Below are 56,782 nucleotides of genomic sequence, written 5' to 3' on the forward strand. Positions count from 1 at the left end.
GTCCTGCCCAGTCGTCCGCATGGCATTCGGATGCTTGTTGACAACGCCGCCTCCAAATCAGGTGTGTCCCTCAACATTGCTCTGCGCGGTGATGCCTTCTGGGTCTTGAAGTCGCTGGTGGTGGGCGGGTCCTATCACGCCTTCATCCCGCTCTCCGCGGTTACGGAAGAGGTCAAGTCGGGAGTGCTCGAAGCCCGGACATTCATTTCCCCGTCCATCCGCCGGCAACTCGTTCTGGCAATGCCGCCGGACAGGTCAAACACCAGAGCCACGGACGCGGTGATCAAGGTTCTTGCCAGCGAAATCGCCACGATGATTGAAGAGGGCGTGTGGAAGGCTGATCCGGAATCGGATCTTGTCGAAGACATTTGACGTGCGTCCGCCCACCATAGAATTTCTGCATGGCATCACTGCCAACATTTTAATTGTTTGATTGCATTGAGCCGCTGATCTTATCGAAAACGGCAATGGATCACCTCATGACAACTTCCTCATTTTCGACACTCAAGATAACAACGCCGCGTGACCACGTGCTGCAGGTCACACTTAACCGGCCGGCATCTGCGAACGCCTTCAATACGCAGATGGCTCGTGATCTGGTTCAGTTCTACGAGGACCTGGCGCTCGATCCCGGGGATACAAGGTGCGTAGTCATGACGGGCGCTGGCGAAAAGGCGTTCTGCGCGGGGGCCGACCTGAAGGAACGCGACGGGATGTCTGATCATGACTGGGGCCTTCAGCATCTGGTCTATGAACGCATGATCCGTGCCATTCTGGGCTGCCCGGTGCCAATCATCGCCGCCGTGAAAGGTGCGGCCTATGCGGGGGGCTGCGAAATCGCGGCGGCAGCGGATTTCATCTATGCGTCCGACAACGCCCGCTTTGCCCAGACCGAAACCCGGATCGGAATCATCCCCGGTGCCGGTGGCACCCAGACATTGGCACGGGCCATTGGTGAGCGACGTGCCAAGGAAGTGATCCTGTCAGCCCGTCCGTTCAGTGCGGCAGAGGCACTGGACTGGGGGCTCGCCAATGCCGTCTTCCCGATTGGCGACCTTGTGGAGGCAGCACTGAACACTGCCGAAGGTATTGCCCGAAACGCGCCGATTGCCGTCCGACAGGCCAAGCAGGCGATCTATCGCGGTGCGCAGATGTCACTGGCCGATGGGCTGGCCTTTGAGATCGAAGCCTATAACCGCACGATCAACACCGAGGACCGGCGCGAAGGCGTGCGGGCGTTCAACGAAAAGCGCCAACCGCAGTTCAAAGGGCAATGAAGCGCATGCCTCTCCCGGACAAAGTGGACTTGCGCGAAGTTGGCCTTCGCGACGGGTTGCAGATGGTTGGCCAGATCCTTCCAACCCAAACCAAGCTCGACTGGTGCCGAGACCAGGTGGCTTGCGGGTTTTCGGAGATCGAGGTGACGTCTTTCGTTCCGCCATCCTCCATTCCCCAATTTGCGGACGCGGCCGAAGTTCTAAAGGGAGCAAAGGCCATCGGAGGTTTTACCGCGGCGGTGCTTGTGCCGAACCTCAAGGGTGGTATCCGCGCCCTTGAGCGCGGGGCGGATAAGATCACCTTCGTTCTGTCAGCCAGCGAAGCGCACAACATGTCCAATGTCCGGCGCCCGACCGACGCGTCGGCGACAGAGTTCGAGGACCTCGTGACGGAACGCGATGCGCGTGGGTTGAAGGGCAAGGTTGCACTGTCGGCGGTTATCGCGACCGCATTTGGGTGCAGCATCCAGGGCGAGGTGCCAGAAGACCGCGTTCTGGCTTTGTCAGAAAGACTGGCCGCCGCTGGGGCGGACGAATTGAGCATCGCCGACACGGTCGGTTACGGAAATCCGCTCCAAGTACGTAGACTCTTTGCCGCCATTTCAACCGTGGTCGGCCCGCTTCCACTGGCCGCCCACTTCCACGATACCAGAGGCATGGGGCTTGCCAATGTCATGGCTGCCGCCGAGGTCGGCGTTCGGCGCTTCGATGCAGCGCTTGGGGGGCTCGGTGGATGCCCATTCGCGCCCGGAGCAACGGGGAACATCGCGACAGAAGACTGCGCCTATCTGCTGGAAAGCATCGGCTTGAGCACTGGAATTGATTTCGAGCGGCTGTTGCAGCTGCGCGCGAGGCTTGAGGAATGGCTGCCGGGCGAACGCATCGAAGGCCGGTTAAAACAGGCGGGCTTGGCTAAAACCTTTCTGTCAGCCGCCTAACACTGCGTTGCAAATTCGTTATAGCACCCATATTCGCGTTATAATTTTGTCACCCCACAGCATTTGCAAAGCTACCCTTGCAAAGGCGTCCTTCCACGTTGGGGGCGCGCAAACCATGGGAGGGCAAAATGATCATCACTAAACTGTCAAAATATGCTGCCGTATCGGCGCTTGCCCTGGGGCTGTCCGGCGCTGGCGCAATGGCTGAAACGCTGAAAATGGTCAGTTCCTGGGCGTCGAACCAGGCGACCTACCGCGTCAATGTCGAAACCTTCGTGGCCAAGGTGGCCGAACATACCGGCGGCAATACCGACATCAATGTTGTCGGGCCCGAGGCGATCAGCCCGCTTGAACTGGTCGAACCGCTTCAGACTGGTATCGTCGACATGATCTTCACCCACCCGGCCTATCATGCCGGGACCACGAAAATCGGCATGGCCGCTGATGGCATCGCCGTCGATCCGGCGACCTGGCGTGAAAGCGGCATCTTCGACGCCTTTGACGCCTACTACCAGACCCTGGGCATCAAGGTGATCGGGATCATGCCGCTGGGCCAGCGGGGCTTTCGTTTCGTGACCAACCAGGCGGTCGACGGGCGCGAGCATTCCTTTGAAGGTATGAAGGTGCGGGCCAATGCCTCGTACATCGCGATCATCGAGAAATTGGGCGGCAGCCCTGTTCCGCTGGGTGGTGGCGAGATCTACTCCTCGCTTCAGAATGGCGTAATCGATGCCGCTCCCTGGAGCGCTACGGGGCTGGTCGATTTCAAGCTTTACGAAGTTGCCAGCCATGTACTGCAGCCCGATTTCGGATCGCTGTCGAATTGGATGTTCATGAACCTCGACAAATGGAATTCGCTCGACGCCGACACGCAGGCGGCAATCTCCCGTGCCGCGGCCGAGACGGAACTCTACGCGCTCGAAGAGATGACGCGCATCGCCGACATGGAGCTGGGTCAGCTTCAGGAAAAGGGCATGGCGATCACCAACATGAACGCAAACGAGGCTGAAAATATCTCGGCCTGGATGTCCGAGGCCATGTGGGGCCTCGCGATGGACACCGATGCGGACGTGGCGGCGAGTATCCGGAAACTTGCCGTAGATGCTGGGCTTTCGCAATAAATGCCCAGGCTGAAACGTATCGAAAAGGCAGTTGCGGGGGGGATGGCCATCCTCTCCGCGCTTCTTCTGGCGGGGATCGTTACTCTGTTCGTGATGGAGATCTTCATGCGCTACGCCATGAACGCTCCGACGAAATGGAGCAACGACGTCATCAGCTTCATCATGCCCGCGATGATCTTTCTCGCGCTGCCCGAGGTGACCCGCCGCAACCAGCATATCGCGATTACATTTCTGGTCGAGGCCATGGGCGATGACGTAGCAGTAAAATGGGGCCGGGTTCTGGCTTTGGTTTCGGCAATTGTCGCGGCGCTGGCGGCGTGGATCGTTGCCTCGTCGGCCTTGAAGCAGTTTTCGACGGGCATCCTGACCAACACGGTTATTCAAGTGCCCAAATGGGCCCTGCTGTCGCCGATTGCATTCAGTTTCGGCGTTGTCGCGCTGATCTTCCTAACAACTGCCCTGATCGGGAGGGATGAGGTATGAGCTGGGCCGAAACCCTTATGATCCTGCTGGGGCTTCTGCTCGGCTCCTTTGCGACGGGACTACCGGTATTCATTGCGTTCTTCGCGATCTGCATCGGCGCGGTCTTCATGCTGTTTGGCTCTAACGGCTTCGGGCTAGTCGCTAACTCGATCCTGACGGCAACGTCCATCGTGCCCCTCAGCACCGTGGCCATGTTCGTTCTGATGGGCGATCTGCTGTTTCGCTCCGGGTCGACGGAAGTGCTTTTCGACGCGGCGAACCGCATCTTTGGCAAGCTGCGGGGACGGCTTTATTTCCTCGTGATCGCGCTTTCCACGATCTTTGGCGCTTTGTCGGGCTCCATCGTCGCAGTGACAGCCATGCTTGGGCGTTCGGTTCTGCCTTCTATGAACCAGCGCGGCTACGACGAGGGCCTTTCGATCACCACGATCTTGTCCGGCGCGAGCCTCGCCCCCATCATTCCGCCCTCCATCGTCGTCATCATCCTGGGATCCCTGGTGAATGTCTCGATTGCCGGGCTACTTGTCGCTGGGCTGCTTCCGGGGTTGCTGATTGCCACCCTGACCGGGCTTTATGTCTGGGTGCGGATCAAGCGCAACCCAAGCCTCGCCCCGGAAGACGACGCCCACGGAGGCGAAGATGGCGACAGCCTGGGGTGGCTGCTTTTGAAATGCGTGCCGTTCCTCATGGTCATATTCTCCGTCATCGGGTTTATCCTGCTTGGTGTTGCCACGCCATCGGAAGCCGCGGCCAGCGGGGTCGTTGGTGCCCTGATCACAACCGCGCTTTATCGAAAGCTCAGCCTCAAGTTCCTGACCGACAGCCTTGTCGAGGCGGCGCTTCTGACCGGCTCGATCATGGCGATCTTTGCCGCCTCCAGCCTGTTTGCACAGATACTGTCCTTTACCGGCGCATCGCAAGGCTTCCTGAAATTCTTCTTGGCGCAGGACCTCACTGGCCTGACGGCCTTCCTGGCGATCATGCTCATCACGCTCGTGGCCTGCATGTTCATCGACGTGATCGCCTATATGCTGGTCAGCGTGCCGATCTACGCGCCGATCGCCGACGCGTTCGGGTTCGACCCGATCTGGTTCTGGGCAATCTACCTGATAAACGTCACCCTTGGTTCGGTGACGCCCCCGTTTGGCTACGCACTCTTCGCGCTTAAGGCAGCGTCTCCCACCCTCCCAATGGGCAAGACCTACCGGGCGGCGTGGAGCGTCGTAGCCATCTTCGCGATAGCGATCACGTTGCTCTATCTTGTTCCGGGCATCGTCACACTTATCCCATCCTTGCTGTGAGAAACCTCATGACCGAATACACCAGCTACGATCTTGTTGAATGGGGGCAGCCCTTCGAAAGACGCCGAAATGCATTGCCGGAGCCCAGCGGGGTCGAGGTTCTGGTGCGCGTTACGGCGGCAGGTCTCTGTCACTCGGACCTGCATGTCCAGAAAGGCTATATGGACCTTGGCGAAGAGGGCCGTCTGACCTTTGCCGAACGCGGCGCGCAATTGCCGATGACCTTCGGGCACGAGATTGCCGGTGTCGTAGAGGCCGTGGGCCCCGAGGTAACGACTGTAACGCCCGGACAGCAGGTTCTCGTCTTTCCCTGGATCGGATGCGGCGAATGCGAGGCATGTCGCGAAGACCGCGAGAGCGACTGCTCTTCCATGCGGATCATCGGGTTGAAGCAGAAGGGCGGGTTTGCCACCCATTGCCTTGTCGAGAATGAGAAATTCCTTGTCGATATCGAGGGACTAGATGCGGCAGATGTCGTGCCACACGCCTGTTCGGGAATCACCGTCTACAACGCTCTGGAAAAGATGGGCGCGCTGCGTGACGGTGAGTGGATGGCAATCATGGGCTGCGGCGGGCTTGGCATGAACGCCATCGCAATCGCACGGGCCATGGGGTTCGAAAACATCATCGCCGTCGATATCGACGACGCCAAGCTAGACGCAGCGCGCGAGATGGGTGCTGCAAAGGTAATGAACAGCAAGCGTGATGACGCGGTCGCCGAGTTGCAGCGACTGGCCGAAGGATGCCTGATGGGCGTGATCGACACCTTCGGCGGAGCATCGACTGGCAGGATTGCCGTGCGCGCGCTGGCGAAGGCCGGGCGATATGTCGTCGCCGGTCAGGCTGGCGGGGATTTCAAGATGCCTCAGGTCTGGCTGCCGCAGAAGGCGATGACCGTGCGCGGCAGCCATGTTGGAAATTCACCGCAACTGCGCGCCCTGATCGACATGGTGCGCGCAGGCAAGATCAAGCAGATGCCGATAGAGCGGCGTCCGCTTTCGCAAATTAACCAGGCGGTCGAGGATCTGGAACATGGCCGGGTCACAGGCCGCATAGTGTTTCAGCCCGACCAAGACGACGAGTAACCCCATGAAAACCTATCAGCATTGCATCAACGGCGCCTGGGTCGAACCAGCGAGCGGCCAATATTTTGACACTGACAACCCCTACACGGGCGAGGTCTGGGCGCAGATCGCCAAGGGAAACACAGAAGATGTGGCGCGCGCCGTTGCCGCCGCCAAGGCGGCTTTCGAAACGGGGCCATGGGCCGAAATGCGTCCAACGGCGCGGGGAAAGCTTCTGGTCAAGCTGGCGGAGATTATCGAGCGCGAGGCCGAGCGCCTTGGCGAACTGGAGGTGCGTGACAACGGCAAACTGATTGCCGAGATGGGCACCCAGACCCGCTATCTGGCCGAGTGGTACCGCTATTATGGCGGTCTGGCCGACAAGGTCGAAGGCGCGGTTCTGCCCTCGGACCGGCCGGGCATCTTCAACTACACAAAGCACGAGCCCCTGGGCGTGGTCGCGATGATAACGCCCTGGAACTCGCCGCTCCTGCTGCTGGCCTGGAAGCTCGCTCCGGCGCTGGCTGCTGGAAATACCGCCGTAGTCAAACCGTCCGAGTTCACCTCGGCTTCGACCCTCGAGTTCATGGAGCTGGTCAAGGAGGCTGGTTTCCCCGATGGCGTGGTGAACTGCGTGACGGGGTTCGGCCTCGATACCGGCGCGCCGTTGGTGGAGCACCCGGACGTTGCCAAGGTTGCCTTCACCGGATCTGACCTCGCGGGACAGAAGATCTATGAGGCGGCGGCGAAAAAGATCATGCCGGTCACGCTGGAACTGGGTGGCAAATCGCCCAACATCGTCTTCGAGGATGCCGACTTCGAGGCCGCCGTGATGGGCGCAATCTCGGGCATCTTTGCCGCAACCGGTCAGACCTGCATTGCCGGGTCGAGGCTTCTGGTACAACGCTCAATCCACGACAGGTTCGTCAAGCGTCTGGTCGAGGTGGCTGGTGAAGCCAAAATCGGCGACCCGATGTCAATGGACACTCATGTCGGCCCGGTGACCACGCCGCCGCAATACGAAAAGATACTCCACTACATCAACGTCGCTCGAGAAGACGGGGCAACCTGCGTTCTGGGCGGCAAACCCTATACCGGCGATGGCGCAAAAGGGGACCGTTTTGTCGAGCCGACGATCTTCACCGGCGTCTCCAACGAAATGCGGATTGCACAGGAAGAGGTCTTCGGCCCAATCCTGTCAGTGATCCCATTCGACACCGAGGAAGACGCGATCCGTATCGGCAACGATATCCTCTTCGGATTGGCTGCTGGGGTTTGGACCTCGGACATTGGCAGGGCCTTCCGGATGTCGGACAAGCTTAAGGCCGGTACTGTCTGGGTCAATACATATCGCGCTGTCAGCTTCATGACACCCTTCGGTGGCTTCAAACGCTCCGGTCAGGGGCGGGAAAGCGGGCAAGAGGCGATCAAGGAATTCATGCAGGTGAAATCTGTCTGGATTGCGCAACAGACCACGGCTGCGAACCCTTTCATCATGAGATGACGGCGAGCTTTGGCCGCTCTTCAAACCAACATTCAATACGGAATCCAGTAAATGCACGAAAGCATTCTGAGCAAACGCTACACCATCAAGGCAATCCCGACTGCAGACCGCCGGCCGAGCGAGTTGAGTACGATCATGAAACCGCACCCCTTGTCCTACATGGAGCTCCCCTTCGACCCTGAATACTCGCTTTACTGCAACCGTATGACCCCGGAGCGGTTGAACCACGTGACAGATGATGAGCAATACTGGGCCGTTCGTCAGAAGGTCATCCTGCGCAATACCGGTGAATTCCCTGCGGAAATCTCTGGGCCGGATGCCGAGACGTTCGTGAACAGGGTGTTCGCCCGTGACGTGAGCCGGGTCAAAGTCGGTCGTTGTTCCTATAATTTCGTCCTCTATCACCATGGCGGCATGATCACCGATGGTGTCATGTTGCGCCTGGCGGAGGACAGGTTCTGGATGGCACAGGCCGATGGTGAGCTATACAATTGGTACATGGCTCACGCGCATGAATTCGACGTGACGATTTCAGATCCGAATGTCTGGGTCAGCCAGGTGCAAGGCCCACGGTCCATGGACGTGTTGCGCGACGTCATCGACGGTGAATTCCCCGATCCGTGGCGCTATTTTGACATCGCGACCGTCCGCATCGCCGGAGAAGAGGTCATTATCACCCGCACCGGGTTCACGAACGAGCTTGGCTGGGAATTTTATCTGCGGCCAGAAAACGATGCCGAAAAGGTAGGTAACCACATTTGGGAGGTGGGCCAGAGGCACGGAATGATCCTGACAGGTACGCCGGTGTTTCGCGCGCGCCGGATTGAGGCCGGTCTGATGAGCCAGGCCGAGTTCGACAGCACGACCACGCCATTTGACGCCGGTCTCGGTCATTTTGTGCAGATGGACAAGCCGGATTTCATCGGCAAGGCAGCCTTGGAAAAGGCCGATAAACGATCGCGAACCTTCGGATTGCGGGTGCGCGGCGGGATCGCGGAACGCGGGCGGACGATCTCGGTAGGTTCCAAAACCGTCGGCAGGGTATGTTCGTCCACATGGTCGCCTTACCAGGAATGCGGTGTCGCGCTGGTGCGGATGGATGACCCGGAAATGGGACCGGGTACAGAAGTGGAAGTGACCGGCACGGACGGCGCCACGTACAGCGCGCAGTTGTGCAGCCTGCCGATGTATGATGCCGAGGGTGCAATCGTGCGTGGCAGAAACACAACGATACCCGAAGGCCCTGAACCATGGCGGGGCTGATCCTGCCACAACGAAAAGCCGCGCTGTCCCGAAGACCGTTCGACTTTGGTAGGCCGGGCGGGACAGACCTTCAGACATCTCGATTAGATCGTCGTGGATATGACGGCAAGGAATCTACCGCTCTAGCAGGTCACTCCGATGCCGCTACACGGTTCCGGCTGGCGAGTTTCACATTGTCGGAAACGCGGTTGTCGCCAACCGCGCAACGCAGATAATGCGCAATAGGAAGTGTAATGGTGCGAGAACCTGTCCAGTTGTGGCACGCACGCGACCAAAGACGTAATGCAGACTTCGTTGCCGCTGATCATGAATTTCACATAATCCATAGACGTGAAAGGTTTTTCGATCAGGCCAAGCGTGGGCTAGGGTCGTGGTCATTGACTTGCCGAAAAAAGTTTTGTGGCCGAGTAGCCTTTCATTGGACCTTCGTCGCTATCCCGCCAGCTGCTGTGTAGTTGGCACAAAAGTTCCCACTAGATGTGGGCCGGCTGCCACTTGTCCAGGGCCTCTAGGAATTTTTCCTGTTCGCCTTCATGCATACGGACATTGTTCTGCGGATATGGAAAGTTTTGCGCCTTCACCTCGGTGTGAAATTTGCCAAGGGCCTCAACCCGTTCGAGATGGATCTGCCGGTGCAGACGACCAACATTGCCAAAGGCGTGGGCGTGTTTTGGTGGTTTGTCTTCTTCACTGGCTTCCCCGCAAATGTCGGCAATAAAGCAAAACACCGCATCGGCGGCCTTGCCGGACCCAAGCGAAAAGGTGACTACGTTCGTTTTGTCATTCACAGCCGCCAGGACCTCTTCGGCCAGGCACTCGACCTCGACGGCAAATACACCGACATCCTCCATCCGCTTGAGCGTCGCGTAGACCTTCATCGCTTCCTCGGCGGTGCGCCCCCAGGCACGCAGGCCACCACTGTAGTGGCTGAAGGTTGGGATCAGGCCGATGTGGCTTTGCACCGGGATCCCGTCGCGCGCCATGCGCTCCATCACGTCGAAAGACCGCAGGGTGTAATACATGTCCGCCCCATTGCGCATCGTCTCGTAGGCGTGGGCGATTATCTCGTCATCTGAGCCGAATTGCGCCCAGGATGAGCCCGCGCCCGTAAAGTGGTACGGCGCGATGTCCCGCACATCCTTCATCTGGTCAGCGCCAACAACGAAAAGATCAATGCCCGCCTCGACACAGGCGCGGATTTCGTCCTTGTTGGCCGGGTTGGCCATCGAAAGCGTGCGCCCGGATCCCTTGAGCGCCCGCAGATCCGACACGGTGTAGTTGCGTTTGGCCGGGCGGCGGTAGAAATCGTAGATGCGTTTCAATGTTCACTCCTGTTATTGCTGGGCGCGCATATTGCGTGTTCGTTCTCGGGTTTTTGCAGTCATTTCTTCCGTGCCGTCATGGAATGTGCCGAACCATTTATCGAGTGGAAATTCTGGGCTTCCATAATTGCACTCGAAATAACGGTGGTGAAGCTGATGGAAAAAACCGCCTATAAGCAAGCGCGCCTTGTCCTTTGCAAAGACCGCTTCATAACCGGAATGACCCGAAGGAGCGCCAAGAAGTTGCCAATGCAGCAAAAACAGGATGTGCATCGGATGGGCAGGAAACACGAGGAAAATCAAAAGCGTGCTGAAATACAGGAAATGCTCTAACGGATGCATGGAAAGTCCGGACCACGGACCGACATTGATATTGCGGTGGTGAATGGAATGCACCCGCTTGTAGAGGGGCGGCCAGTGCAAAAGGCGGTGGATGAAATAGAAATGAACCCCTTGGTACAGGGTCAACAGGGGAAACAGCAGTAAAAACCAAATCGGGTTTTCAGAAAACGAAACGGTCGTGCCCCATTCGTTTGCGAATTGGTACCGGATGAAAATTTCCCACGCGGATGCAATCGGCACACCAAAAGCGAGCGTGTAGAACATGTTGTCCCATGTCTGGTAGCCAAATGCGAAAAGGGCGTTTTTCCGGCCGTTGATCGGGCGGGTGTCAAACCGCAAAACATTGCCCTGTCCGTCAATGCCGTAGAACCAGATGTGGAGGCCTCCGACAACAACAAAGACTGCCACAAAATTGCGAAGCAAGACCAGCAATGCCCAGTCCCAGGTCAACACAGCTTCTGCCGGCGTGAAAGGCATCAGCCAGGTTGCGACTGCCAAAGCATATGCAATGTACAGCGCGCGGTCGGAAAACTGGAGAAAGTTTTCAAACAGCCATTTCAGGACGCTAAGTGGTTTCGGCGGCCAACTCCAATATGGAACCGGTTCCAGGGGCAAGTCCGGGTGGTGGTTCCAGGTATCGTTTTTCCCACGTGTGTTTTCTTCAGTCATTGGCCAATCCTCATCAGGGTGAAACCTTCAACCGAACTAGATTAGTTTGCGACGTTTCTTGACCCTTTCATTTCCCTGTTCCGTACCGTCGTGAAACGTACCCAGCCATTTGTCCCATGGAGTCTCGTATGTGCCATAGTTGCAGTCAAAGAACCGGTGGTGAAGTTGGTGGAAGAAGTCGCCGACCTCAACTCCCGTCGATTTGCCAAGTTTCAGCTTTTCAAAGCCCGCATGGGACGTTGGTGCCCCGATTCCGTGGTGTAGCATCAAAAACAGGACATGGATCGGATGGGCGGGCAGAAGGAAAAAGATCACCACATCCGTCATCAGGATGAAGCTTTCGACCGGGTGCATCGCAAGGCCCGACCAAGGGCCGGTGTTGATGTTCTTGTGATGCCACGCATGCACATGCCGGTACATGAACCCCATATGCAACAGCCGGTGGTGCATATAGAAATACAACCCCGCCCAGATCGGGATCAGGACAATCAGGGCCAGAAACCAGACGGGGTTTGAGGAAAACGTGATCATCGTCGCCCAGCCATTGGCATAGGCGTACCACATCGCGCACTCGAAAAAGACCCAGAACTGCATGGCCACAAAGGACCACAACATGTTGTCATAGACCTGGTTTCGGAACCAGAACGCCTTGGCGTTGGTCATCATGGGACGCATGTCATAGCGCGTCTCGTCGCCCTGCACACCAAGCTTCCAAAGCAACAGATGCAACCCGCCCGCGACGCCTGCGAGAATAACAAAATTGCGCAGCCAGATTTCGGCGATCCAGTCAAAGGACAGCGTCTGGGCGCGGGTCAGGTCCGGGGTGAAGAAAAGCCAGATGATGATAGCGGCACCCAGGATCATGAAACGCGTGCCCAACGGTTTCCAGCTGCGCAGCAAATACAGGACCGAGGCCAGGGGCTTCATCGGCCAGTCCCAATACGGAGCAAGTTGCAGTGGCAGGCTTGGGGTGAAGTTCCAGATCTTCCTTTGTGTCCGTTCGGGGCGGTTGGAATGGTCGGTCATGATCCGGCCTCAGCCCTTGGCCGCACGCTGGGCAGCGACATCTGGGTCTGTAAGCGGCAGGCGGGCGCCTGGGGTCATCACGTCGGGGTCATAGGGTTTGCGGGCAAAGACCTCTTCCACCATCGGCGCGAAGAACGACAGCGGCAGGTCGTCGTAGTTGGGGTCGAAACTGGCCTGATCCCAGCGTTCGCAGAATTCGGCGCAATCGTCGAAATAGGGATGGCTGCGGTGCCGCTCGCGTTTGTGTTGGTCGTAGCCTTCCAGATGATGCCCGTAGTAGAGCATCTGGAAATCCCCGTGCGTCTGAACGCACCAGGCGCATTGTTCCCGTACGAAGGGCCGCAGGATCGTGGCGGCGTATTCGTCATGGTTGTAGGGCGCGTAGATGTCTCCAATATCGTGCAATAGCGCGGAAACGACCCAGTCGATATCGGCACCGTCGCGCCAAGCGCGCGTGGCCGATTGCACCGAATGGCCCAACCGGGTGATCTGATAGCCGGACAGGCTTTCGTCAAGTTCCACGAGCGCCTTGAGCATGCGGTCTGCTGTGCCGGCGGCATATGCGACCTCCAAAGGGTGCAACAGGTCGTAATCGGCCTTGTCGCCATCTTTCATTTGCGTGAATTTGACCTGTTTCATGTTAGGCTCTCCGAACTGCTGGTTTGCGATTTTTCTGCCAAACAAAGCGCCATCGGCACAACATCAAATCCTTGCATGAAGAAATACCTTTTTGTTATGATTGACGGATGGCGTCTCGCAGAAAAATTCCACCCCTCAATGCGCTGGTTGCCTTCGAGGCCGCCGCCCGGCACAAGAATTACACACGCGCGGCAGAGGAGCTGTCAGTGGCTCAGCCCGCCGTGACGCGGCACATCCATAATCTTGAGATATGGATCGGTGGCCCCGTGTTTACGCGTCAAGGCAATCGAGTCGCGCTGACACCGCGCGGCCAGGAGCTCGCCGAGCTCGCGACTGCCGTGCTCGACCGGCTGGAACTGGGCCTGCAGCCGCTCGTGGGTCAGGACGAAAGTGAACTTCGTATCGGCGCGTCCTTCGGGGTGGCGCATCTTTGGCTCATGCCCCGGATCAGTGCGATGCGGGCTGCCGCCGGAACCACGATCAACTTCCTGACGTCGGACAACTACCAAAACTTCGACGATATATCAGTCGATGCCTCAATCAGGTTCGGAAATGGAGATTTCGGAAAACTCGCGAGCGATCTCTTGTTCCCCGAAACCTGTCAAATCATTGCAAGTCCGGCGTTTCTGGCTGCGCATCCGGGCTTTGATCCAGTCCGCCTGGGTGAAACAATCAATCCCACGCGCATGTTCGATCATGGTGATCCACATGGTTACGGCTGGGTGACATGGGAAACCTTTGCGGCCGAAACTGGCCAACCACTTTCGAAAAATATGCCGTTCAAGAAGGTGGAGAGCTATCCAATGATGTTGGACATGATTTGCGCCGGCGAAGGGATTGGAATTGGGATCCTAGGCTTTGAGGACGATCTGGTTGACAAAGGACAGTTGGTTCGGATCGGCCCCAAGTTTGGCCGGGAGCAAGCCGGTTATCACTTCGTCTACCCGGAGTGGGCCCTACAAAAGAAGGCGCTCAGAAAACTGAGACGGTTTTTGATAGGCGACAAATCTGAGATGGGTTTAGCGTCCACTCTTAATTGAATCTCTTCAACTCTGAGAAATTGATGACGGATTTGTGTTTGCGCCTTAATTGCCGTCAAACCCCCTGCGCCATTATCCAAGTCCTGAATACTTCAGTTGCAGGTGACGCGGTAGGCTTGGCTGGTTGAACGATGCAGTAGGCGAAGTTGGAAATGGCAATATCTGACAGCCACACAAGCTGACCGCTTTCTATCTCTGGCTCCGCAAACGCATCCTGCATCCCCAATCCATTTCCGGCGATGACCGCCTGAAGGCGGCTGTTGGCGTCCGGCAGCGAAAGTGCGTTCTTTCTCGGCGCGAATGTCAGCCCGGCGAGATCATGCCAGTCGCGCCAGGCGGCCATGCCGGATGCGTCCGGTAGGAGCGGGATTTCCCGAACGGCGTTTTCAAGGCCAAGTGCGTGGACCCGGGCTGCGGTTTCCGGGCTGGCCAATGGCCGGGTGTTGGAGTTGAACAGAACCTCAACTTCCATGTCCTCGACCGCAGGGTCGCACCAGAAGATCGACAGATCGAGGGCGGGGTTTTGCAGATCGGCCTTGGTATTGATCGGCTCAACCTGAAGCGAAATGTCGGGGTTGGCGCGGGTGAAGTCGGACAGCCTCGGGCCGAGCCACCGCGCGATGAACCAGCTATGGGCGCCGACGCACAGTGGCCTTTCAACGGTTGATTTGATCTCGTCCATCACGGCTTCGATACGGCCCAGGTGACGCGCTGCTGCCTCTTTCAGGCGCGTGCCTTCCGCTGTCAGGCGGATATGGGTGTGGCGGCGTTCGAACAGGCGCACGCCCAATTCGTCCTCAAGCTTCGCGATCTGATAGCTCACCGCGCCCTTGGACATGTTCAAGGTTTCGCCCGCTGCCGTGAAGCTCATGCGCTCGGCAACGGTACGGAAGATGTTGAGGCTGTCAAAGGATCGAAATCGCATGGCTCTGTTTAATTGAACTGAACACAGAGATCAAGAAATTGGGTTTGCCGCAGGACGGTTTGCCACTCTACCCTGAACGTAGGGAGAGACATCATGACACCTCGCGATCCGATTGCGCATTTGCCGACCCATGAGGTCATCAACATGCCGCCCCACATGGGCGATCAGGATCTTTGGGCAGATGACCGTGCGCTGAGACACTGGGCTTCGCATATGGGCGGGGCTGGTCATGCCGGTCATTTCGCGCATGTCGGACATCTGACCGGGCTGGACGAGACCTTTGAGAAGGCCAATCAGGCCAATCGGTTCGGGCCCGAGTTGCAGGCCTTTGACCGCTACGGCATGCGGATCAATGCGGTCGCGTTTCATCCCGCCTATCACGACCTCATGGATCTGGCGATTTCCAACCAGGTCCACAATTTCGCCTGGCACAACGAGGGCAACGCGGGACATCTGGGCCAGTCGGTTCTGACCTATATGTTCAGCCAGCCCGAAGGCGGCGTGATGTGCCCGATGGCAATGGCCTATTCAGTCGTGCCGTCCCTGCGCATGGCGCCCGCAGTTGCAGAGGAATGGATGCCGCGCATCCTGTCGACCGAGTATGACCGGCGCGACATCCCTGCGCACGAGAAGACTGGCGCGATGATCGGCATGTTCATGACCGAGAAACAGGGCGGATCGGACGTGCGCGCCAATTCGACGGTGGCCCGGTCTGACGGTGACGGCTACCTGCTGACCGGGCACAAGTTCTTCTGCTCGGCCCCGATGTGCGACGCGTTTCTGGTGCTCGCCAATACCGAAGGCTTGGGGCTCTCCTGTTTCCTCGTCCCGCGCTGGCGGCCCGATGGCACGCGCAACAACCTGTTCATCCAGCGGATGAAAGACAAGCTCGGCAACAAGTCCAACGCCTCAACCGAGATGGAGTTTCAGGACACTTACGGTGTTATGGTGGGCGAGGAAGGGCGCGGCATCCGCACGATCATCGAGATGGTCACGGGCAACCGGCTTTATTGCGCCATGTCCTCGGCGGGGATCATGCGCCAGGCGCTGGTACAGGCGCTGCATCACACCTCGCACCGTTCGGCCTTCCAGAAACGTCTGATCCAGCAGCCACTGATGCAGAATGTTCTGGCCGACATGGCGGTAGAAGTCGAGGCGGCGCTGGCGCTCGGGCTGCGGGTCGCAAAAGCGATGGATCAAATAGATGACCCCGCAGAGGCGGCACTGGCGCGCATCGGCACGGCAGTTGCGAAATACTGGAACACCAAGCGATGCCCCAGTCTGGTGGTCGAGGCGCTCGAATGCCATGGCGGCCCGGGCTATGTCGAAGAAAGCATCATGCCCCGGCTTTACCGCGAAGCGCCGCTCAACTCGATCTGGGAAGGGTCGGGCAATGTGATGGGGCTCGACGTGCTGCGGGCCATGGGGCGCGTGGCAGAGGCGATCCCCGCCATGATGGAAGAGTTGGAACAGGCGCGTGGAAACCATCCCAATCTTGACCGGGCAATCGACGATCTGCGCGATGAACTGGCGGACCCGGAGGGGCTGGAAGCCCGCATGCGCATGGTGACCGAGATGATGGCCCTGACCCTGCAAGGGGCGCTCTTGACCCGCCACGGCGACAGTGCCGTTGCCGAAGCCTTCTGCGCAAGCCGCCTCGCCCCACGCTATCGCGGGGCGTTCGGGACCCTGCCCAAGGGGCTCGACCTCGACGCCATCATCAGCCGCGCCCTCCCGGGCTGATCCACCCACCTAAGACCGAAAGGAGCCATGGATATGGCCGGAATGGTATTGCCCATGATCTCTAGCTGTGCGCGTTCGCCGTGGTTCAAGGCGACGCGAGAGATCACCACCGCCTATGGCGACCACGAAGGGCGGCTGACGCCCGTAACCTTTGAGCGGCCCATCGTCGAAGAGTACCGGGTGCTGCGCACCAAGGCGGGCATTTTCGACGTGCCGGAGGTTCCGCTGGAAATCCGGGGGCCGGATGCGGCGGCGTTCCTTGACCATGTGTTCACGCGGCCTGTCAGCACCATGGCCGTTGACCGGGGGCGCTATGGTCTGATGTGTCATCATGGCGGCGGCATTGCCTGCGATGGGGTGGTGTTCCGGCTGGCGGAAGACCGGTTCTGGTATGTCCATGCGGACCGCGACGTGTTCACATGGCTTCAGGCCCTAAGCCCCGGCCATGACGTGGACATCCGCGATCCGGGGGCCTGGGCGATCCAGATCCAGGGGCCGACCAGCCTTGAGATACTGGACGCCTGCGTTGATGGCGGCGCCCCGGACGGGTTCAATTATTACCACGCGCGTCAGGTCACCATGGGCGGTCAGCCGGTGCTGATCAGCCGGACGGGATGGACCGCCGAGCTGGGTTTTGAGGTCTACAATATGGACCCACATGTCGATGGCATGGCGCTTTGGTCACACCTGATGGCGGCAGGCAGGCCGCATGGGATGGAGATCCTGTCGACCTACGCCATGAACCCGCGCCGGATCGAGGCGGGGATCATGAATTACGGCACCGACATGGGGTGGGACACAACGCCTTTTGATCTGGGGCTGGGGGCCTTTGTCGATTTCGATCATGATTTCGTGGGACGGGACGCGTTGCTAGGCGCCGAACGAAGACACCGGTTTTCCGGTTTCATGACCGAGGCGAGAGACATCAAATGGGGATCGCCTGTCCAGGCGGATGGCCAGGTGGTCGGCCGTGTGAAGGCGTTCGAGCCGTCGCCAACCTTGGGCATGGGGATCGGCTATGTCCTCTTCGACACGCCCGAGGCCATGGCTGCCAACACCTTCACCGTGACGGGCCGAGATGGAACTGAACATCCGCTCGCCCTGCATGCGCTGCCGTTCTTTGACCCTGACAAACGCATCCCCCGGGGCCTTGAGGTCATGGAGTTCAAGGGATGAAAGACACCGTCTCCAGCGCTCGCCGCGAAAACCTAAAACGCCTCCTGAAACCGCGCCACATCGCTTTTGTCGGTGGCAAGGCGGTCGAGGACTGTATCAACGCCACCCGAAAATCCGGCTTTGCCGGGGACATCTGGGTCGTGCATCCGAAATACGAGGAACTGGCAGGCATCCCATGCGTGCCCAGCCTTGCCGATCTGCCCGAACCGCCGGATGCCGCCCTGATTGCCGTATCGCGGGAACGCACCGTTGACGTGGTGGCCGAGCTCAACGCTATGGGGGCTGGTGGCGCTGTTTCCATCGTCGGCGAATTTGCTGAAACGGGAGAGGACGGGGCCGCGTTACAGGCCCGGCTGATCGAGGCGGCCGGAGATCTCGCGCTTGTCGGCCCGAATTGCCTTGGGCTAATGAACATGTTCGATCGCGCTGCGGTTTGGGGCGGCGACAACGTGTTCGAGCCGGTCACCGGCGACGGCGTCGCGCTGATCAGCCAGTCGGGCTATGTCGCCTATTCGATCACCAATGTCGAAGAGGCTTTGCCGCTGGGCTATGCCATCAGCATAGGCAATCAGGCGGTGCTGAACGTCGCCGATTTCATCGAAGCCCTGCTGGATGATCCCCGGGTCCGGGCCATCGGCCTTTATCTGGAAGGGATCGTCGATGTCGCCGCGCTGAGCCGTGCGGCCTTGCGCGCGATCGACAAAGGCGTTCCGATCGTGGCTTTGAAGGCTGGCGGTACGGAGGAAAGCTCCGAGCTGACCCGTAGCCATTCGGGAACGCTCGCAGTTGCAAACGAACTATGGAGCGCGCTGTTTCGCCGCCTCGGCATTGTCGAGGCCGGGTCGCCCAAGGTCTTGGTCGAGACGCTGAAGCTTCTCGGCTCGCCCAAATTGCCAAAAGGCAACCGCGTGGTTGCCGCGGCAAATTCCGGCGGCTATGCCGCGATGATCGGCGAAAAGGGCCGCGCCGTCGGTCTGGAGTTTCCCGCGCCAAGCGATGCAGCGCAGCAAGCCTTGCGCGAAGATGTACCCGATCTGGTGTCGCTCCTGAACCCGCTCGACTGGAACCTGCCCTGGGCCAGCATGGCGCGGTCCGAGACTTCGGATGTCGGCCTGGGGCATCTGATGACAGATGAGATCGACCTCTTGGTCTATTTCATCGACTGGCCCCGTCAGAAGGATGTCGCGCAAGTGTGGTGGCCAACACTCGAAGGCCTGATCCGCCAAAATACGCGGATCGCCCAACCGGTCTTGGTCGCCAGCGTCTTCCCCGATGGGTTGCCCCCGGATTTGCGCCGCCAACTGACCGAGGCGGGCCTGATCTGCCTTCAGGGGCTGGACGACGCATTGGCGGCGATCACAGCGGCAGGCAAATACCACAGCTTGCGCCGCGCGGTTTTGGCGGACCCTGGAAACCGGGAACTGTCTGCTCCCCCACCCGAGCCCAGGTCGGTCATCCAACTTGATGAGGCAGAGGGCAAGGCAGCATTGGCAAGCCGCGGGCTTACGATCCCAAAGGGTGTGACGGGTTCGGCTGGGCAAGTGATTGCTCAGGCCGAGACACTCGGGTTTCCTCTCGCGGTCAAGCTGCTCAGCGCCGATCTGGCGCACAAGAACCACGCAGGCGCGGTGCATCTGAACGTGGGCAGCAAACCCGCGCTGGAAGACGCGATTGAAGCGATCAAAACATCCGTCAGGGCCTACGATCCGGCCTTGCCCGTCGACCGTTTTCTGATCGAACGCATGGTGGCGTCCCCCCGTGCCGAATTCATCGTCGGCGTCAGCTACAAGCCGGGATTGGGGCATGCTTTGGTCATTGGTCGCGGCGGGACGGCGGTGGAAGAGCTGAAGGATTATGCCACGTTGCTACTCCCGGCGGGTCACACGCAAATCGAGGACGCGCTTGCCGGCCTGAAGATCAGCGGCACGCTAAGGCTGTCCGATACCGAGCGAACCGTGCTTGTGACGCAGATCCAGGCAATCGCGGCATTTGCGGAACAGCACAGAAGCAGTTTGGTGGAGCTCGACGTGAATCCGATCATCCTGGACACAGACGGGCGCGCGACGGCGGTAGATGCATTACTAAGGCTTGCCCGGAAATAATCGGTCAGGCCGGGCGGATTGTCGAACTGCCCGACCACAGGCGTGCCGTCGGCGAACCGAATTTCCGCTTCGCCGTTGGTTGCGGTAGTTGCGGTTCCTAGCCGTGTGTACGCAATTTGCCGGGGTCGTAGACCGGGCTGGCGGTAATGCGGGCCGTTGTTTCCAGACCTTCGCCCAACACCATCAGCGTGGTGCCAACCGACAGGCCCGGCCGGACATGAGCCAACGCGAGGGACCTCTCCATCCGGTGCGAATAGCAGGGGCTGTTGATCACGCCAATTTCCTGACCATCCAACATAAGGGTTTCACCGCCTGCGACCATGTCCGAGTGGTCGATGTCGAGGCAAACGTTGTTGACCTTCTCGGCCCCTTTCGCGGCCATGGCCGCAGATTTGCCACGGAAATAACCCTTGGTGCTGCTCACCGTGAAGCCCAGCCCAACCTCCCATGGGGTGTTATTCTCGGTCATGTCGTAGCCGTAGAACAGCAGGCCCGCTTCGATCCGCACTTTGTCGAGCGCGGTAAAGGAACAGGGCATGACGCCTGCCTCGGCCAGCCTGTCCCAGATGTCGGTGATCACCGAGCCATCGGCAAAGATCTCGTAGCCACGTTCGCCGGAGTATCCGGTGCGCGAGATGCGGCAAGAGTGGCCGAAGAGCTTTGCTCGTGTGTGTTCGAAATAGGCCAGAGTGCTCAGGTCGATATCCGTATGCGCGTTGAGAATATCCAGCGACGCAGGCCCCTGCACAGACAGATCATGCAGATCATCGGTAAACTCGACCTGAACATCGTGCCCCTCCGCCGAAGCCTCCAAAAGCGCCATCGTGTCGCCCGACCCGTGCACGATCATCCATTCGTCACCGCCGTTGTTCGACACGATCGCATCATCGGCGATCCCGCCTTGATCGGTGAGAACACATAGGTAAGCCGCCTTTCCTGGCGCTAGTTTCGACAGATCCCGCGTGGTCAGGTGATCGAGAACCGCCTGAGCGTCTGGCCCGCGCACAAACACCTTTTTCAAAGGCGACATATCGAACATGCCCGCGCGCTCGCGAACCGCATCGTGTTCATCATTGGGATCGGTGTCATAGGTCCAGGCGGTGCCCATCCCATTCCAGTCCTCCAGCCCCGAGCCAAGCGCGGTGTGGCGTGAGGCAAGGGCGGATGTGCGGCTAAGCTCTTCGGTCATGGATGTTCCTTTCTAGTACCATTCGTCCGGCATCTGCGCCTTGCGATCCGACACGAAGTCTACGAGCGCTGCCTGAATGCCGGGTTTCATTTCGGGTTGCTGATAGTCGTTCAGCATCTGATGCCATCGCGCGGTGGCGCGCTGATCAGCGGTCAGTGCGCCATTTTCAGACCAGGTCTCGAATGGCCCGGCATCAGATATCTGTGGTTCAAAGTTCGCCGTCGTGTAGTGGCGCAGAGTGTGGCTGGTCGACAGAAAGTTCTCGCCCGGACCGGTCTCATGGTAGGCGTCCCGGCCAAAGGCCTCGTCATCGGTGTCGAAGCCCTGCAAGAGTTTCAGCATCGCGCCGCAATGGTCGAGATCCATGATGAATTTCTCATAAGACATCACTAGCCCGCCTTCGAGCCAGCCCGCCGCATGCCAGACCTGATGCGCACCAGAGAGCAGCGTTGACCACATCGCCCCGGTGCTGTCCTGCATGGCTTGCCCGTCAGGCGCGTTGGACGCGGTGATCTGTCCCCCGCCAGAACGCACCGGCACGCCAAGTCTTCGGCCCAGTTGCGTGAGCGCCATCGTGGTCATGTTCGCCTCCGGCGATCCGAATGTCAGCGCTCCCGTGCGCAGGTTCATCGTGGAGTGGAACGAGCCAAACACCACAGGACAACCGGGCCGCACAAGTTGCGCAAGGGCGATGCCGACCATGGCTTCGGCCAGCGTTTGTGCCGCCACGGCGGCTGGGGAAAGTGGCCCCATGGCGCCGGCAAAAATCGCCGGAGAGACGCAAACACACTGGCCTGCCTCAGCATAGATCCGCAGGGCCGAGGACATGGTGTCATCATAGATCAGCGGTGAATTGGCGTTGATATTGGCCTGCATCACCGCGTGGCGGTCCATGACCTCACCAAAGACGAGACGTGCCATTTCAATACTGTCGCGCGCGCGCTCAGGTGCGGTGACGGACCCCATGAAGGGTTTGGTCGAGAGCGTCAGATGCGCCAGCATCATGTCCAGATGCCGCTTGTTCACCGGGATATCTGTCGGCTCGACCACCGTTCCGCCGGAATGGTGCAGCGCAGGGGCGCTGTAGGCCAGCTTCATGAAATTGCGGAAATCCTCCAGCGTCGCATAGCGCCTGCCCTTTGTCAGATCGCTGACAAAGGGAGAGCCATATCCCGGCATCAGCACAACGTTGTCGCCGCCAAGCGTTACGGTTCTGGCCGGATCGCGGGCATACAGTTGAAACTCACTTGGGGCCGTCGCGCACAGCGCGCGAACGTGGCCCGGTTCGAACCGCACGCGTTCTCCTTCAACTTGCGCGCCCGCTTGGGAAAAGAGGTCAAGCGCCGTACTGTCCCCACGGAACTCGACACCGATCTTCTCCAATATCCAGTCCGCCTGGTCTTCGATGCGGGCCAACGCCGTTTCATCCAGCAAATCGTACGCAGGTATCTTGCGGCCGGTGAACGGCATCTTCTCGCAAGGCGCGCCGTGACCGGACAGACGACCACGGCGCGTGCTTCTGCGGCGCCCCGGTGGCGCTGACATGCCTGCATTTGCGTTCAAAGGCTCCAACACCATTTCTTCCTTTGTGGCCCTGAACGAAGATCATGTTCATAAAAGATTTTAATGAAATCGAAAATTTCTGTCCTTTGCGTATAAAAAAATTATACGCTGAGTTTATGACTCATCGCTTTCACCATCATGACTTGCTTAGGCTGTTTGCCGAGATCGCTCGCCATTCCAGCTTTTCGACGGCGGCGGCGGCTCTCAATATGACGAAAGGCGCTATCAGCTATCAGATCAAAACGCTCGAAGCTGATCTGGGGATGAGCCTGTTCCAGCGCACCACGCGCGGCGTCACTCTGACCGGAGAAGGTCTGAAACTGCTAGCGATCTGTCAAACACGATACGACGAGATCGAGGCCGAAATTCAAATGTTAAAGGGGGTCTCGACCCTCTCTCTGACAGTTGGCGTTTCGACCTATTTCGCCGCGCGCTGGCTGTCGCCACGCCTGATGACCTTCATGCAAGGCCACCCTGATGTGCAGCTTCGCATTCAGCCGATGATTGAGTTTTCTGAAGCCGAGATGCAGGGCGTGGATCTCGCAATCAGATGGGGCATCGGGAATTGGAAGGGCGGTACTGTGACACCGTTCATGCCACTACCACCCTTTCCGGTTGGCGACGCTGATGTTGCAGGGCGGGTGGAACGCCTGGGGATCAGGGAGGCGGTAACAGAACTAACACTGCTGCGTGATCGCGAAGACAGCAACGCCTGGTCTGAATGGTTGGAACGTGCGGGCCTGCCGCCGCAAGCGCGTCGAGACGTGTTGATCGTGCCGGACCCCAATGTGCGGGTTCAGGCGGTGATCAATGGCCAGGGCGTCGCTTTGATGGATGATTTGGTGGGCGACGAGTTGGTGGGAGGTAAGCTTCATCGGCTGTCGGATATCGCGCTGCCGGATTACGGCTATTTCATCGTCAGGCCAGATCGGGCAGCGACGTCGGAAGCGGCGACCACGTTCTCGGACTGGCTGCTGGACGCGGTTTCAGCCCGCAACCAGTCCAGGAAGGCTTGCGCGCCCTGAGACATCTGCCGATCTGTGAAAACGACAAAGTAACCCGCGTTTTCAACTCTGACATCGGACAATCTGACAAGCGTTCCATCGCCAAATTCGGGCCCGACCAGATCGTCCCAAAGGGCGATCCCCTGACCATCCACCACCGCCTGAACGCGGCTGTTTGAGTCCGGGATAGTCAGGCTGGACCGGCTGGGCGCGTAGGGCAGCCCCGCGGCCATGTGCCAGGCGCGCCAACCCGCATCGCCGGAGCTGTCACCCAAGAGCGGAAGCTGCCTGACCGCCTCCGGCAATCCAAGACGGCTCACCTGCTCGGCAACTGCACGGTTGGCTGTTGGCACAGCAGGCAGGGATAGAAGAAGTTCGCTTTTATGACCCTCCCAGCCGCCAATTCCCCAGAGGATGGCCATGTCAACTTTCACAGATCTCATCATGTCGACGGAGTTGAGCGGTTCGATCCGCAGGCTGATACCGGGATTGGCCTCGAAGAACCGTGTGAGCCTTGGCGACAGCCAGCGCGACGAGAAGTAGGTCAGTGCACCAATAGTCACGGCACCGGAGGCTGTGCCACGCAGGTCTTCGATTTCACGGTCGATCTGGCTCAGGGCCGTTTGGGACACATGCCACAACCTGCGCCCTTCCTCCGTCAGTTCCAGTTTGGCGTGCGCGCGCTCGAACAGGCGAAAGCCGAGCTCTGCTTCAAGCTTGCCTACCTGGTAACTGATCGACCCTTTCGACTGATGCACTTCGTCCGCCGCCTTGGTCATCGACAGATTGCGGGCAACGGCATCAAAGGTCTTGAGGGCATCGTAAGAACGAAAGCGCATGAATATTGTCTAATTTTTTCGAACGAGTTGTGCAAATCATTAGATTTGCGCCAAGGCCGCATCACAGAATATCCAAAAATTAATGCGTGGCATCCATCTGTCCTTGTTGAAGATCACCCGCAGGCGTCTAACAACTCTGAACGGTGAATTACATGACAACCGACCTTTCCCACACTCGTTTCGCGGTCAAAGCCTTTCCGAGCAAAGGCGAGCGCCCGCGCGAACTGACCCGAACAATGCCGCCCCATCCGCTGAGCTACATGGAGCTGCCTTACGATCCCGAATACACGCTCTACAATTCGCGCCTGACACCCGAGAAACTCGATACGGCCACAGATGACGAGATGTACTGGGCCGTGCGCACAAATGTCATCTTTCGCCACACTGGCGAGTTGCCGATCGAGATCAGCGGGCCGGATGCGGAAACCCTTTTGAACAAGGTGTTCACACGGAGCGTCAGCAAGGTGAAGCCGGGTCGCTGCTCCTATCAATTTGCGTGCTACCACGATGGCGGCATGATCACCGATGGGGTGCTGCTACGGTTGTCGCAGGATAGGTTCTGGATGGCGCAGGCCGACGGCGACCTGTTCAGCTGGTACAAGGCCCACGCCGAGGGGCTGGACGTGAAAATCCACGACCCCAACGTCTGGGTCAGCCAGATCCAGGGGCCGCGTTCGCTGGAATTGCTGGCTGCGGTACTGGACGGACCTATGCCCGATCCTTTCCGCTATTTCGATTGCGCTGAGGTCTCCATCGCGGGCCAGACTTGTTGGATCAGCCGCTCGGGCTTCACCAATGAATTGGGCTGGGAGGTCTACCTGCTGCCCGACACCGACATCCCGGCCATCGGCGACCGGATCATGGAGGTCGGTGCGGCATTCGGCATCCTGCTGACCGGAACGCCGGTGTTCCGCGCGCGGCGGATTGAGGCCGGGTTGCTCAACGCGGGGTCGGATTTCGGAGCCGAGACGACGCCGTTCGACGCAGGGCTTGGCGGTTTTGTCGAGTTTGACGACCGTGACTTTGTTGGCCGCAAGGCGTTGGAGGCCGCTGACCAGTCCTGCCGTACATGGGGCATGCGGGTCACCGGCGGCGTGGCGCAGCTTGGACGCGTCATGACCATTGATGGCAAAGATGTCGGCCGTGTCTGTTCCTCGGGCTATTCGCCGTATCAGGGCCGTGGTGTTTGCATCGTGCGCATGGACGACCCCGCGCAGGGTCCGGGCACAAAGGTAGACGTGCTCTGCGCCGATGGTTCCACTCAAAGCGGTGAGCTCTGCACTCTCCCGATGTATGACGCGGACCGGCTCATTCCGCGCGGCAAGCTTGTGGACATCCCGACCAAACCGATCGCGGCGGAATGACCTTCATGCCCAGCGTTTCAACAGAACGCTCTAGGAGTTGCCAACCAGAGGCGGCTTCGGCCGTCTCCACACACTTTGCTTTCTTACTATTGAGGTCGTTCTCCTCGTTGGATCTTTGCGCTGCGCTGGACGTGTTGAATGAAGCCAACCAGTTTGACCAGACGCCCAGATATTCGTGGTCTTTGTTCAGTGAAGACGGAAACGCTGTGTTGGCGTCTAACGGATTGTCCATGAATGTAGATGGCCCGATGATGCCGGTCAGCAGAAGAAGCACAGTAATCGTGCTGGGAGGTAAGGAATATGTAGGCGCATCTACTTTGCCAGTGCTGGCATGGTTGCGAAGTGTGTCCCGGAAAGGGGCGCGTATAGGCGCAATTGGGAGCGCTGTATTCACATTGGCAAAGGCTGGTGTGCGTTTGAACGGGCCAGTTTCTGCACATTGGGCGTATAGGGGGGCAATTGCCGAACATTGCCCAGATTTGGAGTTAAAGCAGAACATCTTCTCTATTGGCGAAAAAAACCTGACCTGTGCCGGTGGGGCGTCGACCCTCGACATGATGTTGCAACTGATCGCATTGACCAGTGACGGCAGAATAGCCAATTGGGTCGCAGACCGGCTTGTTTGCAGTTCCTTCAGGACTGGACAAGAGGATCAAGGGGCCGCCGAGTTCTTGCACATGCGAGAGCGCAACTCCAAGCTGGCAAAGGCTATCAGGGTAATGCAATCGCGCTTGGAAGAGCCTGTTTCAGCGCAGGAGATAGCTGTCTTAACCGGCGTCTCGATGCGTCAGCTCGAGCGCATCTTCAAGGCTCATATGGCGACCAGCCCTAAAGCATTCTATGTGAAGCTGAGGCTGGAACATGCACGGCGATTGCTTCAACAAACAGAATTGCCTCTGATCGAAATTGCGATTGCGAGCGGTTTTCAGAGCCAGTCCCATTTCTCCCGCCTTTACCGGAAGCAGTTTGGAGTTTCACCCCTTCTGGATGAGGGAATCCGGCGAATAGATGATCCTCACCCAGATGGCGACTGCTCAGAAGGAGCAAAAAAATGTACAATTTGAACCTCACCACCTCGCACTTCCCGGTACAGAATGATGCGGAAATCCGCGATATCACGGTTGGTGGGTTGCTGAGAGAGGTGGCAGCCAGCCACCCGGATGCCGTGGGAATCGTGGATGTCGCAGACAGCGGTGACTGTGGCCAGTCATGGACCTATGCGGAGATACTGGCGCGGGCCGAACGCTTGGCCCGCGCCCTCGCCACCCGGTTCGAAGCGGGTGACAGGGTCGTCGTCTGGGCACCCAATATCCCCCAGTGGATTTTCATGGAATATGCCTGCGGTCTGGCGGGGCTGGTTCTGGTCACGGCCAACCCGTCCTTTCAAGCCTCTGAGCTCAGGTATGTTCTGGAGCAATCCGGTGCTGTTGGCCTGTTCATGGTGGACGGGTTCCGAGGCAACCCGATGGCTGAGATTGCGCGCGAGGCGACGAACGGCAACATGTGCCTGCGCGAGGTCGTCAATCTGGAAGACGAGGACGCGCTCTACGCCAATGGAGAAAGGCCCGCCATCCTGCCGGACGTCCAGCCGGATGATTCCGCGCAGATCCAGTACACCTCGGGAACTACAGGATTTCCCAAGGGCGCGGTGCTCAGCCACAAGAACCTTGTGAACAACGCGCGGCTTTTCTGCGCGCGCAAGCAGGTGGGGCCGCATTCAGTCTGGGCCAATTTCATGCCGCTGTTTCACACGGCGGGCTGTGCGACGGGGGCTTTGGGGTGCCTTCAGGCCTCTGCCAAGATGCTGTTGATCAAGCGGTTCGACGCGGATGTCTTTGCGCGATTGATCGAGGAACAGGGCGTCACAACCTGTTTCGCCGTTCCCACCATGCTGTTCAATCTGCTGGAATCGCTGGATAGAACCCCACGCGACATGTCCTCGCTTGAGGTCATCACGACGGGCGGCGCGCCGGTGCCACCCGATCTGGTCCGCCGGGTGCGGGACCGTCTGGGCTGTCATCTGCTCAGCGCTTTCGGGCAGACGGAGCACAGCCCGATGATCTGCCTGAACCCTGTCGAGGCAACACTGGAGCAGATCGTGGAAACCGCAGGTCCACCCTTGCCGCAGACCGAAGTTTCAATCCTCTCCCCTGAAGACAATCGGGTGCTTCCAATTGGTGAAGTTGGCGAGATTTGCGCGCGGTCCTACGCCGTGATGATCGGCTATAATGACAACCCCGAAGCCACCGCCGCCGCCATCGATGCAGACGGTTGGCTGCATACTGGCGACTTGGGCACGATGGATGCCCAGGGGTTCGTGCGGGTGACCGGACGCGTGAAGGACATGATCATCCGCGGCGGTGAAAACCATTTCCCGGCCGAGATCGAAGCGGTGTTGGTGACCCACCCGAGCGTCGCTCAGGTGGCCGTAGTTGGCTTGCCCGACGAGAAATGGGGAGAGGTGATCGCGGCATTCTTCCTGTCCGACCACCCGCTCGACGTGGCTGATTTACGCTCCCACTGCCGGACGCATCTGTCCGCTCAGAAAACGCCATCGGTCTGGGTGCTTGTGCCGGACTTCCCACTGACAGGCTCCGGCAAAGTGCAGAAATTCGCCATTCGTGAGAAGTTCCTCGCAGGTAACTACGGAGAGGTTCTGCAATGAGCGTGCGAATTGAAAAGGACGGCCCCGTCTGGACCGTTATCCATTCCCGTCCAGAGGCACGAAATGCCATGGACCCCGAAAGCGCCGTGGCACTCTTTGAGGCGTTCCAGTCGTTTGACGCGGACGATACCGCCAGCGTTGCCGTGTTCTGGGGCGAAGGCGGTGCCTTTTGCGCCGGGTGGGATTTGAAGCATGCAGCCTCGCTTGCCGGGGCCGAGGCGCTTGATCCGTTCGACTTTCCCGATGAGGGAGAGACGCCCCAAGAATCGGGGATGGCGGCCATGGGACCCAGCCGCTTGGAGCTCAGCAAACCGGTGATCGCCGCTGTGGCGGGGCCTGCCGTGGCCGGTGGCGTGGAACTGGCGCTTTGGTGCGATATCCGGGTGATGGAAGAAACCGCCTTCATGGGGGTCTACTGCCGCCGTTGGGGCATTCCGCTGATCGATGGCGGCACGGTACGCCTGCCGCGTCTGGTGGGCGAAGGTCGCGCGATGGACCTGATCCTCACCGGTCGCCGTGTGGATGCAGACGAGGCTCTGCGGATCGGGTTGTGCGAATACGTCGTGCCGGAAGGCGACGCGCGAACCAAAGCCGAAGCACTTGCTCATGACATCGCCCGTTTCCCACAAAGCTGCATGCGCGCCGATCGCCGCTCTGTGCGGGCGCAGCACGGGCTTTCGATGCGCGACGCTCTTCGACAGGAATGGCGTGGCAGCAAGGCAGAGGTGACGAAAGGTGTCGAAGGTGCCACCCGCTTCGCCAGCGGCAAGGGTCGAGGGGGCGATTTCAGCGATGTATGAGCTGAGCCTCACCACCTCCCATGTCGCGGCCCAGTCCGACATGGAGACACGCGAGATCACCATTGGTGCATTGCTGCGCGAGGTCGCTGCGGCGCGACCGGAGGCGGAGGCCTTGGTCGAAGTCAGGCGGGACGGTACAGAAGGACGCCGCTGGACCTATGCGGGACTGTTGGCCGACGCCGAGCGGCTGGCCATGGCGTTCTCCACCCGTTTCGACCCCGGTGAGCGCATTGTCGTCTGGTCGCCAAACAGTCCCGAATGGGTCCTGATGGAATATGCCTGTGCGCTGTCCGGACTGGTGCTGGTGACTGCAAACCCGGCCTTTCAGGCGCGGGAATTGGCCTATGTTCTGGAGCAATCCGGCGCGGTCGCCCTGTTCCTTGTCGAGGAGTTTCGCGGCAACCCGATGGGCCGGATTGGAGCTGAGGTCGCGGCGAACATCCCATCGGTGCGCGAAGTCACGGACATGGAAAGCGCAGCGCTTTACGCGGAAGGGGCCCGCCCGCCTGCTTTGCCCGAAGTCGCCCCGGGCGACGCGGCGATGATCCAATATACGTCCGGCACCACCGGCTTTCCCAAAGGGGCGGTGCTGAACCATTGCGGCCTGGTCAACAACGCCCGGTTCTACGCGGGTCGCTGCGGCGCGACCAAGGCGACCACCTGGGTCAACATCATGCCGATGTTTCACACCTCGGGCTGCGGTATGGTCACGCTTGGATGCCTTCAGGCGGGGTGCCGCATGGTGCTGATCAGCCTGTTTGACCCGGACGTCGTGCTTGACCAGTTGGAAGCGAGCGGCGCTGACATCATCCTTGGCGTGCCGACCATGGTGGTAGCCTTGCTCGATGCACAAGAGGCGCGTCCACGAGACCTGTCGGCCCTGAAGCTCGTCAGCTGTGGCGGTTCGATGGTTGCCCCCGAACTGGTGCGCCGGGTGCAGAACCTGATGGGGGCCGGATTTTCGACGCTCTATGGCCAGACCGAGCATTGTCCGGTGATCACGCAGCATCATCTGGACGACAGCATCGACGACATCTGTAATACGGCTGGCCAGCCGGTGGCTCAGACCGAGGTTTCGATCCGCAGTGTTGATGACAATAGCGCTGTCGCCGTCGGAGAGGTCGGGGAAATCTGTGCCCGCGGCCCCTGCGTCATGCTGGAATACAACGACAACCCCAAGGCCACGTCCGAGACCGTCGACGCGATGGGTTGGCTGCACACCGGCGATCTGGGCCGGATGGATGCGCGCGGCTACGTCACCGTGACGGGACGGGTCAAGGAAATGATCATCCGCGGCGGCGAGAACCATTTCCCGGCCGAGATCGAGAACTGCCTGTTGGAACATGGCTGCGTGGCCGAGGTCGCCGTTGTCGGCCTGCCGGACCCGAAGTGGGGCGAGGTCATCGGCGCGTTCATCCGCGGCACGGGACCGCTCGACAAGGCCGCGCTGCATGCCCATTGCCGCGCAAACATGTCCCCGCAGAAAACCCCGAACGTCTGGGTGCAGGTCGAGGACTTCCCCCTGACCGGCTCGGGCAAAATCCAGAAATTCGTTCTCCGCGATCGTTTCGTCGCCGGGGAATTCACTGAACTCTGAACAACAGGACTCGCCATGCAAGACGCCACACAACATTACATCAATGGACAATGGGTCGCTTCGATAGACGGTCGGGAAATGGCCGTGGAAGACCCCTCGACGGAAGAGAAGATCGCCACGATCACTTTGGGTGGCGTCGCGGATGCCGACGCGGCCGTCGCCGCAGCCAAGAGTGCATTCCCGGCCTGGGCGGCTACCAACCCCGAAGAACGGGTCGCCGCACTGGAGCGGTTGATGGAGTTCTACAAGTCTCGGGCCGAAGACATGGCGCAGGCCATCAGCTTTGAGATGGGTGCACCTATCGCACTTGCAAAGACGGCACAGGTCGGCGCCGGGGCCGGGCACCTCAAGAACACCATCCGGGCGGCAAGGAAGTTTGCCTTTGAACGTCCCCTGGGGGATCACGCACCCGGCGACATGATCCTATACGAGCCGGTGGGTGTCTGTGCCCTGATCACCCCATGGAACTGGCCGATGAACCAGGTGATGCTGAAGGTCGCCCCGGCCCTAGCGGCAGGGTGCACGGTGGTGCTCAAACCCTCTGAACTCTCGCCACTCAGCGCCATTCTGCTGGCCGAAATGATTGACGAAGCAGGTTTCCCGCCCGGCGTGTTCAACCTTGTGAACGGTGATGGTGCAGGCGTTGGCGCACATCTCACGTCGCACCCGGACGTGGACATGGTCAGCTTCACCGGGTCAACCCGCGCTGGTGTGGCGATCAGCAAGGCGGCAGCGGAGACCGTCAAGCGCGTCAGCCTCGAACTGGGCGGCAAGGGGGCCAATATCATCTTCGCCGATGCAGATGAAAAGGCCGTCACACGCGGCGTGCGCCACTGCTTCAACAATTCGGGCCAGTCCTGCAACGCGCCGACCCGGATGCTCGTGGAGCGCTCGATCTACGACCAGGCCGTTGAAACCGCCCGTACTGTGGCCGAGAAAACGGAGGTCGGACCGGCGGACATCGAAGGCCGCCAGATCGGCCCGGTCGTGTCTGAAACACAGTTCAATAAGATCCAGTATCTGATCAAGGGCGGGATTGATGAAGGCGCGACATTGGTCACAGGTGGCCTTGGCCGCCCCGATGGGTTGAACCGCGGTCACTTCGTGCGCCCCACGATCTTTGCCGACGTCACGCCGGACATGACGATCTGGAAGGAAGAAATCTTTGGGCCAGTCCTGGGTATTTCGCCCTTCGATTCTGAAGAGGAGGCGATCGCCTTGGCGAACGATACGCCCTATGGCCTGACGAACTACGTCCAGACTACGGACAAGTCCCGCGCACGCCGGGTCGCGCGTCAGCTGCGGTCTGGTATGATCGAGATGAACGGCAAGTTCGGCGGTGCCGGGTCGCCTTTCGGCGGCATGAAGCAGTCTGGTAATGGCCGAGAAGGTGGTGTCTGGGGTCTTGAGGAGTTCCTGGAGGTTAAAGCGGTCAGCGATTGGGAGTAGGCATGGCAAAAGTTCTGTTTGAAAAAGAAGGCCGGATCGGGCGGATCACTCTGAACCGACCCGAAGTGATGAATGCCATCGACGATGATCTGCCGCACGAATTGGCGGCGGCGGTGGCAGAAGCCGACCATGACCGAGACATCCACGTGATGGTCCTGTCCGGCGCAGGAAAGGCCTTTTGCGCAGGCTACGACCTGGCCCACTACGCGTCAGGCGCAGGCCCCAACAAGGTGGTGCAGGACATGCCCTGGGACCCGATGCAGGATTTCCAGTTCATGTGGGCCAACACGCAGGCCTTCATGTCGCTCTTCCGGGCGATGAAGCCGGTGATCTGCAAGGTGCATGGCTTTGCCGTCGCGGGTGGATCGGACATCGCGCTCTGTGCCGATCTGACCGTCATGGGCGACGCAGCACAGATTGGCTACATGCCCACACGCGTCTGGGGCTGCCCGACAACCGCAATGTGGGTGCATCGGCTCGGACCTGAAAAGGCCAAGCGGATGATGTTCACGGGTGACAAGATCAGCGGGGTTGAGGCTGCCGAGATGGGGCTGGTGCTAAAATCCGTGCCTGACGATCAGCTCGATGACGAGGTCGAAGCTCTCGCCGCCAGGATGGCATCCGTGCCGATCAATCAACTGGCCATGCAGAAGATGGTGATCAATTCAGCCGTTGAGGAGAAAGTCAACCAGACGCAGCGCCTTGCCACCGTTTTCGACGGCATTACCCGCCATTCACCCGAGGGCATGAACTTCAAAGCCCGCGTGGAGCAAGTCGGCTGGAAACAGGCGGTGCAGGAACGGGATGAAGGCACGTTTGACTGGACTCGAAACAAAATCGTCGACTGACAAGCGTGCGAAGCATCTTTGTGGACTCACGTTGAAGCGCAATTTCTGATTTGTTCTTTTACGTCGGCCGGTTCTGTTTTTCCATCAGCTTGCTTTCGAAGACTTCGACTGGCGTCCGATATCCGAGGCACTTGCGTGGCGTGGAATTGAGGCGCTGGCAATCAGCGCGCGTTGGCCATAACGCAGTCGCTTGTACAAAATGCTCTGAACCATCGCCTCGAGCCGAAATTAGACGGCGAGTTGGCCCGGCGGAAAGCTGGAGCTCATTCCGGAAGCGAGACATGATGTTCTTTATGAGACGCCAAAGGTTCGGGAGCACGTCTTGTCTAAGATTTACGAGCTTTTCTCGGCATCGACAGAGGAAAAACCGGGAGCATCCAGCAATTCGAGTAGGGATGCATTGGTCTAGGACCAATCATCTGGAAGCACTCTTTCGTCTGGAAAAGGTATGTTTCCTGAATAGCCCAAAGTCGGATCGCCCCAGAACAGCCGTTGGTGGATCAGACAGCGAAGAATGAAGATGAGCCCAACTCGGCCATCGTGATTTCTCGCAGCGCGCGCACGCAGAACCAGATTTTCTGCACAGGCGCGAAGATCCGTGATGCAACGCAGCGGAAGAAACGGTCATTCGTGCAGACCGCAGCGGGGCTCAGGTGTCGAATTCACAGGTCGCGCAACCTATCGGTCGTTCACGATGAAAACATAAATGACCGATTCCATTGTAGAAGGGTGGACCAAAGACAACTCGCGAACGCGGCGCGATTCCCGTCACTTTGGATTGCGATGTCAGCTCACCTTTGTGGGGAATCCAATCGTCTTGCCACTGTCGCCCTTGAAGAGCCATATCAGTCGCGGAAGAGAGCGCACCAGATGGTCGCTTAGCGCGCGGACGCGGGCGTTGTCGCGCAGTTCGGCGTGCCGCAGCAGCCAAAGATCCTGACGTGGAACGAACTCTGGCTCGGTGATGCGAGCCAACTCCGGGTCGGGATCGCACAGAAGACAGGGCAACAGAACCATTCCGATGCCTGCCCGACAGGCGATCTGTTGCGTTCGCATGTCACTGATTCGCATGGTAGTCGGGTGCTTTGCGAAAGGCGTACTTTTCTTCCAGGCTTCGGATGCCCCCTTGGGACTGAAACTGATCCACCCGATATCGTCGAACGGTTGGCCGTCGCGTAATTTATCCACAACAGCCTTCGACAGGTAAACTGCGCGGGCGGTTTGGGTCAGTTTCCGGCCGATGAGATGATCATCAGGGCTGTTTCCGAACCGCATCGCCAAATCGGCATCCCGTCTGTCAAGATCGGAGAGCGAGGCGCTGGTGATCACACGCAGGTCGATATCGGGATGAGCTTGACGGAACTCTTCAAGGATTTCCAGTACTGGACCGACCGCCAGAACATCTCCCATTGAAAGTGTGACCGGCCCGGAAATCTCGCGGCTGATCCCGAAAGTCCGCCGATCCAGCGTGGCGATTTCGTTCTCGATGGTCGTGGCGGTCGCCAGCATCTCCTGGCCCGTCTGAGAAAGTTCGAGCTTCCCACCTTTCCGCTGATAGAGCGGCGCCCCGGCAAGGGCGCTCATTGCGTCCAACTTGCGTGCAATAGTCGAGTGGCTGATCCCGAGGGCGGCGCTGGCGGCGCGGGTGGACCCGCTTCGCACGAACAGCAGAAACAGCTTCAGATCGCTCCAGTCCATTTGTCTCACTTGTGCACCAGCATGTATCATCTAAGCAGATTGTGTCTCAAGCATGTGACTACTAGGTTTTCGTCGCCCGGGCAACATAGCCCGGGAACACCCCCTCGGACGCCTTCAATGGCGCGGCTCTGGGGGGCGGAAAAGTGAAAGACCTAGGAGACGTAAAATGACATATATTCTTGTCGATATTCTTCCGTTTAAGGAAGGCAAAACCATCGAAGACGCGCTGGCGTATTTTGAGAAAGTCCGCCCGGCGATGGAACGCAATGGACTGCGGCGCGTTGATGCCCCACTTCGGGCGCTCAAGTCGCTGCGAGGGGCGCAACAGGCTGACCTCGTCAACTTGTTCGAGACCGACGATCCCGAAACCTCGATGCAGGGAATGGCTGGCGACGCCGAGTATCAGTCGCATGTTGCGCTGCGCGACTCGATCTTCGATCTGGAAGACGCATCCATCATTCTAACGATAAAGCAGGCCTGACGTACTCGGGTCCTGCACCCAAGCGCATTGGTGTTTTCGTTCGCAGCTACGCACCTCCAAAATCTCAAGGAAAAACAATGAAACTCACTTCAAACATTCTGGCTTTGGCCGGAACGATGGCGCTCGCCTCGCTGCCAGTTGCCGCAACATCTGAGCCCGCAAGTCTCCCAATCCCCGTTGTATCGGAAGAACTGACGTTTGCCGCACAAAGCGTCGACGTTCTGTCTTCCTCGATGTCGTATATCGAAACTGGTTCCGGGGATCCGGTGCTCTTTGTGCATGGCAACCCGACCTCCAGCTATCTCTGGCGCAATGTCATGCCCTACGTGGCCGACACGCATCGCGCCATCGCAGTCGATCTGATCGGGATGGGCGCGTCGGGCAAACCAGGCATCGACTATACATTCGCCGATCACGCCCGCTTCCTCGATGCTTTTGTCGCCGAAATGGATCTGACCAACATCACGCTTGTCGGGCATGACTGGGGTGCGGCACTGGCGTGGGATTTTGCCCGTCGCAATCCCGATCTCGTGGTCAGGCTGGCCTTTATGGAAGGCGTTCTTCCGCCTGCAATGCCCCAGCCGAGCTACGAGGCCATGGGCGAAGAGATGGGCGGCATGTTCCGCGCCCTTCAGGATGAGGAACAGGGATATACGATGGTCATGGAGGGAAATTTCTTCGTGGAAGGCATCCTGCCCATGATGGTCAACCGCACCTTGGGCGAGCAAGCAATGCAGGCCTATGGTGCGCCCTATGGCACTGTCGAAAGCCGCCTGCCCACCTGGATGTGGCCGCGCGAGGTCCCGATCGGAGGAAATCCCGCGGAGAATGTTCAGCTGATGGCCGACATTCAGTCATTCATGGGCGAGACCGAGATGCCCGTTCTGCTGACCTACGCGGAACCGGGCATTCTGGTGCCGCCACAGGCCGTGCCTTTTTACAGCAACCTCATCGAAGATCTGGAAACTGTATTCATCGGTCAGGGCCTGCATTTCATTCAGGAAGACCAGCCGGTCGCAATCGGCCGCGCAATCGCGGACTGGCTGCGCCGCAACTGAGGCCGTCGGAGAGCGGGCGCTTGTCCCGCTCTCCAAACGTCAAACCACCAAACAAAAAGTGAGACCAAGATGACCAAGTTTTTCCACTTGCCCGCCAGCTGCTCTTCAGCAGTTCACGCAGCACTGACAATCACACAAACTCCGTTTGAGCTCGAAATCGTCGATCTTGGCAACAAGTCCGAGGCATTTGAGAAGGCCAACCCGCTTGGAAAAGTACCAGCGCTACTGGACGATGGCGGCGCAGCGTTTGAGGGGGGCGCCATCAACCTGTGGCTTGCCGCCAAGAACCCAGAGGCGGGTCTGATGCCGGAGCTTTCTTCCCTTGAAGGCCGTGAAGCTCTGAAATGGTTGTTCTTCGGCTACGCAACCATTCACCCGATTTGGATTAGGCTGTTCTTTCCGCAGCGAATGGCGGGCGAAGAAGATCTCGCAGCGGTGTCCGCGCTGGCCGAGGCTGACTTGATGAAGAACTACGGCATATTGGACGAGGCCCTTCAGGATCGCGATTTTCTCGCGGGCGATAGAATGAGCCTAGCCGATTTATACGTAGCCTCGACACTCCACTGGGAGGCAAAGGTCGACGGTAAGATCACGCGAACTTATCCGAGGCTTGCACAATTGAAGCAGCGCGTTCTGGACGTTCCGGCCGTGACCAAGGCCTTCGCCGGAGAAATCACCTAGGCCACACAGAGCTATAAAGTCACCGCAAGGCGCACAGCTGGCATTCGTGCGCCTTGCAGAATTCGTCAAAAAGGGCTCAGAACGGCCTAGTGCTCATGCCGCAATGCCGGTGTGGAAGCCTGGTAGAGACCGGTCATCCATCGATCGGGCCAAGTCCTTGATCTTGTGCCGCGTCATTGAATGCGCGGTCGTAGGCAAATCAAGAACGGTAGTTCACACTTCGGGCGGCGAAATCTGACTGCGAGCCCTACTCAGTCATTCCAATTTCGTGCTGCGTGCGCTCGCAACGCAAAAGTCGCTGCGGACTCGCTGTTTGGCGTGCTGCGACGCGGCGGAAAATCGGCCATTCATCTGTCCTGCGGCGAGGGTACCATCGCAAACTTACTGGCCGTGGGCGAAGGCGATGTCCCATGCGAACCTCAAAGCTGGACCTCAGACCTCATCTTTCTGAATAGAGCGCTGAAACAACTGTATTCGACATCTTCGACCACGATGTGCGGCATTTCCGCGTCAAGAAGTCGTCGTTTATCAACCATGTGACAATCGAGAATTTAGAGATGTACCGGTCGCGGTGATTGCTATCCTTTGACCCACAAAAGCCGGGAGCGCTTTCAACCCAAAGCGAATGTTTGGGATACGCTCAGCCAAAGGCTTTCAAATAGTCCGAAACATGAATTCCGAACCGGCGTTTGAACGCACGGCGCATTCTTTGAACATCGCCAAAGCCGCTTTCTGAAGCCACTTGTTTTTGCGGTAGGTTGTCTTCCAAAAGCCCGCGCGCATGATCGACGCGAATGCGCTCGACGAATTGTGCGGGTGTTTCTTGCAAATCCCGTTTGAAATGTCGCGACAAGGTGCGTGGATTGAGGCCGGCTTCATTGGCCAAGTCATCCAGCGTCCAGTCCTGATGTGGCTGAGAAACAACTTTCTCGATGACACGGGAGAGCGTGTCTCCCCGGGAAAACTGACCCGCCAAGTGAATGGCATATTGGCTCTGACCTCCGGTGCGACGCAATTGGACAACCAACTCTCGCGCGACCGATAAGGCAGCCGAGGGCCCGCAATCCCGCCGGATGATATCCAGCGCAAGGTCAATTCCGGTTGTCACCCCTGCGGAGGTGAAGATACGCCCGTCCGACACATTGATCTTGTCGAGGTCCCAATCAACTTCGGGGTACTCCTGAACATCCTCGCTACGTGACCAATGGGTTGTTGCTGAACGATCATCCAAGACGCCGGCAGCGGCCAGAAGAAGTGCGCCGGAACAGACGGAAATCAGCCGGCCGTCGCCACGTCTGGCCGCGCGGTTTTGTATGGCGGTCCGAATGGCCACATTGCTGATCAGGGCGTCCACACCCGCACCGCCTGGAATCAAAAAATCATCTGATTTCGACCCATCGAGGAGTCTGCCATTGGGTGTCAACTCCAAGCCGCACGACGCGCGCACGGATTTGCCGTCGGGGCTCACATATGAAATTTCATAACAGCGATGCCCCTCAAGTCGTGCGGTCTCGAGTGCCTGAACAGGGCCGGAAACGTCCAGCAGGTTCACCTCGTCATAAAGCAAGACCTCTACCGATCGCATCATAGCACCTTGTCCTTTTTTGACGCTTGAATGACATTTTAGACAAGTGGTTTTGCATCTAAAAGATCCTGTGTCAATCAAGCTGAACGGGATTTTCTGATGGTGGCTACTGCAATACCGCGCAACGGAGCGTTTGTGTTCCTGCTGGCTGCAAACACAACTCTAAGCGCTTCCATGCCTATGTTGATCATCCTTGGTGGCCTTGCCGGGTTGACCCTTGCACCGTCCACCGCACTGGCAACCTTGCCTGCTTCCGTGCAAACCCTCGCGGGTCTCTTCGCTGCCGGGCCGTTTTCGTTTTTGATGGGCCGTTATGGACGCAAGCTGGGCTTTTTTGCGGGCGCAGGGCTGGCCATCTTCGGGGGCGTGATAGGGGCGTGGGCCCTTATGATCGGAAGCTTCTGGCTCTTGTGCTTCGCTCACCTTGCTATGGGTGGCGCGCTTGCTTGCTACCAGTACTTCCGCTTCGCGGCGGCTGAGGTTGTCACCAACACTTGGCAGCCTGTTGCCATTTCGCTGATGCTCACGTCCGGGCTTGTCGCGGCTTTGCTGGGCCCACAAATCTTCATCCTGGCGAAAGATGGGCTCGCCCCAACCCCATTTGCCGGTGCCTACGGAGCAATTGCAGTTATATCCTGCGCCGGATTGGTCCCATTGGCGCTGGCATCCACGCCCGCGCCGGTGAAAAAATCGGCAGAGGCCGTTACAAACTTGGCAAACCGCCGGTGGCAAGGTCTGCAGGTGCTTAAGCGCAAAGAGGTTCGGACGGCCGTCAGCATCGGTGCGATATCCCAAGGTGTCATGGTTCTATTGATGATCCCGACACCTCTAGCGATTATCGGTTGTGGATTTTCGGAAAATACCGCTGGGGACGTCGTACGATGGCACGTCGTCGCGATGTTCGCACCTAGCTTCTTCACCGGCTTTCTGATCAAGCGTTTCAGCACCCATCTGGTGTCGTTATCAGGCTTGGTCCTCCTAGCCGTTGCCACGGTCATCGCGGCACAGGGCTTGAGCCTCTCACACTTTTACTTGTCGCTGATTGTACTGGGCGTCGGCTGGAATTTTGGCTTTATCGGCGCGACGAGCATGCTGGCACAGGCGGTTTCAGATCAAGAAAAACCTATTGCACAGGGCGTGAATGACACAATCATCGCTCTCGTATCGACCGTTTGCGCCTTTTCCGGTGGCACGCTGATCGCCGTCTTCGGTTGGACAATTCTTGCCTACGTGGGACTCGGCTTGATGGCCGTCAAAATCGGCGTTCTGCTTTTTGGTGGCTATCACCGGGTCAGTGTTTGAAGAAAGCTGGGCGATGCGGAATTCGAACCTTAATGGCTTTGCCATCACCATGTTGATCGTGATTTGCGCGAGTTGGGGTCTGCAAAATGTCACCATCAAACTTGCCGCCTCGGAAGTACCTGTGGTGATGCAATCCGGACTGCGCTCACTTGGCGCCGCTGTATTGGTGTTCCTCTGGATGCAGCTCAGCAAAGTGCCGGTCTTTCGGCGCGACGGATCTAGCCCTTGGGGGATTGCGGCCGGCCTACTCTTCGCGGGGCAGTTCCTGATGGTCTACTGGGGCCTTGCCTTTACCAATGCCTCGCGTGCCGTGGTCTTCCTCTACGTTTCGCCATTCGTTGGGCGCCAACTGCGGCGATCCAGTCTCGGACGACCTGGGCGACAAATTCCGGCCCATTGTCTGAACGTATGAAGCGGGGTGCACCCCGCAGTATGAACAGATCCGTCAGGGCATCGATCACATCGACCGAGTTCAGCTTGCGCTTCACTCTAATCGCCAGGCACTCCCGGCTGTGCTCATCAAGGATGTTCAGCGTCCGAAAAGCTTTGCCATCGTCAGTTCGGCAATGAACAAAGTCATAGGACCACACGTGGTTGCGATACTCCGGCCTCAGCCGAACACACGAGCCATCGTTCAGCCAGAGCCGTCCTTTCTTCGGTTGTTTCACTGGCACTTTCAGCCCCTCTCGTCGCCAAAGCCGTTCAATTCGCCCATCGCTGACAGACCATCCGGCCTCTCTCAGCAGCGCAGCGATCCTGCGATAGCCAAATCGGCCGTACTGTCGAGCCAACTCGATCATGTCGGCGACAAGTCGGTCTTCGTCTGCGCGACCTTGTGGGACCCGCCGCTGCGTGGACCGGTGTTGCCCCAGCACGCGACAGGCGCGTCTCTCGGAAACGTTCAGCTGGTTACGGACATGATCGATGCAGGCACGACGACGAGCGGGGCTCAAAAGTTTCCCTTTGCGGCTTCCGTCAGGATCAGCTTGTCCAGAGTCAGATCAGACACCGCGCGTCTCAGCCGCTCGTTCTCTTTCTGAAGCCGTTTCAGTTCCTTCAATTGATCAACACCCATTCCACCGTACTTCTTCCGCCAGCGGTAATAGGTTTGCTCAACAACGCCGATCTGCCTGATCGCATCAAGTCGGGACATGCCTTGCCCCATCAAAACTTCAACCTGCCGTAACTTCGAGACAATCTCTTCGGGCTTCGGTCTCTTGTTTGCCATTCGTGGTCCTCCGTTTCCTAAACATAACGGTGGACCAGTTCAGTTGGGGAGGCTCAGGCGTCCATGCGTATGTAGATAAGCCTCCAGCGCGCCGAAGTAGCTGAATGTGCTCTCGGACTTCACAAACTCCAGATGCATCAACGTGCTGGTCGCATCATCGATGAACACCAACAGGGTGCAAGCAGGCCCGCGATCCTCGAACCAGTGATGATCTGACCCGTCAATCTGGATCAGCTCACCGAAGCACTCCCGGCGCAAGCGCGGCTGGTGGAATGTACGTCGTTGTTTGCGGGAAAGCCAGATACCAGCGTCCTGCATCCATTTGCGCAGCGTCTCGCGAGAGACCTTCAGCCCGTGATCTTCCTCAAGCTTCTCAGCAGCAAAGGTCGGCCCGAAGTCGCTGTAGTTCTCCCGGACCAACGTCACCGCGAACTCCCGTACCGCCGGATCGATCCGATTGTTCGAAGCGCGGCCGCGCGCCTTGTGTCGGATCGCCGCCGGTCCATCTGTCTGAAACTTCTTCAGAAGCCGATGAACCTGCCTGCGACTCAATCCCAAGACATTGGCCGCATTCGCGGCAGTCATCCGGCCTTGGCTCACCTGGCTCAAAACCTCGACCCGGTTCAGCTCGCGCTCGCTCATCAAAACCAATCCCATGCCCATACTCTCTGCCTGTTCTCATTGGGGCAGAGTGTGACACTTCTAGTTTGCAGATGTGGGACACTTTAACTTTGCGGGTACACATCAATATCGTGTAATTTCAATTATGTGAAATCTGCACATTCACACCCTCAAACATTGCAAAGAAGGGTGCCGCCGCCGGCCTGGTTCACAGATATCTGATCCACAGGGCTTGATCGTCTGTATCTCCGACCACTTCGGTGATTTCAGCTGGGTTGAGGCCAAATTCCGCAACCAGATCTTCGACCTGAACTGATTGGAAGCTATCGAGACTTCGCACAAGTCGGCCTTCTTCAAATGCGATTAGCTCGTGTGTTCTGCCGGACCAACGGACGATCCCGCCGCAGAGGGTCTGGTGTTCCATATCAACCATTTCCGCCACCGGATCGGCAAAGAAATCGCTCCATTTGAGAAATCCGGTGCTGACTGCGCGCGCAACCGCTTGTTCGATCGTCCGGCTTTTAAGCTTGGTGGTGATCGAAGATATCAGCGCATCCACCGTTCGAGAGGGGTTTCCCGTCTGCCTGGCAATGACGGACGGTATCAAACCCGACGCAAGCATCTTCAGGACATCCAGCTCATCACCGGACAAGGAGTCCGATGGAAAGTTGAAGACGGTTTCAATGACGTCCAGCGCAAGCAAATGCAGAATTTGGGCTTCGTGGCGCAGGGCAGGGAGCATTGTCGCGATCAATTCCTCCCATTCGGCGCGAGGTGCATTGGATGTGACGGTAAACACGCCGCGCTCACCAAACGGATTGATGACCGGAATAGTCAGGCCGTTGCGGCCAACGCCAAATTTTCTGGCAGCTTCAAAAAGCGCTGCATAGTCGGACTGGTTGTCGAATGCTGTCCAATCAATCGGGGCGATCATGGTGGCGCCGAACCGAATGAGCGGATCGGCCAGGATCAGGTCGTTTTCGATGTAATGCCTGGTCCATTCAGCCGGAAACGTGGTGCAGCCGTGAACGATGTTCTGCGACTTGTCGATATGGGCATAAGAGGCGTTCTCAAATCCAAACCTGTGGCAAATCTCCTGAAGACGTGCCTCCCCGGTTTGCCGGAAATCCAACTCAGAGCTGCCAATATCCGCAATTTTCATAGACCGTCTTTCTGTTCCGCGCTGCCGATGAGGCCGCATAGCAACCTAAAGCTGAACAAACTACTCGGGATTTCCCGTAGCCAATCACAGATGCGAATACCTTTCTGTTCAGAAGACGGAAACAGAGCGGAAACCTGCCGACAAGGCACGTGATTTTGAAAAGCTGGCGACGCAAACCTCATAGGGTTGTGAAACCTCCTTTCCGCCCTAACGAAACCGATGGTCTTCCTCCCGCGCTCTTCGCGCCAGCAGCCCCATGAAGCTGGAAATCAGGTTCAACTCTCCGCGTTCATCTGCCTGAACCATACCTCGAAGGTATCCACCCGGATTGACGACCAGCGGCAGTTTCGGATCACTCAGCCTTGCGTCTGTGATCACTCCAGCCAGGATCGCACCCATGAGCGTCAGTCGATTGATCGCCCCATGCCAGGCGGAGACATTGGTGCCAATCTCAGACAGCCGGGACCAAATGCCGGTCTCGATAGCATAAAGCGATGGGTTGGGATTCTGATCGCGACCACCAGCAATATCGATATGCATGCGCAGCTCGGGTGACGCCAGCTCATAGAGAATACGGTTGTTCACCCGCGGTAGCTTTTGGGTCTTGTGCGCTGCCGCATCCGTCGGATGATTGCTTTCTAAGCAATGCGCAGGGCCGTCAGGCCCGGAGCTAGAACAATCTGGTTCCGAGGCTTTAGCCGAGGGCATTGAAATCTCGCCATCGGCGTTACAGGACAGAATTTTTTCTTCAATTTGGTCTTGTATATGGGACCCGAAACAAGCTTCGGGCGCACCCGAAATTTCACCGGGTTTTGCGACATGCCCTTCGATGCTTTTCCAAAGGTCATGAGCGGCCTGAACATGGCATTTGAGCTGATCCAGGGACATGTATTTCAGCTTGTCAGCACGCGGCCAGGATCGAAACGCCTCCATCATATCCTCACAGCCTTTAGGAGGGCAGGGGAGTGAAACGAGCACCGCCAATCCGTGTTTCACATATCGGTAAAGCCGTGACCGATCCCCGCGCAGCGCGTCATGTTCTTTCTTGTCCACCTTGTTTTGTGCTTCTGCGTCGTGCATCTCGGGAATGAGGTTCAGGGCGGGCGTCAGGAAGAGGCCAAGCCCCTTACGCTTGCATCGCGCCCCATTTTCACCAAGCCTGCGTTCAATGAGACCAATGGTTTCCAGGTTGCGCTCGTGATTGTGGATCGTCCGATCTGTCAATCTACGCCCGGCAATGAGAGTTTCCTGACGGGCATAGCAAAAAGGTTCCTGAGACGGGTCGCGAAACGCGTTTGGAGAGATCATGTCGATGATGATCTCAAAAGTGCGAATACATTGGGCGGATACGCCTCTGATCTGGGCATAACTCACGCAGAGCTGCCGAAACCGGTCCCGATTCCAGCCGTCTGGCAAGCCGTTGTGGAAGCGCTTCGGGTCTTGAAACCGGGTCGTTGAGATCTGTCGGAAACTCATGGCTCCATCCTCGCTTGGCGAGAGTCCGGTAGACACGCACAGTGTCGCACGGTGGTAACTTGAGTTTGGTGGATTTGCTTCATGTTTTGTTTCTCGTTTGGGAAGCAAAGCGGGTCGAACCTCGGCACTGAGACAAAGAAAATCCATTCGCACAGATGCGTTTATCCTTGTCAGATATTTGGGAACTTCCTATAAATCAGGTGATCAAACTTGACTTAAGAAGATCCCCGCTGAGGCCCCGCCTTGCGGGGTTTTTTTGTTTCTGGGGGCTAAGTTGTCCTCTAGGCCAAACGGGCTGGTTGCCTATACCGCTGGCAAGTCCACTAGCCTTTGCAGGAGCAAAGTGTTCACCCGCGAGCCGGCACGTCAGTATCGAATGAGTTCGTAATCGCTGAACCCTAATGTGTCGGTCCACTCGACACCAACGCCGCGGAAGTAGCTGGGAGGCTCACAGCGATTGCCAAGGGGCAGCCATGCTGGGATTGGCGCAGGAGCGTGATCTGACCAGTGAAAGCTCGCGTTGTCGTCATATGTGCCAACCACAAGATCAAGTGAGCGCTCACAATCGCCCTCCCGTGAACGACGGCGATAGCTGTAGTGGCGCACATCCCAAACTCTGACGGATCTGACAACGTCGAAATCGGGTGAGGAAAGATCGACGCTAATCGGTGTGGCTTGAAAGCTATCGCCAGACTGGCCATGAAATGCCTGAATCTCTTCTGTTGAGATCGCAGCATCTACCAGCAATGGCTCTGTCGTATCGTCAGATGGAAGCTCTGGAATAGGGCTGGCACTGTTGCCTTTGATTGCGCCCAGCCTTTCCATGGGGCTCAAGCCTGAGAAGCTCTCTGAAGCGTTCATTGGACAGCGCCACAGTTGCAGCGGCGGTTCGACCGGGTAGGGTGTGATGCGCCGAATGAACTCCGCCTTGGCTGCGACGCAATCTGTCGAACTTGGCCAACCTCCGGCGAGGCAAAGGAATATGGCACAGTCAATTGGATAGGCACTGGCCTGCGTGGCCGGCAGTGCAGCGAGTGCAACTGCAAGGGCCTTTGCGCGAGTTCTATTTCCGGATTTTGAGTGTTTCAAGATGGTCTCTCCTGCTTGCGAATCGCCTAAGCAATATCCGGCCAATATATTTCTGACAATCCAATATCGTATATTGGCGTACTTTCTTATATTGACGTAGATTGTGTTTTAGTCCACAACTTTTGGATGTAGAAGACGGCCCATAGGGGGTCGTCATGGCGGACAACAAGAGACAATACACTGTGGTAACCATCGAGATGGTCCGGGGCCTGAAAGAAGATCAGGTTCCCTTTACATGCCGCTACGAATTTATCGGACTCGCTTCCCTTGGACGACCTAAGTACCACTGCATTTACAGCTCGCCGAACTATGTCGGGGCGTTGTGCAAGTCGAAGATCTCTCGAGCGGGCGCTGAGCCCAGAGAGTTCGATCTTTGGCCGGGTCTCTTCAAACATCATCAGGAATTTGGTGATGGGCGCATTCTCTGCGTCAAATCAGACTATACGATCGAGTCGATTACCCCAGAGGGTCTCGAAGCAGCTCAGGCCCTGGACGCGAAATCCAAAACCTGATCGTTCACGTTCGAGAACCTGGCTCATCAAAATACTGGGGCAGAGCACATGAAACGGCTCATGCTTCTCAGCGCTGTGCTCGCGTCTTTGTTCTTTGCTGCGGTTTGGATTGACCCATCAAAACAAACAAAGGTCCTGAGTGCATCCGAGGTGATTGCCGTTGATGGTGACACCATCGACCACGGCGACGACCGCTACCGCCTCATCGGTTTCGACACACCTGAGACTTACCGGCCGCAATGCGCAGCTGAAAAGGCTCTGGGACTGCAAGCGAAAGCAAGGCTGAAAGAGCTCATCCAGACGGCGGGCCAGATAGAGTTGATCATCCAACCGGAGCTAGACGTACATGACCGCTTCCTGGCGGTTGGGCGTGTGGCTGGGCAGGGCGTCGGGACCATCCTGATTTCCGAAGGTCACGCGCGACCATACAGCGGTGGTAAACGCCGGTCCTGGTGCAGCTGAAGGAAAGGATCAAACAACGACTTGATGACCAAAAAACGAAACTATTGAGCAATGAGCGGTCCTGTCGATTGCGCCAACAACCGACAGGACAAGAAACGCCCCAAATCCATCCGGGCATTCCTTCAACATCAAGAGAGAACTGTACTATGGTAAAAACAGTAGTCCTAGATGCCGATCCTAGATTGGATAGCATCGCGCCAGAGTCAATGGGTGCGAACTCAGACAACGTGTCTGAGCTTACGACCGCACGGCACTGACCGGCAACAGCGGCGAGCAGGACATCCCCTACACTTTGGTCAGACCTTCAGGCTGATTGATCCGAGCTGAACGCTGGCTGTCTACGAAGCCCGCGAAAGGCTCAGTGCTGTGTCACAGCACCCTGTTTCCTGCTGCCCAGATGACCTGATTTCGAATCTCGTAATAGTAATTATGTAAAAACTACTGACCTAATTTGGAGGGCGAATTAGTGACCAGCTCCACCACAAGCTTCAACGAAAACAGACGCAGGTCCAACGTCATTTGGTCTTTGTTGGCGCTCCTGGGAACTGATGTCAGTGCCCAGGTCATCGAGTACGAACCGGATGGCAGCGTGTTTCTTAACGGTTCGCGGGCAGAAATCGTCAATGGCGTCGTTCGTCCAATCCGGATGCGAGAATACACGCTTGAAGCAAAGCCAGAAGCACCCAAGGCCAAGCCGCAAGAAAAGATCGAGATAGCGGGTAAAGCACCGCGGCCTCGCAAAGCCTCGGGTGGCTGGTCGCAGGACCGGATCGTCAAGGAAATTCACGCAGCAGCGGATCGGCATGACATTCCGGCCGAGTTGTTCATGGCACTGGTCTGGCAGGAAAGCCGATATCGGGCTGATGCCCTGTCGCCCAAGGGTGCCATCGGCTTCGCGCAGCTCATGCCGGGAACGGCGAAAGACCTGGGCGTGAACCCAAGAAACCCTGCAGAAAATCTCGACGGTGGCGCCCGCTATTTGGCGGCGCAGTACCGCGCGTTTGGAACCTGGAAGCTGGCGCTTGCTGCCTACAACGCCGGGCCTCACCGCGTCGTCGAATACGGCGGCGTCCCCCCCTTCACCGAAACCCGCAACTACGTGCGGACAATCCTAAGCAAAGTGAGCACTTCCTCATGAACAGAACCCACTTCATCCAACAGACCGCGTTCTTTGCGCTGACGCTCGTTATCGTCAGTGCGGCACCGGCCTCGGCAGGCTGGCTCCAAGACGCCATTGGCGATTTCATCAACGAAACGCTGGCCGACTCGAAGGTTGTTGGCGTCAGCCTTGCCGCTGTCGGCTTCATCTGGGGCTGTCTCGCCTATGTGTTCGGCTGGGGTTCGTTGAAAGGCCCTGTAATCGCTATCGTCGTCGGTGCCGTTATTGGCCTCGCCGATACGTTCATCGGAGCCTGATTGATGCAGCGCCGCAATACGGTCTTTCGCGGCCTGAACCGCCCCGCAGAATGGGGCGGCCTACCCGTGATCTATCTGCTGGTGGTCCTCGGGATGACCATGCTTTCGTTCTTCATATTCGGGATAGCACCAGCAATCATTGCGGGTTTTGTTTTCTACACCGGGCTTCGCCTCTTTTACGAATGGGAACCGGCTTTCTTCCGTGTCCTGTCCGTAACCCTTTCCAAAACGCCACGCACCAAAAACCGCCAGCATCATGGGGGAGATTACTATAGTGCCTAAGCCTGCTTCAAAGGATCTTTTTACCCTCGCCCGCTCGTTGCTTGAGCCGAGCTGGCGTAAGGATGAAATGCACCTCTTTCAGATGTTGCCTTATGGCTATGTCGTGGACGATGAGGTCATTTCCACACGCAACGGCGGACTGATCGCCGCTGCCGAAATTACCGGAATCAACGCAAACACACTGGACGAAAACGAATTCGAGTTTTTGGCCGAGCGCTTTGAACGTGTACTGCGGACCACTCCAAATGAGGTCGCATTCTACGTTCATCGAGTGACCGTCCCCGCTGAAACAGGGCATGTCATCACGGACACAACCGGCTTTGCTGGTGCTGTGGCAGAAGCCATGCGGTCAGCCTCGCTCGATGCAGAGCTGAAAGAGCGGAAAATCATCATCAGCGCTATTCTGCAGAAGCGTCAGGATGAACGCGCCAAGCAAATATTCGGCATGTCGTCAGGAACGATCGACGAGGAACGCCGCGAAATGATGGAACAGCTCGACGGTGTGTTCACAACACTGGCGGGCACGCTGGGCGAGGCCCGCGTGCGCCGGCTGAAGCTCAGCGAGGGGCGTTGGCTCGGCTATTATGGAATGCTGTTGAACGGGCGTTATCAGCCAATCGTTCATACAAACATTGCAGAGCCGATTGCTTTCAACATGCCGCAAGAGGACGTGCTGTTTCAGGGCAAGACTGCCAAGCTTATGTCTGGCGATGACCAGGAGCGGTCAATTCGCGTCTATTCCCTGAAGAACTATCCGATGGCGTCATTCCCCGGCATTTTTGACGGGCTGGACCTGCCGGTTGATGTCGTGATTTCGCAATCGTTCCTGCCGATCAGCCGCGCCCAGGCGCAGGAATTGGAACGTCGCAAGTCAGGACAGATGCGCTCGGCTGGCGACAAAGCGACGTCGTTGCAAGAGGACTTGTCCATTCTGGCCGATGGGATTGCGTCGGGCACGATGTCTCTGGGTAAGCACCACCTTTCGATCTGCGTGTTCGGGACTGAGGAAGATCTGAAAACTGCCGAAAAGCATATCATCGGTGAAATTCAGATTTCGGGCGGTACGGTCAAACGCGAAGCGATGTCCGCGCGGTCAGTGTATTTCGCGCAGCACCCCGGAAATTTTGCGTTCCGCGCGCGTGAAGAACTGATCACAGATCAGAACTTTGCAGACATGGTAGCGTTTCACATGCGGCCAAAGGGTCTGCCTGAGAACAAGCTGCCGTGGCCCGGACCTCTGGCGACATTCCCGACCACGCATGGCGACAGCTACGATGTTTCGCTGCACCTGCCCAAGACCAGCTCGGATGCTGAAAACCTGCCGTCCGGCCACACCATCGTTCTGGGTCCAAACGGCTCTGGTAAGACCGTAATTGCAGTGCTGCTGGCGACCTGCGCAGTAGCTCAGGGCGCGCGGATCATTGCGTTTGATAAAGACCGGGCAATGGAAGCCCCCATGCGTGCGCTTGGGGCACAATACACTCGCGTTCGGGTTGGCGAACCCACTGGCATGAACCCGTTTCGAACGGAAACGGATGAAGCAGGGCAAAGTTGGTTGGCGAATTGGGTCACAGCTTTGATGAGCTACGACGAAAAGCTGACCGCCGAACAGAAAGATGAGATCACTCAAGCCTGCCAAGCCAACGCGACCCTGCCCCCACAGCTTCAGAACTTCGATTCACTGGTCGAGCGGTTCAGAGCCTTTGACGACGGCAAGAACCTCTTCAAGCGAGCGAGTGAATGGGCGAGCGACGGGCGGTTGTCCTGGATGTTTGGCGAGGGTGGCACAGATCCGTTTGCCTCTGATGATCGGCATCTTGTGTTCGACATTTCCGAGGTTCTGGATGACGAATTGGTCCGGCTTGCCTGGATCAGCTACGTCATGCGCCAGATCGAGCGCCGGTGTGCCGCGAAGGAGCCGACTGTCTTTGTGATTGATGAAGCCTGGGTGATCGCAGGCAACCCCTACGGCGCGGGCATTCTCAAAAACGCCTACACAACCTATCGGAAGCTGAACGTTGTCATGATGATGATGACGCAGATCCCAGATCACATCCTGTCATCGGCGGCCAGCAAGTCGATCCTGGAAAACACCAGCACGCAGCTCCTGTTCCCCTCTCGATCCGGCAATGAAACGGATTACCGGGCAATCGGTTTGAACGATTCGGAGCTGGGCGCATTGCGGGCGCAATTTGGCGACCGCGTGATGCTCATGAAAAAGGGTGATGAGAATGTTTGGCTCGATGTCGATGTCGGCGCTCTCGGCCCGCTGCTTCGTGTTCTGAGCGGATCAGACGGCAAGTCTTTCCCTGATCCTGAATGGCGACAAAACCCCAACTTCTGGAAGGAAATCACATGAAACCTCGCCTTTTCCTCGCCCTCGTTGCTCTGGCCGCTGTTGCCGCCTGCACCAACACCTATTCGGGCTATCGCAGCAAATGCGCCTGCGACTTTGAGCGGATGACACTTCCTGAAAACCTGGAGCTTGTCTGATGAACGTCCTGACAACACTTCGCACCACTGTCGCCGTAACCGTTCTGGCCGCCCTGCCCGTCATAGCGTCGGCCCAGGGTGTTCCGACCATCGACGCCACGGCCATTACACAGGACGCCGCCAACTCGGCCAAAGAAATCGCTGAAATGGTCCGCCAGTATGAACAGCTGTTGCAGCAATACGAAAAGCTCGAACAACAGCGTGCAATGCTGGAAAACTCCTTCAAGGCCATTTCCGGCCTGACGGATCTGGACGCGTTCAACAGCCGTAGCTTTTTGAAGCTGGCGACTGCCGCTGACACGCTCGGCTATGCGCTGGACGCAGCAGAAGATGGTATCTCCGGCCTGCCCGATGTCGCTGCGCAGGCAATGGAACGTCGATCCATCAACCTCGGCCTGAACGATGGCATCTTGTCCGAGTTCAGCGGATCGGATGTGCAGGCTCGCCGCATCCTGTCTGAGCGCGGTGGCGCGGGCCTGATGGCATCGGCCCTCGGCGAACAGGGCTACGACATGGCCAGTCAGCTCTCTGAGGATGCTGAAAAGCTACGCGGTGAAATCGGCCAGCAAGAAGATCTGAAGGATGCAATCGACTACAACACGGCGGTTCTCCTGAAACTCCTTCAAGTTGAAATTGAAGTCTTGCGCGCAACCTCAGCTAATGCTCTGGCGTCGGGCACGGATCTGGCTGCCAACGCAGCGGACCTAAAGACGCTTAGCAATTACGCAAGAGGAGAAACCCAATGAAAAGCCGCACCACTTTCGCCCTGACCACACTCACGGCGGCGCTTTTTGCGTCGTCGGCCAGTGCTGAGGCCAGACTGCCGTTTCCCCCGAATGTTGATTGGACATTTGGCGAATATCGGACCTGTCTTGGCTACTCGGGCGTCCGAGCGTTCAAGAAGCCACTGAAAGAATACGGGGTTGAACAGCTCGCTAACGCCGGTCAGGGCGCGGATCAACAGTATGTCGTTGGCAACTGGACCGATGCCATCCTGAATGAGCAAGTCATAGCTGCTCATGAATTTGCCATTGAGCAATGCCGCCTGCGCAAAGCCGATGAGGCATTCAGCACAGAATGCCCGCTCGGCAACCTTAGCCGCGAAGCTGCAATCGAGTTGGCAGGCGCGGACCAGAACGATTTCTGGTCGAAACCATCCAGCGAACTCAAATCGCTCAAAGAAGCGCAGCAAGCACGCTTGGAAGCGCTGCGCCCTGTAATTGAGGAGGCTTGTGGGCCGTGATTCAGGATTTCGTCAGCTCGATTGAATCAGCAATCAGCAACTTTTCTCAGCAAGCATACACCAGCCTTGCGGCGGATCTCGCATCCGCCCTCTGGGCTATTGCTGCGCTGATCTTTGTAGCGATGCTGATCAACGGCGTACTTCAGATCAGAGAAATTGGGTTTGGTGGTTATGTAGGCTGGATCATTCGGGCGACGATAATCATTGGAATGGCGTCGAGCTGGTCCTTTTTCCAACCAATCTATCAAGGCGTTCAAACCTTGCCGGACAGTATTGCCGGGGCACTCACTGGAACCACTAATGTATGGCAAGCGTTGGATGAGATTGCGCTTCAGTGTTTCTTGATGGGCCAGCAGGCCATTGAAAACGCGACTTGGGGCCTGAGCATCACCGGGGCTATTCTCTGGGTTGTTGGGGCAGTCATCGTTGCCTTTGGCACTGGCATGGCACTCATCGCAAAAGGCGGTCTGGCGGTGTTGCTGGGTCTAGCGCCAGTTTTCATCGCAACGCTACTCAGCTCGGCAACAGCCAATATCTTCGCAGCCTGGGCGAAAACGACCGTTGGCCTGATCATGGTCATCGTCGTTCTGACAGGCATCGTTTCTCTTATTCAGGCGCTTTTCGCTTCGGAGCTTGGTTCCTTGTCTGATGTTAATGACATGGAAGCGAGCGGGCGTTTTCTAGCAATCTGCATCGTGGCTATCGTCATGCTCACGCAAATCCCGTCACTGGCAGGCGGCATGTCTGGCGCGATAGTTTCGGCATCCTCCGGTCTTGCTGTGGCAACCGGCGCGGTTGCAGCCGCAAGAAGTGCATTGGGCACTGCCAGCGATGGCGCGCGCGGTGCTGTTGCCGGGGGCAAAACCGCCGCCGCGATGGCTTCCGCAGCACGTGACGGGACTGGCGTTCGTGACAGCGCGTCTCGCGCAATGCAAGCGCGTCGGGACATAGCGCACAGATCCCGCAACCAAGATAGCGCAGCGCGCCAGAGCTATGCCGCTGATCGTTACCGGCAGAGCATAAAAGCTGCCCGTCAGAATTCTTAAAAACGAGGTACAGAGCAAATGTCACATGTGACAGATCACGAGAAAGAACTTTTTCTGGGCGCACGACGCGATGCCTTCAAATGGCAGGTATTTGGTGCTGTCGGAATGGCAATGGGTGTGGCCTCGATGGTCGGTTGGGCGTTGATCCTGCCGTTGAAGGAAATCCGAGCGGTGCCCTTTTCAATCGACCCGGATTCAAAGTTGCCGGTTCTGCTTACCGAGAAGGTTCAAGAACTCGAACCCTCCGAAGCGATGGCCTTCCGCGAGGTGGCAAACTATGTGCAGGACCGGGAAACCTATGACGTCCAGGACAACAACGAGCGCCTGAAATCAGTTCTGCGCCGTTCTGATGAGCTGGCGGAAACATCCTATCGGGATCTTTGGGACGGATCGAACGACAACCATCCGGACGTGATTTATACGCCAAAGACAAAGGTGCAGACCGAAATTCTCGGTGTGTCGCCGGTCAATGACGAGACGGTCCAGGTTGAGATCCGCAAGTCGCTGGTCATTCCAAACCAACCAATCGCCTCGGCTCGGTACGTCGTCACAGTGACCTACGGGTTTGAGGAAAAAATCGTGACGTCGATGGATGAGCTTCTGGAAAATCCATTTGGCTTCACTGTCACCAACTATCGCGTAGACGCAATGGGAGACATCTGATGCAGCGTCGTTTCAAAACACTCACCACCACCGCTGCAGCAGTCCTGGCATTCTCCACGCCTCTTCTCGCTGAAATCACGCCTCAACCTGACGGAAAGAACGCGGATCACCGCATCACACATTTCCATTACGTCGAGAACCAGGTGTACCGCATCCCTGTGGGCGAACGCCTGATCACATACGTTCACTTTCCGCAGGGTGAAACCATCCGGAGCATTGGTGCGGGCGACACTGAGAGCTTTCAGATCACCCGCCTTCAGGAAGGTCGCGTTATTGCGTTCAAGCCGGAAATCTTGAACTCAGATTCAAACCTGACCGTCCTGACCAATCGCGGGACATACAACTTCTATCTGGTTCCGGCCGAGAGTGCCGCCGAACGTAAACGTGTTCCGTTCAGGGTCACCTTCTATTCAAACAACAAAGGTGGGACCACAACGACCCGTGGCAAGGTAGCGCGAAGTGAACCCAAGCCAACCGGGCGGTTCGTGAACCAAAACTATTCACGGTCGGGCAAAGCAGATTTCGCACCCACGGCGGTTTGGGACGATGGCGTTCACACGTACATGCAGATCCCGCAAGACGAGGAATTGCCGGGTATCTTCCGCGTCCTGCCTGACGGTCGCGAACTGATGGTAAACACCACCGTGAAAGAGCGGGGGATTATCCAGGTGCAGGGTCTTTCCGATCTTTGGACACTGCGCATCGAGGATACCTCGATCTGCGTCCGGAACGATGGCGACGCGTTTCAGCAGGCAAGTGTAAGCGGGCGGCCTGTGACATCGCAAACAGTCAAACAAACGGCGGCGAGCAAGTGATGAACCGGGAGCAGACGATTGCGGCGCGGATTGCGGCGGAGCAGCCGCCTCAACGTGTGAGAAAGAGGTTCGAGCCCAAGAAGCTCATCACGGTTGCAATCGCCGGAGCGGTGTTCGTGGGCTTCGCGTGGTTTGTATTGGGCGACGAAAACAAAAGCTCGAACACAGGCGTTAGCGTTAACGCTCTGCAACAAAGTGGTGGCGAGCGATACGGGCTGTTGACCGCACGGGGTCCAGAGGTCGATGAACCAGAACCTGAAGCTCTGCCAGAGACAATAGCGGTAGCAACACCCGCAACAGTGCCTCAGGTCGATTCCGAAGGGCTGAAACAAGCGTTGAAAACTATCGAGCAACAGAATGGTCGGATCTCTGATCTGCAAGATGATCTGACGGATGCGAAAGTTTCGCTTTCTGAGAAGGACAGTGAAATCGCGTCCCTCAATCTGACCAATGAACGCCTGCAGGTCAGGTATGACGAGCGCGAGAAAAAGTTTCAGACTGAGCTTGCCCAGGCGGTTGCTGATGCAGAGGCCCGGGCACTCGCCAGTATGAGCCACTTGCAGACTACGGGTCTGACTGATGATGAGCGGCGCAGGCTTGAAGAGCTCAAGCGGATGCGCGAGCGCCAAAACCAGTCAGACGGCATCGTGTTCGATGAAAACCCATACGGCAGAAACTAATGGAGCTGACGATGAACAGAACAGCAATCACCCTCGCCCTGGTCACGTTGGCGTCAAGCGCGATGGCACAGGAAGCACCCGGTCAAAACTACCAGCCGATCAATGGTGGATCGCAGCCGGTCATTTTCCAACCCTTCCCTGCTGCGCCGCAGCAGGTTCAAGTCCAGCCAGACGACACACGCCTGCCTGAAGAACAGCGCGGCTATCAGGAAAACCAAAACACGACATGGCAGAACAATCTGGTCGAAGAATATCCCCCCATCGTGGGGGCCTCGATCATTGACGATCCGTCGCGCACCTTAACGCAAGGCACGGTTTTGTCGGCTGTGTTCGGTGGCGCGGTCAGCTCGGAGTTGCCCGGTAGCGTCGTGGCGACGATCACACGTGGCGTCTACTCGATGGACGGCACTCGTTTGCTTCTGCCGCGCGGATCGAAGCTCTATGGCGAGTATCGAGCGGATACGACATTGGCGCAAACGCGCATCATGATCGTTTGGAGCCGTGTTATCACGCCTGACGGCCTGTCCGCTCAGATCGGATCGGCTGGTACGGACGGTCAAGGCCGGACTGGTGCGACCGGCAGGGTGAACACACACTTTGGGAAGCGGTTCGGAACTGCTGCGCTGTTGTCCATCATCGGCATTGCGCCGGTAGCGTTGGTGTCTGACAGTGATAGCAACAACTCGGTTCGCACTGATCTGGCAACGCAAGTTGGGTCTAATCTGCAGAACGCCACGGCAGCGTTGGAGGACTATTTGCGGATCACGCCAACTATCTATGTGGATCAGGGCAGCCGCATCAACGCCATCCTGCAGCGTGACGTGGTGTTCGACAACTTCTGAGACAGACCCCTTGAGGCGGCCGTATCGTCGGTCCTTCCGGCCGCTCCCTGCACATTCAAATGCGGTAGCGGCCTTTTTTGACGAAATAACAAGGATAAAAATATGAGCGGGCGAAACGGCAACGGCCTTCTGGAATACTACACCGAACAGATCGAGCATCTGTTGCACGATGAAAGCCTGAGCGAGATTTCTGTAAACCCTGACGGAGCGGTCTGGGTCGAAGAAATGGGCACAACACACATGATCAGGACAGACATCACACTGACCAGAGACGATGTGGAGAACATTGGGCGTTGTGTGGCCGGTTTCAGCGACGTGACATTCGGAGAAAAGAAACCCATTGCGACGGCCAACGTGCCAACACAGCAGGGCAAAGCGCGGGTGCAGGTCGTGATTCCGCCAGCAACAACCGGCGTGGGGTCCGTGGCGATCCGCCTGCTCCGCGTGAAAACTGTCGATCTAGGCGCGTTCAGCTTCGCCAGCAAAGAGGCCGCATTGGCGGAAAGTAACGATCACAGTGCGCTCGAAAATGCCCGTGCTGCCCTCGCAGCGGGCACGATGAGCTTTGACGAACTGGCCGACCTTGCGATGCAAAGCAAATGGAACGTGATCATTGCCGGGGGCACCTCGTCTGGCAAAACCACTGTTCTCAATGCCATGCTGAAGCGCGTCGATCAAGGCGATCGGATCGTGA

Annotated in this window: 54 protein-coding genes and 3 pseudogenes (2 of these 57 cut by a window edge); 41 read left to right on the top strand and 16 right to left on the bottom strand. The window is 58.0% G+C overall.

The annotated features are described in order from the left end of the window. From ACR0KC_RS15560 to ACR0KC_RS15600, 9 genes are all read left to right on the top strand, one after another. Window positions 1-372 carry the 3' portion of a LysR substrate-binding domain-containing protein gene (locus tag ACR0KC_RS15560; protein ID WP_480791388.1) on the top strand. Its footprint begins 573 nt before the window's first position, so the window shows 372 of its 945 coding nt (coding positions 574-945); its start codon lies beyond the left edge, outside the window; it ends in the stop codon at window positions 370-372. Window positions 373-479: 107 nt separating this feature from the next. Further along, complete coding sequence (locus ACR0KC_RS15565; protein ID WP_480791387.1) at window positions 480-1,277, top strand: enoyl-CoA hydratase/isomerase family protein; 798 nt, start codon at window positions 480-482, stop codon at window positions 1,275-1,277. 5 nt (window positions 1,278-1,282) lie between these two features. Next, window positions 1,283-2,215 (top strand): hydroxymethylglutaryl-CoA lyase, encoded by a 933-nt coding sequence (locus ACR0KC_RS15570; RefSeq protein WP_480796359.1) that lies wholly within the window; start codon window positions 1,283-1,285, stop codon window positions 2,213-2,215. Window positions 2,216-2,343: 128 nt separating this feature from the next. Beyond that, entirely contained in the window at window positions 2,344-3,336 is a 993-nt protein-coding gene (locus tag ACR0KC_RS15575; protein WP_480791385.1) for a TRAP transporter substrate-binding protein, read from the top strand. Then, window positions 3,337-3,819, top strand: a complete 483-nt coding sequence (locus tag ACR0KC_RS15580; RefSeq protein ID WP_480791384.1) for a TRAP transporter small permease — start codon at window positions 3,337-3,339, stop codon at window positions 3,817-3,819. Continuing rightward, on the top strand, window positions 3,816-5,120 hold the full coding sequence (locus ACR0KC_RS15585; RefSeq protein WP_480791383.1) for a TRAP transporter large permease: 1,305 nt from the start codon (window positions 3,816-3,818) through the stop codon (window positions 5,118-5,120). Before ACR0KC_RS15580 ends, ACR0KC_RS15585 begins: the two co-directional genes overlap by 4 nt. An 8-nt stretch (window positions 5,121-5,128) precedes the next feature. Next, window positions 5,129-6,205, top strand: a complete 1,077-nt coding sequence (locus ACR0KC_RS15590; RefSeq protein WP_480791382.1) for an alcohol dehydrogenase — start codon at window positions 5,129-5,131, stop codon at window positions 6,203-6,205. A 4-nt stretch (window positions 6,206-6,209) separates the two neighbouring features. Next, window positions 6,210-7,688 carry an aldehyde dehydrogenase gene (locus tag ACR0KC_RS15595; protein ID WP_480791381.1) on the top strand — a complete coding sequence of 493 codons (1,479 nt, stop codon included), beginning with the start codon at window positions 6,210-6,212 and terminating at the stop codon, window positions 7,686-7,688. Between the two features lie 135 nt (window positions 7,689-7,823). Continuing rightward, a complete protein-coding gene (locus ACR0KC_RS15600) occupies window positions 7,824-8,951 on the top strand; it encodes an aminomethyl transferase family protein (RefSeq protein WP_480791380.1) in 1,128 nt (375 codons plus the stop codon). A 473-nt stretch (window positions 8,952-9,424) separates the two neighbouring features. Here the strand turns inward: ACR0KC_RS15600 and ACR0KC_RS15605 are convergent, their stop codons facing one another. From ACR0KC_RS15605 to ACR0KC_RS15620, 4 genes are read right to left on the bottom strand one after another with little or no spacing between them, the layout of a single operon-like run. Continuing rightward, a complete protein-coding gene (locus tag ACR0KC_RS15605) occupies window positions 9,425-10,273 on the bottom strand; it encodes a 3-methyl-2-oxobutanoate hydroxymethyltransferase (protein ID WP_480791379.1) in 849 nt (282 codons plus the stop codon). Between the two features lie 12 nt (window positions 10,274-10,285). After that, window positions 10,286-11,284 (bottom strand): sterol desaturase family protein, encoded by a 999-nt coding sequence (locus tag ACR0KC_RS15610; RefSeq protein ID WP_480791378.1) that lies wholly within the window; start codon window positions 11,282-11,284, stop codon window positions 10,286-10,288. Window positions 11,285-11,320: 36 nt separating this feature from the next. Further along, window positions 11,321-12,310: a sterol desaturase family protein gene (locus tag ACR0KC_RS15615; protein ID WP_480791377.1), complete on the bottom strand. Its 990-nt coding sequence runs from the start codon at window positions 12,308-12,310 to the stop codon at window positions 11,321-11,323. A 9-nt stretch (window positions 12,311-12,319) separates the two neighbouring features. Beyond that, window positions 12,320-12,949 (bottom strand): HD domain-containing protein, encoded by a 630-nt coding sequence (locus tag ACR0KC_RS15620; RefSeq protein WP_480791376.1) that lies wholly within the window; start codon window positions 12,947-12,949, stop codon window positions 12,320-12,322. A 107-nt stretch (window positions 12,950-13,056) separates the two neighbouring features. On the opposite strand from ACR0KC_RS15620, the gene ACR0KC_RS15625 reads away from it, so the two are divergent. After that, complete coding sequence (locus ACR0KC_RS15625; RefSeq protein WP_480791375.1) at window positions 13,057-13,989, top strand: LysR family transcriptional regulator; 933 nt, start codon at window positions 13,057-13,059, stop codon at window positions 13,987-13,989. A 55-nt stretch (window positions 13,990-14,044) separates the two neighbouring features. Here ACR0KC_RS15625 and ACR0KC_RS15630 read toward each other — a convergent pair whose 3' ends face one another. After that, window positions 14,045-14,914 (bottom strand): LysR family transcriptional regulator, encoded by an 870-nt coding sequence (locus ACR0KC_RS15630; RefSeq protein WP_480791374.1) that lies wholly within the window; start codon window positions 14,912-14,914, stop codon window positions 14,045-14,047. A 93-nt stretch (window positions 14,915-15,007) separates the two neighbouring features. Between ACR0KC_RS15630 and ACR0KC_RS15635 the strand changes: the two genes are divergently transcribed. Genes ACR0KC_RS15635 through ACR0KC_RS15645 form a run of 3 tightly spaced genes read left to right on the top strand, consistent with a single transcriptional unit; the run spans window position 15,008 to window position 19,935 of the window. Continuing rightward, entirely contained in the window at window positions 15,008-16,657 is a 1,650-nt protein-coding gene (locus ACR0KC_RS15635; protein ID WP_480791373.1) for an acyl-CoA dehydrogenase family protein, read from the top strand. A 33-nt stretch (window positions 16,658-16,690) separates the two neighbouring features. Next, window positions 16,691-17,833 carry an aminomethyl transferase family protein gene (locus tag ACR0KC_RS15640; RefSeq protein WP_480791372.1) on the top strand — a complete coding sequence of 381 codons (1,143 nt, stop codon included), beginning with the start codon at window positions 16,691-16,693 and terminating at the stop codon, window positions 17,831-17,833. Further along, a complete protein-coding gene (locus ACR0KC_RS15645; RefSeq protein ID WP_480791371.1) occupies window positions 17,830-19,935 on the top strand; it encodes an acetate--CoA ligase family protein in 2,106 nt (701 codons plus the stop codon). The genes ACR0KC_RS15640 and ACR0KC_RS15645 overlap by 4 nt, the downstream gene beginning before the upstream one ends. Window positions 19,936-20,032: 97 nt before the next feature. On the opposite strand, the gene ACR0KC_RS15650 is transcribed toward ACR0KC_RS15645, so the two are convergent. After that, on the bottom strand, window positions 20,033-21,124 hold the full coding sequence (locus tag ACR0KC_RS15650; protein WP_480791370.1) for an aminomethyl transferase family protein: 1,092 nt from the start codon (window positions 21,122-21,124) through the stop codon (window positions 20,033-20,035). A 12-nt stretch (window positions 21,125-21,136) separates the two neighbouring features. Beyond that, window positions 21,137-22,699 (bottom strand): trimethylamine methyltransferase family protein, encoded by a 1,563-nt coding sequence (locus ACR0KC_RS15655; RefSeq protein WP_480791369.1) that lies wholly within the window; start codon window positions 22,697-22,699, stop codon window positions 21,137-21,139. 104 nt (window positions 22,700-22,803) lie between these two features. Between ACR0KC_RS15655 and ACR0KC_RS15660 the strand changes: the two genes are divergently transcribed. Then, window positions 22,804-23,712 carry a LysR substrate-binding domain-containing protein gene (locus tag ACR0KC_RS15660; protein WP_480791368.1) on the top strand — a complete coding sequence of 303 codons (909 nt, stop codon included), beginning with the start codon at window positions 22,804-22,806 and terminating at the stop codon, window positions 23,710-23,712. On the opposite strand, the gene ACR0KC_RS15665 is transcribed toward ACR0KC_RS15660, so the two are convergent. Next, a complete protein-coding gene (locus ACR0KC_RS15665; protein WP_480791367.1) occupies window positions 23,595-24,530 on the bottom strand; it encodes a LysR substrate-binding domain-containing protein in 936 nt (311 codons plus the stop codon). The genes ACR0KC_RS15660 and ACR0KC_RS15665 overlap by 118 nt on opposite strands. Before the next feature lie 152 nt (window positions 24,531-24,682). Between ACR0KC_RS15665 and ACR0KC_RS15670 the strand changes: the two genes are divergently transcribed. Genes ACR0KC_RS15670 through ACR0KC_RS15700 form a run of 7 tightly spaced genes read left to right on the top strand, consistent with a single transcriptional unit; the run spans window position 24,683 to window position 33,253 of the window. Continuing rightward, complete coding sequence (locus ACR0KC_RS15670; protein ID WP_480791366.1) at window positions 24,683-25,894, top strand: aminomethyl transferase family protein; 1,212 nt, start codon at window positions 24,683-24,685, stop codon at window positions 25,892-25,894. Further along, window positions 25,891-26,958: a GlxA family transcriptional regulator gene (locus ACR0KC_RS15675; protein ID WP_480791365.1), complete on the top strand. Its 1,068-nt coding sequence runs from the start codon at window positions 25,891-25,893 to the stop codon at window positions 26,956-26,958. The genes ACR0KC_RS15670 and ACR0KC_RS15675 overlap by 4 nt, the downstream gene beginning before the upstream one ends. Beyond that, entirely contained in the window at window positions 26,946-28,559 is a 1,614-nt protein-coding gene (locus tag ACR0KC_RS15680; protein ID WP_480791364.1) for a class I adenylate-forming enzyme family protein, read from the top strand. The genes ACR0KC_RS15675 and ACR0KC_RS15680 overlap by 13 nt, the downstream gene beginning before the upstream one ends. Further along, on the top strand, window positions 28,556-29,359 hold the full coding sequence (locus tag ACR0KC_RS15685; RefSeq protein ID WP_480791363.1) for a crotonase/enoyl-CoA hydratase family protein: 804 nt from the start codon (window positions 28,556-28,558) through the stop codon (window positions 29,357-29,359). Before ACR0KC_RS15680 ends, ACR0KC_RS15685 begins: the two co-directional genes overlap by 4 nt. Continuing rightward, the gene (locus tag ACR0KC_RS15690; protein WP_480791362.1) at window positions 29,304-30,956 is read left to right on the top strand and encodes a class I adenylate-forming enzyme family protein; all 1,653 of its coding nucleotides are present in this window, start codon (window positions 29,304-29,306) and stop codon (window positions 30,954-30,956) included. The genes ACR0KC_RS15685 and ACR0KC_RS15690 overlap by 56 nt, the downstream gene beginning before the upstream one ends. A gap of 15 nt (window positions 30,957-30,971) precedes the next feature. Beyond that, entirely contained in the window at window positions 30,972-32,405 is a 1,434-nt protein-coding gene (locus ACR0KC_RS15695) for an aldehyde dehydrogenase family protein (RefSeq protein WP_480791361.1), read from the top strand. 2 nt (window positions 32,406-32,407) lie between these two features. Next, complete coding sequence (locus ACR0KC_RS15700) at window positions 32,408-33,253, top strand: crotonase/enoyl-CoA hydratase family protein (RefSeq protein WP_480791360.1); 846 nt, start codon at window positions 32,408-32,410, stop codon at window positions 33,251-33,253. 58 nt (window positions 33,254-33,311) lie between these two features. On the opposite strand, the pseudogene ACR0KC_RS15705 reads toward ACR0KC_RS15700, so the two are convergent. After that, a pseudogene (locus ACR0KC_RS15705) lies at window positions 33,312-33,422 on the bottom strand (IS30 family transposase); the annotation flags it as partial. A gap of 617 nt (window positions 33,423-34,039) precedes the next feature. Continuing rightward, complete coding sequence (locus ACR0KC_RS15710; protein WP_480791359.1) at window positions 34,040-34,951, bottom strand: LysR family transcriptional regulator; 912 nt, start codon at window positions 34,949-34,951, stop codon at window positions 34,040-34,042. Window positions 34,952-35,117: 166 nt separating this feature from the next. On the opposite strand from ACR0KC_RS15710, the gene ACR0KC_RS15715 reads away from it, so the two are divergent. The 3 genes from ACR0KC_RS15715 to ACR0KC_RS15725 all read left to right on the top strand — a co-directional run bounded on the left by ACR0KC_RS15715 (window position 35,118) and on the right by ACR0KC_RS15725 (window position 37,171). After that, window positions 35,118-35,432: a hypothetical protein gene (locus ACR0KC_RS15715; protein ID WP_480791358.1), complete on the top strand. Its 315-nt coding sequence runs from the start codon at window positions 35,118-35,120 to the stop codon at window positions 35,430-35,432. A 77-nt stretch (window positions 35,433-35,509) separates the two neighbouring features. Then, a complete protein-coding gene (locus ACR0KC_RS15720; RefSeq protein WP_480791357.1) occupies window positions 35,510-36,490 on the top strand; it encodes a haloalkane dehalogenase in 981 nt (326 codons plus the stop codon). Between the two features lie 69 nt (window positions 36,491-36,559). Further along, window positions 36,560-37,171 (top strand): glutathione S-transferase family protein, encoded by a 612-nt coding sequence (locus ACR0KC_RS15725; protein ID WP_480791356.1) that lies wholly within the window; start codon window positions 36,560-36,562, stop codon window positions 37,169-37,171. Between the two features lie 640 nt (window positions 37,172-37,811). Here the strand turns inward: ACR0KC_RS15725 and ACR0KC_RS15730 are convergent. Continuing rightward, entirely contained in the window at window positions 37,812-38,759 is a 948-nt protein-coding gene (locus ACR0KC_RS15730) for a GlxA family transcriptional regulator (RefSeq protein ID WP_480791355.1), read from the bottom strand. A 207-nt stretch (window positions 38,760-38,966) separates the two neighbouring features. Between ACR0KC_RS15730 and ACR0KC_RS15735 the strand changes: the two genes are divergently transcribed. Both ACR0KC_RS15735 and ACR0KC_RS15740 read left to right on the top strand, forming a co-directional pair. Further along, window positions 38,967-40,058, top strand: a complete 1,092-nt coding sequence (locus ACR0KC_RS15735) for an MFS transporter (protein ID WP_480796360.1) — start codon at window positions 38,967-38,969, stop codon at window positions 40,056-40,058. A gap of 49 nt (window positions 40,059-40,107) precedes the next feature. Continuing rightward, window positions 40,108-40,470 (top strand): EamA family transporter, encoded by a 363-nt coding sequence (locus ACR0KC_RS15740; RefSeq protein WP_480796365.1) that lies wholly within the window; start codon window positions 40,108-40,110, stop codon window positions 40,468-40,470. Here the strand turns inward: ACR0KC_RS15740 and ACR0KC_RS15745 are convergent. From ACR0KC_RS15745 to ACR0KC_RS15765, 5 genes and pseudogenes are all read right to left on the bottom strand, one after another. Beyond that, window positions 40,370-41,286 (bottom strand): annotated as a pseudogene (locus ACR0KC_RS15745) (IS3 family transposase); the annotation flags it as partial. The gene ACR0KC_RS15740 and the pseudogene ACR0KC_RS15745 sit on opposite strands and share 101 nt — an antisense overlap. A 57-nt stretch (window positions 41,287-41,343) precedes the next feature. Continuing rightward, a pseudogene (locus ACR0KC_RS15750) lies at window positions 41,344-41,943 on the bottom strand (ISNCY family transposase); the annotation flags it as partial. 172 nt (window positions 41,944-42,115) lie between these two features. Continuing rightward, window positions 42,116-43,069 (bottom strand): autoinducer binding domain-containing protein, encoded by a 954-nt coding sequence (locus ACR0KC_RS15755; RefSeq protein WP_480791353.1) that lies wholly within the window; start codon window positions 43,067-43,069, stop codon window positions 42,116-42,118. 207 nt (window positions 43,070-43,276) lie between these two features. Next, window positions 43,277-44,545: a helix-turn-helix domain-containing protein gene (locus tag ACR0KC_RS15760; protein ID WP_480791352.1), complete on the bottom strand. Its 1,269-nt coding sequence runs from the start codon at window positions 44,543-44,545 to the stop codon at window positions 43,277-43,279. Between the two features lie 366 nt (window positions 44,546-44,911). Continuing rightward, window positions 44,912-45,634 (bottom strand): hypothetical protein, encoded by a 723-nt coding sequence (locus ACR0KC_RS15765; protein ID WP_170642028.1) that lies wholly within the window; start codon window positions 45,632-45,634, stop codon window positions 44,912-44,914. Window positions 45,635-45,789: 155 nt separating this feature from the next. Here ACR0KC_RS15765 and ACR0KC_RS15770 point away from each other — a divergent pair, with 155 nt between their 5' ends. The 15 genes from ACR0KC_RS15770 to ACR0KC_RS15840 all read left to right on the top strand — a co-directional run. Continuing rightward, complete coding sequence (locus ACR0KC_RS15770; RefSeq protein WP_142638830.1) at window positions 45,790-46,146, top strand: hypothetical protein; 357 nt, start codon at window positions 45,790-45,792, stop codon at window positions 46,144-46,146. Window positions 46,147-46,194: 48 nt separating this feature from the next. Beyond that, window positions 46,195-46,608: a thermonuclease family protein gene (locus ACR0KC_RS15775; RefSeq protein ID WP_480791351.1), complete on the top strand. Its 414-nt coding sequence runs from the start codon at window positions 46,195-46,197 to the stop codon at window positions 46,606-46,608. Window positions 46,609-47,074: 466 nt separating this feature from the next. After that, complete coding sequence (locus tag ACR0KC_RS15780; protein ID WP_480791350.1) at window positions 47,075-47,746, top strand: lytic transglycosylase domain-containing protein; 672 nt, start codon at window positions 47,075-47,077, stop codon at window positions 47,744-47,746. Continuing rightward, window positions 47,743-48,024 (top strand): hypothetical protein, encoded by a 282-nt coding sequence (locus tag ACR0KC_RS15785; RefSeq protein ID WP_480791349.1) that lies wholly within the window; start codon window positions 47,743-47,745, stop codon window positions 48,022-48,024. Before ACR0KC_RS15780 ends, ACR0KC_RS15785 begins: the two co-directional genes overlap by 4 nt. A gap of 3 nt (window positions 48,025-48,027) precedes the next feature. Next, window positions 48,028-48,306 (top strand): VirB3 family type IV secretion system protein, encoded by a 279-nt coding sequence (locus ACR0KC_RS15790; RefSeq protein ID WP_480791348.1) that lies wholly within the window; start codon window positions 48,028-48,030, stop codon window positions 48,304-48,306. Next, entirely contained in the window at window positions 48,299-50,665 is a 2,367-nt protein-coding gene (locus tag ACR0KC_RS15795) for a VirB4 family type IV secretion/conjugal transfer ATPase (protein WP_480796361.1), read from the top strand. The genes ACR0KC_RS15790 and ACR0KC_RS15795 overlap by 8 nt, the downstream gene beginning before the upstream one ends. Then, window positions 50,662-50,799, top strand: coding sequence for a hypothetical protein (locus ACR0KC_RS15800; RefSeq protein ID WP_480791346.1), 138 nt, complete (start codon window positions 50,662-50,664; stop codon window positions 50,797-50,799). The genes ACR0KC_RS15795 and ACR0KC_RS15800 overlap by 4 nt, the downstream gene beginning before the upstream one ends. Further along, entirely contained in the window at window positions 50,799-51,545 is a 747-nt protein-coding gene (locus ACR0KC_RS15805; protein WP_480791345.1) for a type IV secretion system protein, read from the top strand. The genes ACR0KC_RS15800 and ACR0KC_RS15805 overlap by 1 nt, the downstream gene beginning before the upstream one ends. Then, entirely contained in the window at window positions 51,542-52,042 is a 501-nt protein-coding gene (locus ACR0KC_RS15810; RefSeq protein WP_480588225.1) for a hypothetical protein, read from the top strand. The genes ACR0KC_RS15805 and ACR0KC_RS15810 overlap by 4 nt, the downstream gene beginning before the upstream one ends. Next, entirely contained in the window at window positions 52,039-53,088 is a 1,050-nt protein-coding gene (locus ACR0KC_RS15815; protein WP_480791344.1) for a TrbL/VirB6 family protein, read from the top strand. The genes ACR0KC_RS15810 and ACR0KC_RS15815 overlap by 4 nt, the downstream gene beginning before the upstream one ends. A gap of 18 nt (window positions 53,089-53,106) precedes the next feature. After that, window positions 53,107-53,751, top strand: coding sequence for a VirB8 family type IV secretion system protein (locus tag ACR0KC_RS15820; protein ID WP_480791343.1), 645 nt, complete (start codon window positions 53,107-53,109; stop codon window positions 53,749-53,751). Next, window positions 53,751-54,566 (top strand): TrbG/VirB9 family P-type conjugative transfer protein, encoded by an 816-nt coding sequence (locus ACR0KC_RS15825; RefSeq protein WP_480791342.1) that lies wholly within the window; start codon window positions 53,751-53,753, stop codon window positions 54,564-54,566. The genes ACR0KC_RS15820 and ACR0KC_RS15825 overlap by 1 nt, the downstream gene beginning before the upstream one ends. Continuing rightward, window positions 54,566-55,246, top strand: a complete 681-nt coding sequence (locus tag ACR0KC_RS15830; protein WP_480791341.1) for a hypothetical protein — start codon at window positions 54,566-54,568, stop codon at window positions 55,244-55,246. Before ACR0KC_RS15825 ends, ACR0KC_RS15830 begins: the two co-directional genes overlap by 1 nt. An 11-nt stretch (window positions 55,247-55,257) precedes the next feature. After that, window positions 55,258-56,088, top strand: a complete 831-nt coding sequence (locus tag ACR0KC_RS15835; protein WP_480791340.1) for a TraB/TrbI/VirB10 family type IV secretion system protein — start codon at window positions 55,258-55,260, stop codon at window positions 56,086-56,088. Window positions 56,089-56,190: 102 nt separating this feature from the next. Further along, window positions 56,191-56,782 carry the 5' portion of an ATPase, T2SS/T4P/T4SS family gene (locus tag ACR0KC_RS15840; protein ID WP_480791339.1) on the top strand. It continues 422 nt past the right edge of the window, so the window shows 592 of its 1,014 coding nt (coding positions 1-592); it begins with the start codon at window positions 56,191-56,193; the stop codon falls past the right edge of the window.

This window comes from Ruegeria sp. CF3 (genome assembly GCF_056537365.1).

Excerpts from the sequence above, each read along its gene's own strand:
- ACR0KC_RS15565 (WP_480791387.1), top strand. The coding sequence starts at position 480 with ATGACAACTTCCTCATTTTCGACACTCAAGATAACAACGCCGCGTGAC.
- ACR0KC_RS15570 (WP_480796359.1), top strand. The coding sequence starts at position 1,283 with ATGCCTCTCCCGGACAAAGTGGACTTGCGCGAAGTTGGCCTTCGCGAC.
- ACR0KC_RS15575 (WP_480791385.1), top strand. The coding sequence starts at position 2,344 with ATGATCATCACTAAACTGTCAAAATATGCTGCCGTATCGGCGCTTGCC.
- ACR0KC_RS15580 (WP_480791384.1), top strand. The coding sequence starts at position 3,337 with ATGCCCAGGCTGAAACGTATCGAAAAGGCAGTTGCGGGGGGGATGGCC.
- ACR0KC_RS15585 (WP_480791383.1), top strand. The coding sequence starts at position 3,816 with ATGAGCTGGGCCGAAACCCTTATGATCCTGCTGGGGCTTCTGCTCGGC.
- ACR0KC_RS15590 (WP_480791382.1), top strand. The coding sequence starts at position 5,129 with ATGACCGAATACACCAGCTACGATCTTGTTGAATGGGGGCAGCCCTTC.
- ACR0KC_RS15595 (WP_480791381.1), top strand. The coding sequence starts at position 6,210 with ATGAAAACCTATCAGCATTGCATCAACGGCGCCTGGGTCGAACCAGCG.
- ACR0KC_RS15600 (WP_480791380.1), top strand. The coding sequence starts at position 7,824 with ATGAAACCGCACCCCTTGTCCTACATGGAGCTCCCCTTCGACCCTGAA.
- ACR0KC_RS15610 (WP_480791378.1), bottom strand. The coding sequence starts at position 11,284 with ATGACTGAAGAAAACACACGTGGGAAAAACGATACCTGGAACCACCAC.
- ACR0KC_RS15615 (WP_480791377.1), bottom strand. The coding sequence starts at position 12,310 with ATGACCGACCATTCCAACCGCCCCGAACGGACACAAAGGAAGATCTGG.
- ACR0KC_RS15620 (WP_480791376.1), bottom strand. The coding sequence starts at position 12,949 with ATGAAACAGGTCAAATTCACGCAAATGAAAGATGGCGACAAGGCCGAT.
- ACR0KC_RS15625 (WP_480791375.1), top strand. The coding sequence starts at position 13,057 with ATGGCGTCTCGCAGAAAAATTCCACCCCTCAATGCGCTGGTTGCCTTC.
- ACR0KC_RS15630 (WP_480791374.1), bottom strand. The coding sequence starts at position 14,914 with ATGCGATTTCGATCCTTTGACAGCCTCAACATCTTCCGTACCGTTGCC.
- ACR0KC_RS15635 (WP_480791373.1), top strand. The coding sequence starts at position 15,008 with ATGACACCTCGCGATCCGATTGCGCATTTGCCGACCCATGAGGTCATC.
- ACR0KC_RS15640 (WP_480791372.1), top strand. The coding sequence starts at position 16,691 with ATGGCCGGAATGGTATTGCCCATGATCTCTAGCTGTGCGCGTTCGCCG.
- ACR0KC_RS15645 (WP_480791371.1), top strand. The coding sequence starts at position 17,830 with ATGAAAGACACCGTCTCCAGCGCTCGCCGCGAAAACCTAAAACGCCTC.
- ACR0KC_RS15650 (WP_480791370.1), bottom strand. The coding sequence starts at position 21,124 with ATGACCGAAGAGCTTAGCCGCACATCCGCCCTTGCCTCACGCCACACC.
- ACR0KC_RS15660 (WP_480791368.1), top strand. The coding sequence starts at position 22,804 with ATGACTCATCGCTTTCACCATCATGACTTGCTTAGGCTGTTTGCCGAG.
- ACR0KC_RS15665 (WP_480791367.1), bottom strand. The coding sequence starts at position 24,530 with ATGCGCTTTCGTTCTTACGATGCCCTCAAGACCTTTGATGCCGTTGCC.
- ACR0KC_RS15670 (WP_480791366.1), top strand. The coding sequence starts at position 24,683 with ATGACAACCGACCTTTCCCACACTCGTTTCGCGGTCAAAGCCTTTCCG.
- ACR0KC_RS15675 (WP_480791365.1), top strand. The coding sequence starts at position 25,891 with ATGACCTTCATGCCCAGCGTTTCAACAGAACGCTCTAGGAGTTGCCAA.
- ACR0KC_RS15680 (WP_480791364.1), top strand. The coding sequence starts at position 26,946 with ATGTACAATTTGAACCTCACCACCTCGCACTTCCCGGTACAGAATGAT.
- ACR0KC_RS15685 (WP_480791363.1), top strand. The coding sequence starts at position 28,556 with ATGAGCGTGCGAATTGAAAAGGACGGCCCCGTCTGGACCGTTATCCAT.
- ACR0KC_RS15695 (WP_480791361.1), top strand. The coding sequence starts at position 30,972 with ATGCAAGACGCCACACAACATTACATCAATGGACAATGGGTCGCTTCG.
- ACR0KC_RS15700 (WP_480791360.1), top strand. The coding sequence starts at position 32,408 with ATGGCAAAAGTTCTGTTTGAAAAAGAAGGCCGGATCGGGCGGATCACT.
- ACR0KC_RS15710 (WP_480791359.1), bottom strand. The coding sequence starts at position 34,951 with ATGGACTGGAGCGATCTGAAGCTGTTTCTGCTGTTCGTGCGAAGCGGG.
- ACR0KC_RS15715 (WP_480791358.1), top strand. The coding sequence starts at position 35,118 with ATGACATATATTCTTGTCGATATTCTTCCGTTTAAGGAAGGCAAAACC.
- ACR0KC_RS15720 (WP_480791357.1), top strand. The coding sequence starts at position 35,510 with ATGAAACTCACTTCAAACATTCTGGCTTTGGCCGGAACGATGGCGCTC.
- ACR0KC_RS15725 (WP_480791356.1), top strand. The coding sequence starts at position 36,560 with ATGACCAAGTTTTTCCACTTGCCCGCCAGCTGCTCTTCAGCAGTTCAC.
- ACR0KC_RS15730 (WP_480791355.1), bottom strand. The coding sequence starts at position 38,759 with ATGATGCGATCGGTAGAGGTCTTGCTTTATGACGAGGTGAACCTGCTG.
- ACR0KC_RS15740 (WP_480796365.1), top strand. The coding sequence starts at position 40,108 with ATGTTGATCGTGATTTGCGCGAGTTGGGGTCTGCAAAATGTCACCATC.
- ACR0KC_RS15755 (WP_480791353.1), bottom strand. The coding sequence starts at position 43,069 with ATGAAAATTGCGGATATTGGCAGCTCTGAGTTGGATTTCCGGCAAACC.
- ACR0KC_RS15760 (WP_480791352.1), bottom strand. The coding sequence starts at position 44,545 with ATGAGTTTCCGACAGATCTCAACGACCCGGTTTCAAGACCCGAAGCGC.
- ACR0KC_RS15770 (WP_142638830.1), top strand. The coding sequence starts at position 45,790 with ATGGCGGACAACAAGAGACAATACACTGTGGTAACCATCGAGATGGTC.
- ACR0KC_RS15775 (WP_480791351.1), top strand. The coding sequence starts at position 46,195 with ATGAAACGGCTCATGCTTCTCAGCGCTGTGCTCGCGTCTTTGTTCTTT.
- ACR0KC_RS15785 (WP_480791349.1), top strand. The coding sequence starts at position 47,743 with ATGAACAGAACCCACTTCATCCAACAGACCGCGTTCTTTGCGCTGACG.
- ACR0KC_RS15790 (WP_480791348.1), top strand. The coding sequence starts at position 48,028 with ATGCAGCGCCGCAATACGGTCTTTCGCGGCCTGAACCGCCCCGCAGAA.
- ACR0KC_RS15800 (WP_480791346.1), top strand. The coding sequence starts at position 50,662 with ATGAAACCTCGCCTTTTCCTCGCCCTCGTTGCTCTGGCCGCTGTTGCC.
- ACR0KC_RS15805 (WP_480791345.1), top strand. The coding sequence starts at position 50,799 with ATGAACGTCCTGACAACACTTCGCACCACTGTCGCCGTAACCGTTCTG.
- ACR0KC_RS15810 (WP_480588225.1), top strand. The coding sequence starts at position 51,542 with ATGAAAAGCCGCACCACTTTCGCCCTGACCACACTCACGGCGGCGCTT.
- ACR0KC_RS15820 (WP_480791343.1), top strand. The coding sequence starts at position 53,107 with ATGTCACATGTGACAGATCACGAGAAAGAACTTTTTCTGGGCGCACGA.
- ACR0KC_RS15825 (WP_480791342.1), top strand. The coding sequence starts at position 53,751 with ATGCAGCGTCGTTTCAAAACACTCACCACCACCGCTGCAGCAGTCCTG.
- ACR0KC_RS15830 (WP_480791341.1), top strand. The coding sequence starts at position 54,566 with ATGAACCGGGAGCAGACGATTGCGGCGCGGATTGCGGCGGAGCAGCCG.
- ACR0KC_RS15835 (WP_480791340.1), top strand. The coding sequence starts at position 55,258 with ATGAACAGAACAGCAATCACCCTCGCCCTGGTCACGTTGGCGTCAAGC.